This is a genomic window from Micromonospora lacuserhaii (assembly GCF_036902735.1).
Taxonomy (GTDB): Bacteria; Actinomycetota; Actinomycetes; order Mycobacteriales; family Micromonosporaceae; genus Micromonospora.
Genome location: NZ_JBAKHO010000009.1, coordinates 1 through 52,958, shown reverse-complemented (window position 1 = coordinate 52,958; position 52,958 = coordinate 1). Strand labels below are relative to the sequence as shown.

The following is a 52,958-nucleotide window of genomic DNA, read 5'->3' as shown; positions in this document are numbered from 1 at the left end:
CGGAGGCAACGAGAGCGCCGAAGGTCCCATCAGCGACGACGAGCACAAGCCGCCGCGCTTCTTCTCGTTCCGCACCGATGAGCAGTTGCTCGGCTTCGCCGCCGCCTCGTTCGACGTCGTGGACTTTCACCCCGTGGACGTCGGCCGCGGCCACCGGTTCCAATCGCTGACGCTGCGCCGCCCGGACCTCGGATAACGGAGCAATCCCAAGGCCGTCGTGGGCAATCCATGGGCCCGCAACCACGTGCCTGGGTCGGCCATCCGGATTCCAGGGTCAACCAGGGTCAGACCGGACAGCAGGGCTCGTTGGAGACAAAGCTGAGCGCCGACCTGCGTTTCCGCTGATCGGCGCTCGTGTAGCCCCGGCGAAGGCTATGTGGCCGGGGGCGGGGTCGAACCGTCGACCTTCCGATTTTCAGGCACCTGCATCTCCGCAGGTCAGAGTGCCGACGAAGGCCGCCGTGCAACCGACGTGCAACTAGTTCCGCATCGTGATGTGCCGAGGCAGCCGTGCAACATCACCGTGCGCAGCGAGTTCCGACAGGGCTTTGGCGATCTCACGATCACGGCCGTCGACGGCGTGTAGGTACCGGCGGGCCGCCGCCATGGACGAGTGCCCGAGTCGCTTCATCAGGTCGGCCAGGTCAGATCATCAAGGCGGCCCGCAAGCGGGCCGCGCCGGCCGATACAAACGATGCCTCCGGCGGGGGCCAGACGACTCCAGGATGGCCGCCAAACCGTTCCGGTGATCGAGTGGTTAGGGAGCTGCCATGTGGGGCTGAGGCGGTCAGCCCGGTGATCAAAACGTCAGGGTCGCGAGGGCAAGACCGACCAGGGCAACGATGATGACGACCAGAGCCTTGCCAAGCACGTCGTTGATCCGATTGACCCGGGCGGGTAGCCGATCCTTCAAGCGGTCGAGGACGTGATGGGTCACGTTCACGGGCAGGAAGAGCGCGAGGACAGTCGTCCAGACGCTGCCGATCGAGCTGTAGCCGGCGAGGGATGAGACGAGCCAGATCAGCACGAGAAGATTTGGGACCACGGCCGCTAGGAGGGCACGGGGGATCGAGGCGGAGGGGCGTGTGGCCGCGGGGTGAGTCACTGCCTCAGGATGACACCGCTTCGCCAGAGGTTGCATGGGACCGCTGGCAGAGGACGTGCAGCGAACGTGCAGCCAACGGCGGCGATCAAGGGTCAAGGGCGGTCAACTGCGGGCAATGGGCATCGATGCAACGAGGGCACAAACAGCAAGATCCCCACCGACGTTTCCGCTGGTGGGGATCTCTGTAGCCCGGCGAAAGGCTATGTGGCCAGGGGCGGGGTCGAACCGCCGACCTTCCGATTTTCAGTCGGACGCTCGTACCAACTGAGCTACCTGGCCGTGGTGCTCCGGGTCATGCTACCCGAGGGTCACATGCTCCGATACGCAGAACGCCGCGCAATGGTTCACGCGGCGTCGGCGCTGGCGGTCCTGACGGGACTTGAACCCGCGACCTCCGCCTTGACAGGGCGGCGAGCACTCCAACTGCTCCACAGGACCTAGCATTTGTTGCATCCGACCGGAGTCGGACCGTGCCCCCAACGGGATTCGAACCCGTGCTACCGCCTTGAAAGGGCGGCGTCCTGGGCCGCTAGACGATGAGGGCGGCCCCGCCATCATTGCATACTCGCAACTTCAAGCGGACTTGCTCCCATCCGGCCCCGCCGGAGGCATGAGAAGCATATGCCATGCCCCGTCGGTCGGCCAAACCGGTATGGCCGGCGGCACACCGTACCGCATAACCGCAGGTCAGCAGGGGTGTCAGCGGAGCGGGACGATGCCGTACCGGCGTTTGAGGTCGGAGATCAGGTGCGGGCAGGCGGCGAGGGTGCCGCCCCGGTTTCCCCCGCCGTCGTGCATCAGGATCACCGCGCCGGGGCGCGCGGCCCCCTCCACCCGGTGGATGATCGTCGGCGTGGTCGGCTTCGCCCAGTCCTGCGGGTCGACGCTCCAGTGCAGCGGCCGCATCCCGAGCTGCCGGGCCACCGCGATCTCCTCCGCGGTCCACCGGCCGCCCGGCTGACGGAAGAACGGCACCTTCGCTCCGGGGACGGCGCGGCGGATGGCCTCGTTGGTCCGGATCATGTCGGCCCGGATCTCGGCCACCGGTCGCCGGCCGAGGTCCATGTCGTGCCGCCAGCTGTGGTTGCAGAGCTGGTGACCCTCGCGGACGATCCGGGCGACCAGCTGCGGGTGCCTGCGCACCTGTACGCCGACCACGCAGAACGTCGCTGTGACGTGCGCGGCGTGCAGCTGGTCGAGGACCTTCGGCGTCCAGGCCGCGCTGGGGCCGTCGTCGAAGGTGAGCGCTACCCCGCGTACTCCGGTGGTGCGGTTGAGCCCAGCGGGCAGCTTGGCGGGCAGCGCCCGCAGCGGGGGCTTCGCCGAGGGCTTGGGGGTGGGCCGGGGCGCCGGGGGGGTCCGGGTCGGCTCGGGCGGCAGCGGCGCGCTCGGGGTGGCCGCCGCCGTCGCGCCGTCCGCCTGCGGTGTCGTCCCGGTCTGTTCCCCGCAGCCGGCGAGCAGAAGAACCAGGCCGAGGGCGACCGCCAGGACAGGAGGTGGACGCATCGTCACTCCGAGGGGATCGGCTACGCGGACGCCCCGACGGTAGTGGACGCGCGCGCAAAGTGGCAGCCCTGGTCAGTCCCCTGTCGACTGATCCAACGAGTCCCGTACGGCCAGCGCGAGCGAGACCGCCTCGGCCAGGTCCACCGGTCGCACCACCCCGGCCGGCAGCGTCTCGGCCCGCCAGCCCGGCCCGGCGGCCAGTACCAGCAGGGGCCGGCGGGGCATCGCGAGAAGGGCGCTGAGCTGCCCCGGGTCGGCGGTGGCCCGGGTGTGCGACCAGACCGCCACCGCGGCCGGGCCGGTCCGGTTCACCGCCTCGATCAGGGCGGCCACCGGCACCCGGGCACCGAGTGTGCGGTAGGCCACTCCCGCCTCGGCGAGCGCGGCGGCCAGCGCCTCCAGGGGCAGGGTGTGCTGCTCCTCGTCGGCGCAGGAGAGCAGGATCCGGGCCGGCCCGGTGGGGCGTCCCCGGCTTGCCACGGCGGAGAACGCCTCGGAGACGCACCGGGACATCAGGTGCTCCACCTCGATCAGCCCGGCGGTGGCGGCGTGCCGCTCGCCGATGCCGAACAGCACCGGGCGGAGCAGGCTCTCCCAGGTGGCGATCACGCCGTCGGTGGCCAGGGCGTGCGAGATCGCCCCGCTGATCGCCGTGGAGTCCAGCCGCATGGCCGCCCGGGCCAGGCCGCGGGCGGCCGGTCCGGCGCGGCCGACCGGGATGGTCTGCCCGCCGCCGTCGCGGCCGACCCCGGCCCGCAACCGCTGTTCGAGGGCGGGGCTGACCGCCGGGCTCTGCTTGGCCCAGCGGGCGGCCTCGGCCGGGCTGACGCCCTCCGCGGTGAGTTTGCGCATGACCTCCAGGCGGGCCAGGTCGGCCGGCGTGTAGCGCCGGTGGTGACCCGGTACGTGCTGGCTGGGGCCGAGGCCGTAGCGCTGGTGCCAGGTGCGCAGCGTGGTGACCGCCACGCCCAGTCGGCGTGCGACGGCCCCCGCGCTCAGCGGCTCATCGGCCACCCGACCGCTCCGACGCGTCGTCCGCCGGAACACCGGGCGGGATGGTGTCGCCGGCGGGACCGCCGGTGGACCTGTTCGGGCGCAGCAGTCGGCTGACCACTCCGCCCAGCCAGGGTGCGTACGTGCGCGGGTCGGCGTCGATCTCCGACATCAGCCGGGCCGGGTCGGCCCAGCGCAGCTCGGACACCTCGTCGGGATCCGGCCGGGTCTGGACGTCGGCCGCCACGTCGGCGCGCAGCACGTGGTCGTACTCGAACTCGACCCGGCCGGTGGCCGGGTCCTCCGCGTAGTAGAGGTAGACGCCGACCTCGGCGAGCTCCACCGGGCCGGCGCCCAACTCCTCGGCCAGCCGACGGTTGGCGGCCTCGACCAGGGACTCGCCGGGCCGGGGGTGGCCGCAGCAGGAGTTGGCCCAGCGCTGCGGGAAGCGGGTCTTCGCCGCCGCCCGCCGCTGGAGCAGCACCTGGCCGGCCGGGTCGACCAGCAGCACCGAGAAGGCCCGGTGCAGCCGCCCCGGCGCCTGGTGCGCCGCGGCCACGGTGGCCTCGCCGAGCACGTGCCCGGTGTCGTCGACCAGCTCGACCAGGTGTCCTTCCCGAGAGGTCACCTGGTCACCGACCCGCGCCGGTGATGCGGTTGGCGGCGAGCTTGCCCGAGATCAGCACCATCGGCACGCCCACGCCGGGCTGGGTGCCGGAGCCGGTGAAGACGACGTTGGACAGCGTCCGGTGCAGGTTCGACGGGCGGAACGGCCCGGTCTGGAAGAGGGTGTGGGCGGCGGCGAACGGCGTACCGGCGGCCATGCCCTGCTCCTCCCATTCGGCGGGTGTGATCGTGCGCAGCACCTCGACGCCGTCGCCGAAGCCGACGTACCCGCGCTCCTCCAGCGTGTGGATCAGCTGGTCGGCGTAGCGGCGGCTGAGGTCGCCGCGCCAGTCGAACGGGGCGCGTTGCAGGTTGGGCACCGGCGCGAGCACGTAGTAGGTGTGCCGGCCGGCCGGTGCGACCGAGGGGTCGGTCCGGCTCGGGTTGGTGACCAGCAGCGACGGGTCGGTCATCAGCTCGCCGCGCCGGATCACCTCGTCGAAGGTGCCCTTCCACTTGCGCCCGAAGTGGATGTTGTGGTGGGCGATCTTCTCATACCCCTGCTTCGATCCGATGTGCAGGACGACGCAGGACGGCGAGTAGGTCAGCTTGCGCTGCCGCCCCTCGGGCAGCAGGTCCCGGTAGGCGACCGGCAGGTCCGGGTTGAGCACCACCACGTCGGCCGGGATCAGCTCGCCGTCGGCGGTCACCACGCCGGTGGCCCGCCCGTTGGCGGTCTCCACCCGGGTCACCGTGGTGCCGTACCGGAACTGCACGCCGTGCTTCTCGGCGGCGCCGGCCATGCCGCGGGAGACCGCGTGGATGCCGCCGCGCGGGAAGTACACCCCGGCCACCGAGTCGAGGTACGCGATGACGCTGTAGATGGCCAGCGCGTCGTGCGGGGCGAGGCCGGCGTACATGGCCTGGAAGGAGAAGATGCGCTGGGTACGCGGGTCGGAGAAGAACTGGTTGATCTTCGTCTGAAGACGCCGGAACGCGCCGTTGGCCAGCAGCTTCACCAGGTTGGCGGTGAGCAGGTCGGTCGGGGCGTCCAGGTTGCGGTCGATGAAGTCGGCCCGCTCCCAGTTCCACAGGTTGCGCGCGTAGTCGACGAACCGCAGGTAGCCGTCGGCCTCCCGGGGCCCGCAGACCCGGGAGATCTCGGCCGCCATCCGGGTGGTGTCGGTGATGACGTCCAGCGTCGAGCCGTCCGGGTAGTAGGCCCGGTAGGCGGGGTCGACCGGGGTGAGGTCCAGCCAGTCGGTCAGCTCCTCGCCGACCGCGCCGAGCGCCTCGGCGATCAGGTCGGGCATGGTGAGCACGGTCGGTCCGGTGTCGAACTCGTAGCCGTCGACGCTGAGCCGGCCGGCCCGGCCGCCCGGCACCGGCTCGCGTTCCACCACGGTCACCTGCCGGCCACTGCCGGCCAGGTGCAGCGCGCACGCCAGCCCGCCCAGGCCCGCGCCCACGACCACCACCCGGTCCGTACGTCCGTTCACGGTGCGCACGTGACCACCTCCTTCGCAAAGTCGCTCATCATGCCTGCCGGTTCGTGGCGGCGGTGGCGAGACCGGTCAGCGCGGTGCGCGCCGTCTCGTCGATCGACGCGGTGTCGAGCGCGGTCAGCGCCTCGGTCACCCGGTCGGAGATCATCCGCTCGACCCGGGCCACCGCGCCGGTGTCGGCGACCAGTTCGGCCAGCCGGGCCACCTCCCGGGGGCCGGTGACCGTGCCGGCGCGCTCCAGTGCGCGCCGCTGGCCCGGGGTGGCGAGCTGCCGGGCCAGCATCAGCAGCGCGGTCGGCTTGCCGGTGCGCAGGTCGTCGCCGGCCGGCTTGCCGGTGGTCGCCGGGTCGCCGTAGACGCCGAGCAGGTCGTCGCAGAGCTGGAAGGCCTCGCCGACGGCCAGGCCGTAGCGGGTGTACGCGGCGATCAGCGGTGCGTCGGCGGCGACGCCGGCCAGGCAGGCGCCGAAGAGCAGCGGCCGCTGGACGGTGTAGCTGGCGGTCTTGTAGCGGGCCACCCGCAGCGCCCGGTCCACCGACCAGTTGGCCGCGTCGTTCTCGCCGAGCACATCGAGGTACTGCCCGGCGACGGTCTCGATGCGCATCTGGTCGTAGCAGCGCCGCACGTCGAAGAGCCGGGCCGGGGGCAGGGTGGCGTGGCTGAGCAGCCGGTCGGCCCAGACCAGGCAGAGGTCGCCGATCAGCACGGCCACCGCCTCGCCGAACCGGCCGGGGTCGCCGGTGTATCCCGCGGCGACGTGCCGGGCGGCGGCGGCGCGGTGCGCGGTGGGCAGGCCGCGCCGGGTGTCGGAGCCGTCCATCACGTCGTCGTGCACCAGTGCGAAGGTGTGCAGCAGTTCCAGGGCGGCGAACGCCGGGAGCACCGTGGGCAGCGGCGCGGCCCCGCCCACCACCCCGCGCCAGCCCCAGTACGCGAAGGTGGGGCGGACCCGCTTGCCACCGGCCAGCACGTTGTCGCGCGCCGTTGCGGCGAATCCGCCCATCGCTGCGTCGATCTCGGTGAGCGAGGCGACCTCGGCGGCCAGGAACGCCGCGAGAGTGTCGTCCACGCCCTTGATCAGGTCTTTCGTGAACGCGGCCAGCACGCCGCGGACCGGATCGTCCGTCGCTCCCGGCTGAGCCGGCGCGACGCGGAGCGCATTACCCGCAACTGCGTCGTTGGCCATGTGGGCGAGCGTACCCTAGGGTTACGAGTTGCGTCGATTGCTGCGTCGAATTTCGAGGAGGGCCGGTGGACACGGATCTCACCGCTGCCTATGCGCGCTGCCAGGAGCTGCACAAACGCCATGGGCGTACCTACTATCTCGCCACCCGCCTGCTGCCCGCATGGAAACGGCGGCACGTGCACGCCCTGTACGGATTCACCCGCTACGCCGACGAGATCGTCGACCGCACCGAGGACCTGCCGCCGGCCGAGCGCGCGGCCCGGCTCGACGAGTGGTCCTCCCGCTTCGTCGCCGGCCTGCACGGCGAGCCGGTCGACGACCCGCTGCTCCCGGCGGTGCTGCACACCATCGCCGTCTTCGACCTCGACCGCGACGACTTTGCGTCGTTTCTGCGCAGCATGGCGATGGACCTCACGGTCATGTCGTACCCGACCTACGACGACCTGCTCGACTACATGGAGGGCTCGGCGGCGGTCATCGGCACGATGATGCTGCCCATCCTCGGCAGCTCCGACCCTGCAGCGGCCCGCGATCCGGCCCGCCAGCTCGGCTTCGCCTTCCAGCTCACCAACTTCATCCGGGACGTCGCCGAGGACCTCGACCGGGGCCGCACCTACCTGCCCGACGAGGACCTGGCCAAGTTCAACGTCACCCGCGACGACCTGCTCGCGGCGAAGGCGCAGGGCCGCACCACCGCGAAGATCCGGGACCTGATCGAGTACGAGGTGACCCGCGCCCAGGCGCACTATGCAGCCGCCGCGCCCGGCATCACCCTGCTCGCCCCCGCCTCGCAGGCCTGCATGCGCACCGCCTACGCGCTCTACGGCGGCATCCTCGACGAGGTGGCCGCGCAGGACTACGACGTCTTCGTCCGGCGCGCCCTGGTTCCGCAGCGACGCCGGATGGCGGTCGCCAGCCGTGCCCTGCTCACCCGCACCGGCACCCCCGTCGTCGTACCGGGACCGGCCCTGCCGTGAGCGGGCGTACCGCGGTCGTGCTCTTCACCCGCGACCTGCGGGTGCACGACCACCCGGCGCTCGCCACCGCCTGCGCCGCCTTCGACCGGGTCGTGCCGCTCTACGTGCTCGACCCGGCGCTGGCCGACCGCTCGCCGAACCGCACCCGGTTCCTGCACCAGAGCCTCGCCGGGCTGCGCGAGGCGCTGCGCGAGCGTGGCGGCGACCTGGTGGTCCGCCGGGGCGACCCGGTGGCCGAGACGATCAGGCTGGCCCGGGAGGTAGGCGCCGAGGGGATCGGCCTCTCCGCCGACGTCAGCCGGTACGCCCGCCGCCGCGAGCGCCGGCTGCTTCAGGAGTGCGAGCGGCACCGGCTTCACCTGCGGCTCTTCCCCGGCGTCACGATCGTGGAGCCGGGCGCGCTGCGGCCGACCGGCGGCGACCACTACCGGGTGTTCAGCCCGTACTTCCGCAGCTGGCAGGGGGCGGCCTGGCGGGAGGAGCTGGCCGCGCCGGACCGGATCAGCCTGCCCGACGGTGTCCGGGTCGGCCCGCTGCCGGCGCCGCCGGAGGGGGAGTCGCCGGACGCGGCGGTCGGCGGCGAGAGCGTCGCGCGGCGGCGGCTCACCGCATGGCTGCCGACCCTGGACCGGTACGACGACATCCACGACGACATGGCCGGCGACGAGACGTCCCGGCTCAGCCCGTACCTGCGGTTCGGCTGCCTCTCCCCGCTGGCGGTGGCGAACCGGGCCGGCGGCCGGGACGGGCCGTTCGTCCGGCAGCTCTGCTGGCGCGACTTTTACTACCAGGTCACCGCCGCCTTCCCGGAGATCTCGGGGAAGGCGTACCGGCGCGGGGCGACCGAGGACTGGCGGTACGACGCGGACGCGATGGACGCCTGGACCGAGGGGCGGACCGGCATGCCGATCGTGGACGCCGGCATACGGCAGCTGCGGGCCGAGGGGTGGATGCACAACCGGGCCCGGCTCATCACCGCCGGCTACCTGACCAAGGTGCTCGGGCTGGACTGGCGGCCCGGCGTGGCGGTCTTCTCCCGCTGGCTGCTCGACGGGGACGTGGCCAACAACTCCGGCAACTGGCAGTGGGTGGCCGGCACCGGCAACGACAGCCGCCCGTACCGGAGCCTCAACCCGGTCCGGCAGGCCGAACGGTACGACCCCGACGGCGGCTACGTCCGGCGGTGGGTGCCCGAGCTGGCGGCGGTGGCCGGCAAGGCGGTGCACCAGCCGTGGCGGCTGCCCGCCGAGGTTCGCCGAAAGCTGGACTACCCGCAGCCGCTGGAGGTGCCGGGCGCCGACCCGGTCTGGATGCGCTGACCGTCGGGGTCACGGAGCGTTGCTCTCCAGCTGGCGCCGGGACAGCCGTTCGCACGCTTTGCTCTGCTGCCCTCCAGGCAACGGTAACTTGCCGTCATCGTGGATCGATCGCCTCAGCAGGCATTCGCGTATCGCGCCCCTGGTCATTCCGGTGTTGCATCCAGGGCAGCAGAGCAAAGGGCCGGAGGAGGTGGTCCGGTCCGACGGCGGCCGTGACCCACGGTAACCAGCTTGACCTGTCACAGAAAGTGTCGCCGCCGAAGTCGCCGGCGGAAAGTCGCTGGCCCCGATCGGCGACGCGGTCCAGCCTGGACCGATGCGAACCGAGATCCGTCCACTCGACCTCGCCGAGATCCCCACCGTGGTGGAGTTTTCGCTCCGCGCCTGGGCGCCGGTATTCGCCTCGTTCGGAAAGGTGCTCGGCGAACCCGTTTACCGGGCGATCTACCCGGACTGGCGGGAGAGCCAGGCGCGGGCCGTGGCCGAGGTCTGCCGGGACACCGGCAACGACGTCCACGTCGCCGTCGTGGGCGGGCGGCCCGTGGGCTTCGTCGCGATCCGGATCAACGCCGACCGGACCGAGGGTGAGATCTACATGCTCGCCGTCGACCCCGACCAGCAGCGTCGGGGAATCGGCTCCCGGCTGACCGGGTACGCACTGGACCAGCTCAAGGCCGCCGGGGTCACCCTGGCGGTGGTCGGCACCGGCGGGGACGAGGGGCACGCCCCGGCCCGGCGGACGTACGAGAAGGCGGGCTTCGTCGGATTACCGCTGGTCCGCTACTACACCCGACTCGACCGCTGACCGGTCACAGGCAGGAGTGCAGCGCCTCGACCAGCTCGTCGACCCGGTCATGGTCGGCGAGCCGGGCGGTCGCGTACGCGAAGGTGTAGCCCCGCCCCGGGTCGGCCCAGGCGCTGCTCCCGCCGATCCCGCCCATGCCCCAGCTGCCGTCCGGCTCCCACTGCATGCCCAACGTCCAGCACACCCGCCGACCCAGGACGAGGTCCGGGCCGTCGTACTGGACCCGGGTGGCCTCGGCGACCAGCTCGGGGCCGAACAGGCGCACCCCGTCCAGGGTGCCGCCGGCCAGCAGACCCGCGTAGAGCCGGGCCAGGCCGGACGCGGTGGCGTGCAGGTTGACCGCCGGGATCTCTGCGCCCCGCCAGAGCGCGCTGTTGACCACCGCCAGGTCCCGCCCGCCGGGCGGGTTGTCCACCGCCCGGGCCCGCAGCGACCCCGGCTCACCGCGCATCCGGTCGGGCCACCCCGGATCGCCGTACGACAGGTCGGCGCAGCGCCGCTGGTCGGCCGCGCCGAGACCGAAGCCCAGATCGAGCCGCCACGGCCCGGCGATCTCCTCGGCCAGGAAGCGCCCCACGGACCGCCCGTCCACCCGCCGGACCAGCTCACCCACCAGGTGCCCGTACGTCCAGGCGTGCTCGCCCGCGACGGACCCCGGCGCCCACTCCGGCTCGGCGGCGGCCAGGTCGGTGCAGAGCAGCGCCCAGTCGGCGATCGCCTCCGCGGGCCTGGGCACCGGGAACGCCGGCAGCCCGGCGGTGTGGCTGAGCACCTGCCGGACGGTCGCCGGCGCGCGGAAGCCCGGCCAGTAGGTCGACACCGGCGCATCGAGGTCGACCCGCCCCCGCTCGACCAGCATGAGCAGGCAGAGCGCCGCCACCGGCTTGCCGACCGAGTAGACGTCCACCAGGGTGTCCGGCGCGAACTGTCGACCGGCGGAGCCACCGCCGGCCAGCTCGACGACCGGGCGGCCGTCGTACCAGACGGTCAGGCCGGCACCGGTCTCCCGGCCGTCGGCGAGCAGGTCGTGGAAGCAGTCCCGGACCGGGGCGAAGCGTGCGTGCATCCGGCCACGGTAGGCGGTGGGAATGATTACCGGCGCGGGAATTCCCACCCGGACCGATGGCCGGCCCCAGGTTGGTGCGCGATGCTGGCGGCATGGCGGAGCCGGAACTGGTGGACGTGGTCGTGGTCGGGCTGGGCGTGGGCGGCGAGGAGGTGGCCGGGCGACTCGCCGAGGCCGGCCTCAGCGTGGTCGGCGTGGAGCGGGACCTGGTCGGCGGCGAGTGCCCCTACTGGGGCTGCATCCCGAGCAAGATGATGATCAGGGCGGCGAACTCCCTGGCCGAGGCGCGGCGGGTCAACGAGCTGGCCGGCTCGGCGCAGGTCCAGCCGGACTGGGCCCCGGTGGCGAAGCGGATCCGGGAGGAGGCCACCGACACCTGGAACGACCAGGCCGCGGTGGACCGGTTCACCGGCCGGGGTGGCCGGTTCCTGCGGGGCAGCGGCCGACTCGACGGCCCCGGCCGGGTACGCGTCGGCGAGCAGGTGTTCCAGGCCCGACACGGCATCGTGCTCGGCACCGGCACCCGCCCGTCGGTGCCGCCGATCGACGGGCTGGCCGACACGCCGTACTGGACGAACCACCAGGCGATCGAGGTCGAGGAGCTGCCCGAGACGCTGCTGGTCCTCGGCGGCGGGGCGATCGGGTTGGAGCTGGCCCAGGTCTTCGCCCGGTTCGGCGTCCGGGTCACCGTGGTCGAAGCGTTCGAGCGGGTGCTCGCCGTCGAGGAGCCGGAGGCGTCCGAGGTGGCCACCGCCGCGTTGCGCGCCGACGGGGTGGAGATCCGTACCGGGGTCAAAGCTGAACGGGTCAGCCACGACGGGACCACGTTCACCGTGCACTCCGGCGACCAGGACTTCAGCGCCGAGCGGCTGCTGGTGGTCACCGGGCGCCGGGCGCACCTGGAGGAGCTGGGCCTGGACACCGTCTCGATCGACGCCTCCCAGCGCTACCTGCCGGTGGACGAGCGGATGCACGTCACCGACGGCATCTGGGCGGTCGGTGACCTGACCGGCGAGGGGGCCTTCACCCACATCGCCATGTACCAGGCGGGGATCGTGATCGCCGACCTGCTCGACCACGCCCGGCACGCCGAGGGTGGCGCGGACGCCAGCGGCACCGCGAGCGTGGTGGGCGGCGCGATGGGGGCGGTCAGCGGGGTCGGCGGGGCGACGGCCACGGCCGGCACGAGCGGCGGGGCCGGCACCGTGCCCGGGGCCGACTACCGGGCGCTGCCCCGGGTCACCTTCACCGACCCGGAGGTGGGCGCGGTCGGGCTCACCGAGAAGCAGGCCCGCGAGCGTGGCATCAACGTGCAGGTCGGCCTCTCGCAGCTGTCGTCGTCGACCCGGGGCTGGATCCACAAGGTCGGCAACGAGGGCTTCATCAAGCTGGTCGCCGATGCCGACCAGGGCGTGCTCATCGGTGCCACCTCGGTCGGCCCGGCCGGCGGCGAGGTGCTGTCGGCGCTGGTGGTGGCGGTGCACGCGGCGGTGCCGCTGAGTCAGCTCCGGCACATGATCTACGCGTACCCGACGTTCCACCGGGCCATCGAGGACGCCCTGCGCAACCTCAGCTGACGGTGCCGTGGCGGCCGGCGCCCGCGGCGAACCGGGCCGCGCCGGCCGCCGCGTCCGTCGCCAGGGACTCCATCCCGTACGCCAGCTCGGTGGCGAGCGCCTCCGGCTCGGCAAGGCCGCCGGTGGCGAGCACCGAGGCGCGGTCGTTGCGCAGGCAGGTCTGCGGGTGGCGGGCGATCTCGGCGGCGAGCCGCTCGGCCTCCGCCCGGGCCTCACCCGGCGCGACCAGCCGGTTGACCAGACCCATCGCGTACGCCTCGGCGGCGGGCACCGGGCGGCCGGTTAGGATCAGGTCCATCGCCCGGCTCTCACCGATCAGCCTCGGCAGCCGCACCGTCCCGCCGTCGATCAGCGGGACGCCCCACCGCCGGCAGAACACCCCGAGCGTCGCGTCGGACTCGGCGACCCGCAGGTCGCACCAGAGGGCCAGTTCGAGGCCGCCGGCCACGGCGTACCCGGAGATCGCGGCGATGACCGGCTTGGACAGCGACATGCGGGTGGGTCCCATCGGGCCGTCGCCGTCGGCCTCGACCCGGTTGCCGCTGGGGGTGCCGATGGCCTTGAGGTCGGCGCCCGAGCAGAAGGTGCCGCCGGCTCCCCAGAGCACCGCGACGGCGGCGTCCGGATCGGCCTCGAAGGAGCGGAACGCGTCGGCGAGGGCCCGGGCGGTGGGCCCGTCGACGGCGTTGCGGGACGCCGCCCGGTCGAGGATCACCGTGGTCACCGGTCCGTCGTGCGTGACGTGTACGGCCATCGGGACAGCATGCCGCCGGCGGCGTCCGCACGCCAGGCCCAACGCGACCTCTGCGGTACGCGGTCGGGGCTCGGCGGCTAGCATCGGCGGCGGCAACGATCATGCGACCGCCCGACCTTCCGGGGCGGGCCCAGCGCAGCGGGAGCCTGCCGTGGACCTCTACACCGCCATCCACCGACGCCGGGACGTCAGGGCCGAGTTCACCGGGGAACCGGTGCCGGACGACACCCTGCACCGGATCCTCGACGCGGCGCACGCCGCACCCAGTGTCGGCTACACGCAGCCGTGGGACTTCATCCTGGTGCGCGACGCCGCGCTTCGCCGCCGGTTCCACGAGCACGTGCAGGTCGAGCGGGACGTCTTCGCGGCGACCCTCTCCGGGGAGGCCGCCGATCGGTTCGCCCGGATCCGCATCGACGGGGTGCTGGAGTCGACCCTGTCGATCGTGGTGACCTACTCGCCGTCCCGGGGCGGGCCGGCGGTACTGGGCCGCCACGCGATCGCCGACGCCGGCCTCTACTCGGTCTGCCTGGCCATCGAGAACCTCTGGCTCGCCGCCACCGCCGAGGGGCTCGGTGTCGGCTGGGTGTCGTTCTACCGGGAGGCCTTCCTCGCCGACCTGCTGGGCATTCCGTCGGACGTCCGCCCGGTGGCCTGGCTCTGCGTCGGGCCGGTGACCCACCTGGAGCAGGTGCCGGACCTGGCCCGGCACGGCTGGCGACAGAAGCGTCCACTCGCGGAGGCCCTGCACGCCAATCGATGGACGGGCGGTCACTGAGCCCGCGGCCCGCGTGTCCTCGCGGTCCTGTCAGCGTGCCCGCCGTCGGGCCGGACTGACCGCCCCGCTGACTCCGGCCAGGCCCAGCCAGGACGCCAACGCCGTCAGCTCCGCGCCCACCGCCGCGGCCAGCTCCGGGGTGAACGGGACGTCCTCGTGGACGGCGTCCACCCGCAGCGTCGAGGCCTTCCGGTCGGCGGTCGCGTCCACCTTGCCGACCAGCCGGTCGTGGTGCAGCACCGGCAGCGCGAAGTAGCCCCAGCGGCGCTGGACCTTCGGCACGTACATCTCCAGCTTGTACTCGAAGTCGAAAAGCTCCAGCGCCCGCTTCCGGTCGTGGATCAGCCGGTCGAACGGCGACAACATCGCGGTACGCCCGGCGAACGGCTGACCCAGCATCGCCGGGTCGACCCGCCAGACACCCGGCGTGCCCTTCACCTCCGCCGGCTCACCGGCGTCCCCGACGACGATGGACCGGGCGATGCCCAGGGACCGGAGCAGCCGCTCGTCTCGCCTCGCCCGGGCCTCGGCCAACGGCACCGTCGGCGTGCCCGGCGGATAGACCCGCTCGGCCAGGTCCCACCGGCGCTGCCGCCCGACCCGGCCCGAGATGGCGATCTCGCCGCGGGCGGCGAGGAGCTCCAGCATCTGGGTGACGTTGCGGTTGTTCGTCCAGCCGGTCGACGGCCACGGCACCACGCTGGTGTCCGGCACCTCGCGCGACAGCAGCGGGCCCGAGTCGCGCAGCCGGTCCAGCACGTCCCGCCGGAACGAGTCGTTCGCCGCCAGCCAGGCCCGGCTGCGCCCCTCCGGTGGCCAGGCGGCCATCTCGGCCAGGTAGAGCCCCAGATCCGTCATCGGCCGCACCATCGCGCGGTGCTCGAAGGCCGCCCTGTCCCGCTCCACGGCCAGCAGCAGATCCTCAGGGCGGTAGCGGGCGCCGAGCCGGGACCACGCCACCAGGTCGGCGCTCGGCGCCACCGCCGCCGTCGGATCCAGTTGCAGGAAGGTCAACCTCTCCAGCACCGTGCCGAGATCGGCCGGCTGGTGCGCGTCGAGCAACTGGGCGCGGACCGCGATCCGGCGCGCCTGGACCCGATCGAGGCGGTGGCGAGACATGGACCGAGGCTAACCACCACCTCCGACAGGACACGGCTGGCGGAAAGTCGGCGGCGCGTACAACCCGCCGCTGTGCCGGCCCCGTCAGCGGGGTGGAATCGTTCACGATCGGGGTGGGTGGATGCGGCGGGACCTGGAACAGGAGTACGTCGAGTACGTAACGGCGCGGCTGCCGGCGTTGCGCCGGATCGCCTGCCAGCTCGTCGGGGACGCCCACCGCGGCGACGACCTCGTGCAGGCGGCGGTCACCCGGATCTACGTCAACTGGCGCCGGGCCCGCGAGGCCGACAACCTCGACGCGTACGTCCGGACCGTGCTGATCCGGGTCTTCCTCGACGAGAAACGCCGGCTCTGGTCCCGGGTACGGCTGGTCGACACGCCACCCGAGCGGGTACCCCTGCCCCCCGGCGACACCGTCGAGGACCGGGAAGTGCTCCGCGCCGCGCTCGCCCAGGTGCCGCCCCGGCAGCGGGCCGTGCTGGTGCTGCGCTTCCTGCACGACCGACCCGTCGACGAGGTCGCCGAGACCCTCGGCTGCACCGCAGGCACCGTCAAGAGCCAGACCTCCCAGGGCCTGGCCCACCTGCGTCGTCTGCTCGGCACCGCCACGTACGCGATCACCGGAGAGGGGAAGTGATGGAGGAGAAGCTGCTCACGCCGCTGCGAGACGTACCGCTTCCGCCGTCGGCCGTGGACCTGGACCGGGCCGTACGCGACGGGCGCCGGACCGTACGGCGGCGCCGGGTCGGGGTGGTGGCCGCCGCCGGCCTCGCCGTGGCCGCCGTCCTCGTCGCCGCGCCCGCGATCCTCGAGCGGCAGGCCGCGCCGACGCCCGCCACGCCCGCGGTCACGCCGACCCCGACGGCGGCCAGCACCGCCCCGATGCCTTCGCGTGCCCCGGCCGCCTTCGCTCCCTCCCGCCAGTACGCCGACTTCGGCTGGCTACCGGACGGCGTGACCGACCGCACCGTCACGACGCGGGCCGACCAGCTCGCGCTCACCGCGGCGACGCCGGTGTCGCCGGCCGCCAAGGACCCGGGCCTGATGGTCGACCTGCGGATGGTGCCGGCGGGCCGTGGCATCGCCCTCGGCATCGAAAGGGACTTCGCCACATCCGACAGCGCCACGGGCAAGGCCGGCGCGGAGGCCGCCGAGCCGGTCAACGGCCGCAGTGCGCGGTGGAACACCGTCGCTGCGCCCGATCCCGGGTCCACGGCGCTGCGCTGGGAGTACGCCCCGGGTGCCTGGGCCGAGGTGATCGTGCAGCGGGCGCCGGAGGGCACCGACCCGCGCCTGCTGGCCCATCGGATCGCCGCGGACGTGCGCTACGGCGTGGACCGGCCGGTCCGGCTGCCGGCACGCCTGGGTGTGCTCCCGGCCGGCCTGAAGCCGATCTCGTACCAGGTCAGCAGGTGGGCCCGTGGCGGCTGGACCGTGGAGCTGGCGTACAGCGCCGGCGGCCGGACGAAGTTCGGGGACTGGCCCCTGGTCGTGCTGATGATGCCGCGCGCCTCCGAATCGGGCGACGGCGCCGTCCTCGGCGATCCCGACTCCACGCTGGACGGTCATCCGGCCCGTCGCCGTACGGCCATGGACGGCGGGGCCTCCCTTCAGCTGTACAACGTCCACGGCCTGTATGTGGAGATCACCGTGCATGACCGGAGCACCCTGCGGGCGTTCGGCGGCAACCTGGACCAGCTCTACCGGGACGCCACCATCTACCCGAAGGTCGCCGACTGGCGATGACGTCACCCGAGCGGGGGATTCGTGCCCGCCGCCCGGTTTGCGACCACCCCTGCCGGGAAGTCGGACAGGGTGCGAGCGCTGATGACGAAGATCGAGCAGAACGCGAAGCTGGACCGGTTCGGCGACCGGCTGCAGCGGGTGGTGCAGGGAACCCTGCGGCCGCAGCGGGTCCGGGACCTGTTGCACGGGGTCTTCCTCGGCCACCCGCTGCACCCCGCGATGGTGCAGGTGCCGGTGGGTGCCTGGATGAGCGCCGCGGTGGTCGACCTGCTGCCGGGCCAGCGGCGCGCCGCGACCACGCTGGTCGCCCTGGGCACGGTGAGCGCCGTACCGGCCGCCGTCGCGGGGCTCAACGACTGGGCCGCCCTCGCGCGGGACCAGCGCCGGGTCGGGTTGGTGCACGCCGCCTCCAACTCGATCGGGCTGGCGCTCTACGCCGGCTCGCTCGCCGCCCGGCTGCGGGGCCGGCACGGGACGGGCCGGACGCTGGCGTACCTGGGGCTGACCGCGGCGAGCGCCGGGGCGTACATCGGTGGGCACCTGGCGTACAAGCAGGGCGCGCAGGTCAACCAGAGCATCTCCGAGCTGCACCTGATGACCGACGAGTGGAAGGCGATCGCCGACCTGGCCGCGCTGCCGGAGCGGAAGCTGATCACCCGTGAGGTGGACGACGTGTCGGTGATCGTCTACCGGCACGGCGACGACATCACCGTGATGCTGGAGCGCTGTCCGCACCAGAGCGGACCACTCGGCCAGGGCGAGGTGCAAAAGATCAACGGACACGACTGTGTGGTCTGCCCGTGGCATGGGTCGACGTTCCGGCTCAACGGCGGCGAGGTCGTGCACGGGCCGTCCGCCAACGACCAGCAGCTCCTGCCCACCCGGGTGGTCGACGGCGTCCTCCAGACCAAGCTTCCCTGACCCGTCGCCGGCCGCCCGCCGCCTGCCGGCGCCGCGTCATGATCGTGCTGTTTCCCGGATGTGGTGGCCTCCCGGCTAGCGGGAGGCCACCACATCCATGTTCGAGCGCGATCATGGCCGTGCGGTGCGCGTACCCGAGGGTCAGTCGCGGCGGTGCCGGCCGGAGACCAGGGCGCGGGCCGCGGACGCCCGGCTCGCGGCCGCCCGGCCGGCGGAGGTCCGCGCGGTCGAGGTGCGGGCGGCGAGGGTACGGGCGGCCGAGGTGCGGCCCGCGGTGACCCGGGCCGGGCGGCGACGCAGGCCCAGCACCGCACCGATCTGCGCCCCGATGATGCTCGCCACCGCCAGCACCGCCGAGACGGCCAGCGGCCGGTTCATCCTGTCGTCCTCGGTGGCCCGGGAGGCCCCGGCGGCCATCGCCGGGGGCGCCCCCGCCGGCTTCTCGACCGGCGGCTGCGCGGTCTGCGGCCGGGCGGTCTGCGGGGTCGACGGTCCGACCTTGCCGTGCGGCGTCCGGGTCCCCGGGGCCGGCGTGACCGCCCCGGCCGACCGCTGCGGACCCGCCTGGCCACCCGGACCCGGCTGGCCACCCGGACCCGCCTGGCCACCCGGACCCGGCTGCCCGGTCGGGGCCTGCGGTCCGGTGGGGATCTGCGGCCCGGTGGGGCTCTGCGGTCCGGTGGGCTTCGGCGCGGTCGGCGAGGTCGCCGGGGGGTGCGGGGCCGGCTTGCGCGGGGTGACCAGGTGCCCGGCGGCGTGCCGGCGCGTGCCGGTGTCGTCGGCCCCGGCGGGCAGCTTGATGAGCTGACCAGGGTGGATCCGGTCCGCGTCGGGCAGCCGGTTCAGCCGGGCCACCTCCGGATAACGGTCGAAGTCGTCCAGGTAGCGTTCCGCCACCTCGCCCAGGTAGTCGCCCTGCGCCACCTGGTACACCGCCGGCTGCCCGCCGCCCGGCGCGGCGGCGGTACGCGGCGCCAGCGTCGTCGTCGCCGGGGCCGCCAGGGCGGTCGCGGCCGGGGCCGCGCTCGGGTAGGACAGTGCGGTCGCCGCGCTCGCCGCCGGGCTGGCCGCGATGATCAGCGCCACCGACCCGACCAGCGCCGCCGCCGCCCGCTGCTGCCGGCTCATTCCGGGCAGCCGGGGCGCCGGCCGCCGGGCCACCTGGGCACCCAGCTCCACCAGTACGGAGAAGGCGAACGTCGCCCAGCCGAACCAGCCCACCACGGCGAGGGCGCGCAGGAAGAGTTGACCGTCGTCCCGGCTGGTCAGCGCGGTGCCGACCGCGGCGAGGCTGGGCAGGTGGTCCGGCAGCGGATTGCCGGCGAAGGCGAGCAGCGCCACCGGCGCGCCGGCCAGCAGCGCGACCAGGACGACCAGCGACCCGAAACCGGTGAGCAGCTGCCCGGTCCGCCGGACGGCGGACCCGCGAGGTGCGGTCATGGCGGCCTTCCCTTCCTACGGTCGGTCGGTGAGCGCCCGTGCGGTGGCCTCACCGGTGACGGTGACGGTGCGGTTCATGCCGATCAGGCCGAGCATGTGCCGGCGGTAGACGACGGTCACCCGGACCTCGATCTGCTTCTCGCCGGCTACCACGGGGAACGCCACCTGCCAGCCGGTCACGTCGTCGAGGCCGCCGAGGTACTGCCCGACGGCGGCGCGGGCGGCCCGCTCGTCGATCACCTTCGGGCGGCCCTCGATCGCCTTGGCCCGGTCGATCATCTGGCCGCCGCTGCGGGCCGCCTCGGCGGCCAGGTCGTCGGCGCGTTGCAGGGTGCGGAGCTGGCCCGCGCCGTCGTACGAGACGCCGATGATCGCCAGCACACCCAGCATGGCGACGGCCAGGAAGAGACTGATCCGGCCCTCGTCTCGGGTCGGCCGGGTGGTCATCGCCGGCTCCGGTAACTGTCCAACGGGGAGGCGAAGCTCGCCTCGACGTTCCTCGTGCCACCCGAGGCCGCCAGCCCGGGAAAGCGGATGTCGTTCAGCGAGACGGTGCAGCTCACCTGCACCCAGATGCTGACCGGCTCACCCAGCGGCTGCCGGTACGCCGCGCTCAGCGACACCTTCGACGCGGTCCGGGTCGATCCCCACAGGGCGACCCGGGGCGCGCTCGCGCAGTTCAGCCCCCGCCAGTCGAGCCGGCGGCGGGCCGCGTCCCGGGCGGCGCGGTCCGCGCTGCCCGCGTCCCGGGCGATCGAGGCCGCGCGGGCGGCGTCGTGGGCGGCGGCCTCCACCGCCTCGTCGGCCACCGCGACCCGGCCGGTCATCCCGGCCAGCACCATCAACACGATGAACGCGGGGGCGAGCACGGCCACCTCCACCGACACCGACCCCCGGGTACGACCCTCCGGCGCGGCGGTCACGGCTCGGTCCACCGTTCGACGGTGCCGTGCGCGGTCTGCCGTACCCCGAACCGGACCCCGGGTACGACGGTCAGGGACCGGCCGGTGACCGTGCAGGTCACCTCCGTCGCGCTGGCGGCGCACCGGACGTTCGCACCGACCAGCCAGTCGCCGGCGGCGGCCAGGAACCGGGTGGCCCGGGCCTCGCCGGCACCGGCCGGCGCCTGGAGCACCCGCTGCGCGTTGACTCCGCTCTGCGCGGCGTTCAGCGCGGTCGACCGGGCCACGAACCAGACGGCGAGCTGTACGGAGGCGAAGAGAAGCAGCAGCACCGCCGGCATCACCACGGCCAGCTCGACCGGGTTCGCACCCCGGTCGGTACCCCCGCTGGTCAGCCGGCGGCGGACGGCCCGGAGCCCACCCCTGGACCGGGCGGGGGCCGCCCGGTCCGGGAGCGTGGCGGGCAGGGACGTCCGGATCACTTGTTCGGGATGTTGTTCATCCAGGTGGTGGCCTTGGTCCGGACCAGGGCGGTGACGGCGATGCCCGCCACCACCAGGCCGGCGATGATCACGGCGGTCGGGACCGGGCTGTCCCCACGGTCGGCCTCCCGGCGCAGCTCGGACAGGCGCGCCACCGCGGCGACGTAGAGGAACGTGACGACGTGCATGGGACTGCTCCTTCTCGGGGTCGGTCTTGCTAGAGGCGGGCGACGAACGGGTAGAGGACGAAGGCGAGCAGGACGAAGACCAGCAGCGAGCCGGGGATGTCCAGCCGGCTGGTGATCCCCTCGGCGCGGGTCAGGTTGTCGGTACGGATCTGGTCTCGCAGCGCGTCGGCGCGGCTGCGGAGGCTCTCGTGCACCTGGGCGCCCTCGCTGCCCGAGGCGCGCATGATCGCGCCCACGTCGCCCAGCTCCGCGATGCCGATCCGGTCGGCCAGCTCCTGGAGCTCGTCCCAGGGGGAGTGCATCTGCATCTGGGCGATCCGCAGCGACTCGCGGATCCGGTCGAAGACCCAGCCGTCGCAGACCGCCGCGGCCCGCTCCAACGACTGCACCGGCCCGTGCGCGGCGGAGAGCTGCAACGCCACCAGGTCCAGGTAGGCGCAGACCGCCTGGCGGAACTCCTCCCGGGCGGCGTCCGCCTTCGCGAGCACCGCGCGGTGCGCGAGCAGCGCGCAGACCAGCGCCATCCCGATGCTGCCCAGCACCGGCACGACCACCGGCAGCGGTACCCCGGCCAGGAAGAGCAGCGCCCCGGCGACGGCCGGGGTGGCCAGCCCGACCAGGCCGGAAACCAGGATGGACAGGGCGTACTGTTCGGGGGTCTGGTCGATCAGGGCGAGCTGCCGGTGCGGTGGGCTCAGCCAGCGGGAGAACCCGCCCAGCCAGTCCGGACCCCGGGTGGGCGTGGTGGCGGTTCCCGGGGGCTGGTGCAGCCGGCGCAGTGCCGGGCCGAGCGCCGGGGTGGCCGGCAGCGCCTCCCGTACCGCCAGAAACAGGCCCAGCCCGATCGCCGCGCCGCCGAGCACGGCGACCGCGAGCTGCCAGTTGACGATCACGCGATCGCCTCCTCCGGGTCGGGGGCAGGCAGGAAGCGGGCCGGGGGCGGGGGCTGGCTCATCGACCGCACCCAGATCAGCAGCGCGACGAACGCCGCGCCGAGCGCCGCCATCACCAGCTGCCCGAGGACCGTCCCGTACGGCCGGATGTACTCGCTGTTGAGCAGCCCGTACGCCAGCACGGCCAGGGTCATCCCGGTGAGGAAGCGGACCGCGAACCGGGGCTGGGTCCGCTTCGCCTCCACCTCGCGTCGGGTGGCCACCTCCGCGGCGGCGGCCGACGCGATCGAGCCCAGCACGTCACCGAGCCGCTCACCCCGGTCGGTCAGGTGCAGGATCAGTGCGGCCACCACCTGGTCGCAGACCGGGTCGCTGATCTCGTCGGCGAAGGCCAGCAGCGCGGCGCGGGCCGTCCAGCCGGCCTGGAGCCGGGCGGCGAGCAGCCGCACCTCCTCCTGGATCCCGTCGGGGACGGTGGCGATGGTGCCGACGATCGCCTGCTGGAGGCCCTGGCCGGTGGCGGAGACGTCGCGGAGCCGGCGGGTCCACTCACCGACCGCCTCGATCCGGGCGATCGCCCGCTCCTCGGCCCGGCCCACCGCGAAGAGCCACGGGGTGCCCGGCACCGCCACCGCCACGATCAGCCCCACCACCGGTAGCCCGGTGATGAGAAAGGCCAGCGCGCCGGCGACCAGAGCCGCCCCCAGCAGGAGCTGGTACGTCCGCTGCTCGCGGTGGCTCGTCCCGGAGCCCCGCCAGAGCCGGCGCAGCCCGGCCCCGGTGGACGCCGGCCGGACCGGAGTCCGGGTGCCGACCAGCGCCACCACGGCCAGCACCAGCCCACCGACGCAGGCCGCACCGGAGACGAGCGCGATCAGCGCGATCTCACTCACCGGGCCACCTCCGTTCGCGACTGCGGGGCTCGCAAACCCGGCTCACTCCTCGCGCTCACCGACGGCGGGCCGGGGCGGCGAGGCGGCTGTGCCGGGGGCGGCGCCACGCGCCGGCGCCGGCCTCGATGAAGCGGGTCAGCAGACGCGCGTCGTAGCCCACCCGGAGCAGGTTGTCCCGGATGCGTTCCGGCAGGTGGCGGGGGACGGCGCGGCCGTCCGGGCCGGGACCGAAGACGGTGGTGGTGACGATCCGGTTGCCCTCACCGACCCCGATCACCTCCTCCACATGGGAGACGAACCGGTGCTTGCGTCCGCCGATCGCGGTCTCGTCCTCGACGGTGACGTAGACGATCAGGTCGAGGGCGTTGCCGGCCATCCGGCGGGCCTGGTCGACGGTCATCTCCCGGCCGTGGGCCAGCGCCAGCTCGATGATCCGTTCGCTCACCCCCGCCGGGGTGCGCGCGTGGATGGTGCACATCGACCCACGGCTGGTGGTCATCGCCTGGAGCATCGGCACGATCTCCCGGGACCGGACCTCGCCCACGATGATCCGCAGTACGCCCATCCGCAGCGACACCGGGATCAGGTCGGCGATGCTCACCTCGCCGGCGGGCCGGCCGTCCATCCCGCGTTCGCCGTGGCCCTCGCGGGACTCGAAGCTCATCACCGCCCGGTGCTTGTGGCCGCGGCGGGCGGGCAGCAGCTCCCGGCTCTCCTCCAGCAGCACGTACGGCTCGTCCGGCGGGATCTCGTCCATCAGCGCCCGGATCACCGTGGTCTTGCCCGCCCCGGCCAGCCCGGCGACCATGATGTTCAGCCCGGCCCGCATCGACGCGCGGAGGAAGTCGCGCAGCAGCGGGTCGATCATCTCGTCCAGGTCGGGGCGGGTGCCGGCCAGGTCGTCGAGGCTGACGTCCAGGGTGTTGTGCTTGCGGATCACCGCGTACGGGCGGCGGCTCACCTGGAACACCGCCGCGAGCCGGCTGCCGTCGGGCAGCTGGAGATCGAGGGTGGGCTTGGAGGTGGAGAGCGACCGCTCGGTGGCGCCGGCCCGGCGGGCGGCCGCCTGGAGGATCTCCACCAGCTCGTCGTCGCTGTCGGCGATCGGCTCGGCCCAGTCCACCCCGCCGCCGTGCCGGGTGATGCGCACCTGGTCGCAGCCGAGGATGTGCACCTCCTCGATGGTCCCGTCGACCAGCAGCGTCTGGAGTCGGCCCAGGCCGACCAGCTCGGCGGTGACCTGGTCGAGCAGGAGCCGCTCGGCGTCGGCGTCCATCGGGGTGCCGGCCCGGCGCACCGAGTCGGCGTACCCGGAGACGATGGCGACGGCCAGCCGGGCCCGCTCCACCTCCTCGGCGTCCGCGTCGAACTCCCGGCCGCGCTGCCACTGGGTGAGCCGCTCGCTCAGCTCCCGACGCAGCTCGCGGACCACGGCGAAGTCCACCCGTGGCCGGGGCGGCGGGGTGGGTGCGGGCGCGGGCCGCCCGACCGGGGGCACCGCGACCTGCTGCCCGACGGCAGGAGCGGCGACGTGGTGCCGGCCGTTCGCCGGCACCGGCACCGGTGGCATCGTCGAGGTGGCGCCCGGCTGCTCGCCGCGCGGATCGTGGGAGACCGGCTCAAACCGCACGGCGTGCCTCCATCACCAGGTCAGACCGCATCCGGCACCCCCTGCTGCACCGGCCAGGCCAGTCGGGCCCGGCGGCGGTCCAGCAGCGCGCCGACCGGCACCTCCAGGCCACCGGCCGCGCCCATCAGCGGCCGTCCGGCCCGCACGGTCCCGCCGGCGGCGAGCACCTGCGCGGTACGCCGGTCCTCCGGCAGCTTCGCGATCACCGGCACCCCGAGCGCCTTGCTGATCTCGCCCCGGCCGTGGCCGTCACCGACCACGAGCAGCCGCAGCGTGCCCGGCGGCACCCGGTGTTCGGTGAAGTCCCGTTCGATCGCCCGGATCGTCGACCGGGTGGCCGACAGGTCGGGCAACTGGGCCCGGGTGACCAGCAGCACCACCGCGGCGGCCCGCAGCACCGGCCACGGTGGCGCACCGACCTGAAGGCGTCCGCAGTCGACGATCACGTCGAACGGGGGCCGGCCGCGTCCCAGCGAGGCGAAGAAGTCGGCGAACCGCTGCCAGAGCGGGCTGATGCTGCCGGCCTGGGCGGGGTCGACGACGCCTGGCAGCAGGAGCCGCTCCCGTTTCGGCGCGTCCAGGTCGACCAGCTGGGACCAGAACGTCGACTCCAGGCTCCCGTCGCGCAACTCGCCCACGGCCAGCTCGCCGAGGCCGCGTGGCCCGTCCAGCGCGCCGCCCAGGTAGCCGGCCATCACCGACCCGCCGGCCGGGTCGCACTCGGCGAGCACCAGCCGCCGGTGCCAGCTCAGCGTGCAGGCCAGCGCGGTGGTGGTGACGCCGGGCGAGCCCTTCGCCGAGACCAGCGCGATGATCGCCATGCTCAGGCCGCCTCGGTCAGGACGAGGGCGATCCGCTCCTGCGCGGCGAGCACCACCACGGCCGGTACGTCCCGGACGGGCAGTGCCACGTAGACGATCACGTCCTCGTTCTCCGGGGTCACGGTGTCGATCACGGTGCCGGCGAACCGGGTGCCCGGCGCGGCGCTGTCGGCGTCGTCGTCCGGGGTGCTGACCAGCAGCACCTTGTCGCCGGGGTGGAGCTTGCGGGCGGGCACCTGACCCGCTTCCAGGCTGAGCGCGATCTGCTGCTGCCCGGCGCCGAGCAGCGGTGCGTCGGTGAGCTGGCCCATGGTCAGCAGGGTGCCCGGGGTGAGCGCCACCGCGGCCCGCTTGCCGACCACCTCGTCGAGCTTGCTCGCCGGCACCGGGGACAGGCCCGCGCCACCGGAGACCTGGACGCTGACCAGGTCTCCGGCGCCCAGCGTCCGGCCCACCTCGACCGGGCGGGCGACGGCCAGGTAGCTGCCGGTGGCCCGGACCGAGGTGACCGCGAAGGCCGCACCGAGGCCGCCGAGGGCGATCAGCAGCACCGCCAGCCCGAGCAGCCCGGGCCGGGTCCGGCGCTGCCGGACCACCCGGGGTGGGGCGACCGGCGCGTCGACCGGCGTGCCGTTGCGGGTAGCCAGGCTCATCGGGCAACCACCTGTAGCTCGTCGATCTCGATGGGGACGGTGCCGCTGGTGCGGGTCTGCGGGATGACGCCGCTCTCGCCGCCGCCGGACCAGCGCACGGTCCAGAACGTGGTGGCGCTGACCCGGTAGGTGCCGGCCCGGTCGTAGCCGGAGTCGTAGCCGCAGGTGGGGGAGGGCTTGCCGGCATAGCGCCCGGTGGCGGAGTACTCGGTGCCGGCGCCTGCGCAGGTGACCTTGTCCCCGTTGCCCATGTTCCAGACGATCCGGTCGAACGTCGCGGTGACCGTCACCAGCAGGCCACGCTCCCGCTCGCTGTCGGTGATCGTCTTCCCGAAGTACTGCCGGCCGGTGCTGGCCCACATCCAGACCGGCAGGCCGACCAGACCCGCGCCGGTGCTGCGCCGGGGGGCGACCGCGATCCGGGGCGGGAGCATGGTGATCCTGGCCAGCACCCGCCGGGCGATCTCCTCCGGGTCGGGCGGGGTGCCGTAGCCGGGTGGCGGGGCGTCCCGCAGCGCCACGCGCTGGTCGCTCAGGTCACCGCCGTTGCAGGTGATCACGTACCACTGCTGGCCCTCGGGGGCGGGCGGCTGCGGCTCCGCCAGCTTGTAGTAGCACCCGTCGCCATTGTTGAACCAGCCGAGGAAGTCGTTGTAGCAGGGCAGTGGCTTGCCGTTCCACTGGCACTTCGGGGCGGTCCCACCCCCGCCGCCGGTGCTGCCGCCGGTGTCGCCACCGCCTCCGGGATCACCGGGGACGCCCGGGTCGTCGTCCCAGACGGAACAGTCGTTCTGGCCGGGCGGGCACTCGCCGCCCGGGCCCCCGGCGTGTGCGGCCGGCGGCGCGGCGACGGCCACCAGGAGGGCCAGCAGCGTGCCGGCGAGCAGCCGGCGGGGCGTCCCGGCCCGGGTCGGCCGAGCCGGGACGCGCCCTCCTCCCCAGGTCAGCACGGCTGGTCCTCGTGGGCGGCGCCGGAGTTGATCAGCCAGCGGCCGTCCGGGTACCGGGTGGCCGTCGCCGTGGCCAGGTACCGGCTGCCGCCGGAACCGGGCACCACGCGCCGGTCCTTGACGTACACCAGGCGGTAGCCGGTGGCGTCCAGGCAGTCCTGGATCTCGACGGTCTGCGGAACGGTGTCCAGGCTGACCGCGGTGACGGTCGGGGCGGACCGGAGTGTCCCGGTTCGCATGGCGCCGTGCCGGCGGGCCTGGTCGATCGCGACCCGGACCCGGGTGAGCAGCGGATCCGCCAGGAAGCGGGCGAGCCCGGGATGGCGTGGGTCGCTCTCCCGGCTCGCCGTGCGGGACGCGTCCAGGTAGCCGGTGTAGGCGGCGAGCGCGGACCGCTCGGCCGCCCGCTCCGCTTCGGTCGGTGCCGCCGGTTTCCCGGCGGCCCGCCCGCCGGTCGTGGCGGCGGTCTCCCCGGTGCCACCGCCGCAGCCGGCGGTCGCGCCGACCGTCGCGGCGATGACCAGGCAGGTTGTCCAGCGGCGGGGATGCCGTGTACGCAACGCCGTGCCCTCCTCGGTACGCCCACGCGGCCACCACCGGGCGGCCTCCGGGCATGCGACAGCGCGCCCGGATGATGTCGCCCGGACTTCGTCTGCCGTGCTGTCGCATTTACCTGTGCGAATCTGTGCGGAATGTGGAACTCGATGTCTCTGGTGGCCTCCGACGCCTGTTGCCGGGGGTTGCGTCGTACCCAAGGGGCGAGCATAGGCTGACGTCCGCCGATGCAACAGAGGCAATTCAATCGAACACGGTGAGTGATGAGCGGAGGTGGCCGGGGGTGGTGGACGGCGAGGACGGTGGGTCGGTGGGGCCGAAGGCGCCCGATCGTGCGGTCCGGCTCGAGGATCGGACCGTCGCGGCGGCCGGTCCGGCGGTCCGGCCCGGGGTTATGGGATCGGTCGATGCGACTCGCCCGATCCGTCCCCCGGTGCGGACCGTCGCGCCGCGTGAGGTGGGCGAACCCGCCGCGTCGACCGCGGCAGACACCCCGGACATTCCGTCGACACCGGACCGTCACACAAGCGCGATGATGAAATCACTCTCCGTGTTGGGGATTCTTCGCCTCGTCACCGTCGCCCCGGTCCTCCGCTTCGCCGTCGCCCGGTACGGCGTACCCCCGGGGTCGCCGACCCGGAGCGGCTGCGCGGGCTGCGGCGCGCCGATCGGGCCGGCGACGCTGGGCCCCGCGGGCCGCTGCCCGGCCTGCCGGGGGCGGCTCGGGGCGCCCCCGGCCGCCGTGGAGCTGGCCCTGGTCGCGGCCCTCGCGGTCCTGGTGCTGGTCGACGGCACCCTGGCCGAGCGGGCGGCGGTGGCCTGGTGGCTGGCCTGGGCGGTCCCGTTGGTCCTGGTCGACCTGGCGGTACGCCGGCTGCCGGACCGGCTGACCCTGCCGGCCGCCGCGGGCACCGTGCTGCTGCTGGGCGTCGCCGCGGCCACCGGCGTCGGATCCGGCCCGTGGCTGCGGGCGCTCGCGGCCGGGGCCGGGCTGGCGCTGGCCTTCGCGGCCACCACCCTGCTGTTCGGCCGGCGCGGGTTCGGTCTCGGCGACGCGAAACTGGCGTTGAGCGTCGGCGCGCTGCTCGGCTGGTACGGCTGGCCGACGCTGGTGGTCGGGTTGGTGCTCACCTCCGTCCTCTCCGGAGTGGTGGGCCTGGCGTTGCTGCTTGCCCGTCGGGTCCGCTGGTCCAGCCACCTGCCGTTCGGCCCGTTCCTGGTCCTCGGCACCGCCGCCGCCCTGCTCCTGGCCGCCTGACCCCACCGTTGTCCGACCGGCCGGAGGGCGTCACCCCACGGTCGCCGCCCCGCCCGCCGAGCCCGAGCGCATCTTCTCCCGCACCTCCTCCAGGGCCTCGAAGGCGTACGCCCAGTTGTGGCACTTGAAGCTGCGCAGGCCCTCGATCGGGGTGTGGCAGTCGGCGCAGTGCACCCCGGCGATCGCGTCCGGGACCTCGGTGTTGACGTACCGGCGGTCGCCGAGGATGACGGTGGCGATCAGCACCGGGTCGTGCACGCCCTTCAGCGCCGACGAGACGATGTCCAACCAGGTCACCCGCCGGCCGCACTTCGGACAGTCCGGCTCGTCGCCGCTGACCCAGAGCGGCGCCCCGATGCTGCCCGCCGGCATCCCGAGCAGTTTCTCCAGCCGGCGTACGTCGTGCTCGGAGGTGGTCCACCGGTGCGCGCCCGGCAACGAGGCGGGCGAATCGTAGACGGCGCGGAACAGGGCCGGGTCGACCTCCACGGTCTCGCGTTCACGGGTCATCGGCGTGCCTCCTCAAGGGTCGGGGGTCCCACCGTCGTCCCAGGTGACGGCCGGATTCAACCGGATCAACGACACGGCGGGTCAGCATGGCGTCGCTGCGAGTGCTAGACATCAAGGCGCGACGATGACGCCGAGACAGGACGATGACGCCGGGACAGGGGGAGGGGCCGGTGACCGCGCCGACCGACGTTGAGCAGGGGCCGAACGTGGCCCGGATGTACGACTACTTCCTGGGCGGCTGCCACAACTTCGCCGCCGACCGGGCCGCCGCCGAGCAGATCCTGCGGATCTTCCCGGACACCGGCGTCGCCGCCCAGGCCAACCGGCACTTCCTGCGCCGGGCCGTGCGGCTCGCCGCCGAGCAGGGGGTACGCCAGTTCCTCGACATCGGCGCGGGGCTGCCCACCCAGGGCAACGTGCACGAGATCGTCCGCCAGATCGCCCCCGACTCCCGGGTGGTCTACGTCGACTACGACGAGGTCGCCGTCGCGTACGCCCGGCGGCTGCTGCCGGTCGACGACCGCACCACCGTGGTCCGGGGCGATCTGCGCCGCCCCGACGAGCTGCTCGCCCACCCCGACGTGCGCCGGCCGATCGACTTCGACCGGCCGGTGGCGGTGCTGCTGGTGGCGGTGCTGCACTTCCTCACCGACGCCGAGGACCCGTACGCCGCGGTGGCCCAGCTGCGCGAGGCCACCGCTCCCGGCAGCCAGCTGGTCGTCTCCCACCTCACCCTGGACGGCGCGCCGCCGCTCCCCGCCCAGCAGGGGCAGGCGGTCTACCGGCGGAGCAGCGCGCCGCTGGTGCCCCGCTCGCACGCCGACGTCCTGCGCTTCTTCGACGGGTACGACCTGGTCGACCCGGGGCTGGTGCCGGTGGCCGAGTGGCGACCGGACGGGGAGCCGCAGGAGCGGGTCTCGCACGGCTACGGCGGGGTCGGCGTCCGGCGCTGACGGGTCAGCCGACCGCCGGTGTCGCAGCGCCCCGCCGGACCGCCTCGCCGGCCAGCCGGGACCTTCGGCGGTCGTCGTTGCTGACCAGGCCGAACTTGTCGTACAGGTTGGTCAGGTGCTTCTTCACCGCGCTCTCGCTGACGCCCAGCGCGGTGGCCAGCGCGCGCACCGTCGGTGGCTCCGGGAAGGCGCTGCCCCCCTCCACGTACGGGCGGCAGAGCGCTTCGATCAGCTCGCGTTCCCGCCGGGTCAGCGTCGGGGGCGCCGGCGGCGGCGCCACGCCCACCGTCCGGGTGCCGGCGAGCTGGGCGGGCGCCCGGAACACCAGCCGGGCCGGGCCGATCTCCACCCGGTCCCCGTCGCGCAGCAGCCGGGCCTCGCGCAGCGGGCCACCGTTGACCGTGGTGCCGTTGGTGCTGCCCAGATCGCGGATGGTCCAGCCGGACGGGAAGCGTTCCACCAGGGCGTGCAGCCGGGAGACCAGCTTGCTGTCGATCGGCAGTTCGTTGCCGGGTGCCCGGCGACGGTCAGCACCCGGGTGGTGCCGTCGCCAGAGAGCCAACCAGTGCACCGGCGGCTGCGGCAGGTGACGAAGCGGGGACGGTTTCCTCCCCCAGTGCCCCAACCGTGGGCCGGCCTCGTTCGTCATAGTGGCTGACGCCGGGCGTGACCGGCGCGGCGCGGCGGGGAGGAGGTGGTGGGATGACGGCGTGGGACGCTGCCCTCACCGGGCTCGTGCAGCAGCGCGGCGCCGCGCTCAAGCGGTACGGCTACCTCCTGTGCGGTGACGGCATGGAAGCCGAGGACCTGGTCCAGGAGGCCCTCGTCCGCACCTTCGGCTCGCGGCGGCGGGCCGACATCGCGCACGTCGAGGGGTACGTCCGGACGGTCATGCTGCGGCTCTACCTCGACCGCGCCCGGCGACGGACCCTGCGGCGGCGGCTCCAGCCCCTCGCCGTGGCGGCACCGCAGCCCGACCGGCACGCCGAGGCCGACCTTCGCGGTGATCTGGGTCGGGCGCTGGGTGAGCTGTCACCCCGCCAGCGGGCCTGCGTCGTCCTGCACTACTACGTCGACCTTCCGATCCGGGAGTGCGCCGAGCTGCTCGACCTCAACCCGGGTGCCGTCAAGCGGTACCTGCACGAGGCGCGGCTCCGGCTCGCCGAGCGCCTCGGACCGCCCCAGCCCGCGAGGGAGGACCACTGATGGAGCCGGATGACACGTCGCTCCGCGACGACCTGGATGCGGTGGCGGCGCAGGCCGGCCCGCTCCGCCTCGACCCGACGCAGGTGATCGGCCGGGTACGGCGGCGCCGGCGGCGACGTACCCTGCTCGGCGCCACCGCGGGGACCGCACTCACCCTGCTGACCGTGACCGCCGTGACCGCTGTCGTGGGTGGCGGCGGGCGACCCGGGCCGACCACCGCGGGCGGCCCGCAGGTCGAGCCGTCGATCCTGGGCCCGTCACCGACCGGATCGGCCGCCCCGACGCCGTCGGTGTTCGAGTGCGGGCGGCGGCTCACGCTGACCGACGCCCCGAGCAGCCGGTCCGGCCTGACCATGACGGTCGGTCCGACCCGCTTCCGCGCCGCCGGCCTCGGTCCGGCCCTCACCGTGACGTTCACCGCGAGCGCCGCGACGCAGGTCGTCTCCAGCCCGCCGACGCTGTTCCAGGTGCTCTACCTGCGGGACGGCACCATCGTGGGTGGTGGTCCGATGCTCAACGTGCCCGGTGACCCGACGCCGCAGGGGATCGACGCCGTCGGGTACGGGTTCCCGGTCGCGCCCGACCGTCCGGCCCGCTTCGATCTCGGCCCGCGCGACCGGCTGTGCCCGTCGCTGAGCTGGCAGCAGGTCTGGTCGGCGCCTTCGGCGTACGAGGTGGTCGTGCTCCAGGGGCCGGTCGAGCGCGGGCCGGAGCAGACCACGCTCGGCATCCCGGCCCTCGACGGCCCCCTTCTGGCCAGCCGGGTCGGCCTGTCCCGGTGACCGGTGCGCGGTGCCCGGGATCGCCTCCGGGTGGTGCTGGCGGAACACTGCGCGCACCGCCGGGACGCACTGCGCGTCCTCGCCCTGCTCGAAGCGGGCTGACTCAGATGTCGACGGTCAGCCGGACCGTGACGGTGTCGCCCACGTCGAGCCCCGTGGCGGCGCGTACCTTCGCCTTCATCGGCAGGATGTAGCGCCCGTCCTTGGGGAACAGCGAGGTCTTCCACTCCGTCCCGCCGAGCCGGGCGGTCACCGGGATCATGCCCCAGCCGTAGCTCACCTGGCGGGAGACCGCCTCCAGCTCCTGGCACTCCTGGTCCGGAACGGTGACGAAGTGATGGGGCGCCGGGCCGCGCCAGAACCAGATCTCGCCGCTGAACGCCAGCTCCATCGGATCAGGATACGAGCGGCGCGCAGGCCGGCCGTGGGTGCAGGGACCGGGATCAGGGCCTGGCCGCGGGCGGCAGCAGCAGGGTCGGTGGCGCGGTGAGGGTGCTCCGCAACAGGTCGGCCAGGACGTCGACCGGTTCGCGTCGCGGGCCGTGCCGGGTGGCGCAGTACCAGGTGCGGTGTTGTGCGGGGTCGTCGATCGGCACGGCGACGACGCCATGGCTCCGCAGGTAGGGGGCGACGGTCCAGCTCGGCAGGACGGAGACCGCGTCGCTGGAGACGATCGTCTCGATCAGCAGTTCCGTGAAGGCGGGCACGGTGGTGAGCCGCCCCGGCCGGGCGCCGGGCGGGATGGGCAGGGGAATGGCCGGCATCCGGGCCGGGTCGTACGCGTCGAAGAGAACGAGGTGGACGTCGGCGAAATCCTCGGCGCGGATGAACGTCCGGGTGGCCCACTCGTGGTCCGCCGCGACGACGGCGACGAGTTCGTCGTCGAAGAGGCGTTCCAGCCGGACCTGGCTCATCCGGGGTTCCAGCTTGGTGACGATGGCCAGGTCCAGGTCGCCGGCGAGCAGCGCCGGGATGACCTCGCTGTCGTCGGGGCGTTCGATCGACACCTCCACCCCCGGCATGCGGTCCCGGAACGCGCGCAGCACCGGCGGCAGCCACTGGAAGTTGCCGGTGCACTGCGATGCCAGGCGTACCGGTTCGCGCCGGCCGCGGCTCGTCTCGCGGACGTCGTGGGTCGCCGCCCGCACCTCCCACAGGGCGCTGCGAGCCGCCCGGAGCATGCGCTGTCCGGCCTGGTTGGGCACGAGGCGGCGGCCGCGCCGCTCGAACAGTGGAGTGCCGAGCCGCTCCTCGAGTCGGATCAGGCGCTGGCTGAGTGCCGGCTGACTGAGGTACAGGTGCGCGGCGGCGGCGGTCAGGGTGGCGTGCTGGTCCAGAGCCTCCAGGAGTTCCAGATCCCGCAGGTCGACATCCATAAGCTGAGCTTATCGGTAGCATGGTCACTTGGTCTTGGACCGATACCGGCAGCGCTCCTACGCTGGAGCGGATCCCGGAGGCAGCGAGGCAGTCGGGACGACCAGTAGGGGACAGAGCGGCATGAACGACGTACTCACCGAGCCGGACCCGTGGACCCGCGACGAGATCGAGCGTGCCCTGGCGGTCTACTTCGACGGCCTCCACCACGGCGACGTCAGCCGGCTGGCCAAGGTCTTCCACCCGGCGGCGGTGTACGCGACCGCCACCGAAGGCACCCTCACCCGGCTTACGATGGACGAGTATTTCCCCATCGTCGACGCCCGGCCCTCGCCCGCGTCTCGCGGCGAAGAGCGCCGCGACAGCATCGCGTCGATCCACCTGGCCGGGCCGGTGACCGCTCTCGCCGTCGTCACCCTCGCGATGGGCCCGAAGCGCTTCACCGACCTGCTCACCATGATCCGTCTGGACGACCGCTGGCAGATCATCAGCAAGGTCTTCCACTACGACCTCGACGAGAGCTAGGAGTTCAGACCGTGCCCTACGTGAACATCCGCGTCACCGACGAGAGCGTGACGCCGGCCGCGAAGGCCGCCCTGATCGCCGGGGTCACCGAGCTGCTCCAGCGTGTCCTGGGCAAGGACCCCGACACCACGCACGTCGTCATCGACGAGGTGCCGCTCGACAACTGGGGAGTCGGTGGCGTTCCCGCGCTGGAGTACCGGCGGCGGCACAACGCTCCGTGACGTCGGGCGGCGTCCGTCGCATCTACCCGTCCTTGTTCGCGAGCCGGTGGGAACCCCCATCACAGGACGAGCCTCACGTGAGCGGTGCTCGGGATCCTTCTCCACCGGGGCTCGTCGGTCTTCACACGACGTGACGACGGTGGACCGACCGTGTTGCTACACCCCGAGCGCGGCCGGGTACTGATCGTGGCGTGCGTACAACTCCCTCCACTCCTGCTCGGTGAGCTCCCGGCCGGTGGCGAGGATGTCGGCGAGCTCCTCGAAGTACGCCTCGCGTGGCGCTCCGGGCGTGAACAGGACGAGCATCGACGCCGCCTGGCCTGAGTTGTTGGCGAAGGCGTGGACTCCCCCGGGCGGCACGTACAGGTAGTCACCGGCGCTGGCGTCGCTCCAGTTGCCGCCGTGGTAGAGCGTGACGGTGCCGTCGAGGATGTAGAACGACTCGGAGAAGGTGCGGTGGTAGTGCCCGCCGGGTGTGCTTCCGGTGGGCGCGACGGCGGCCATGTCCCACCGGTAGAGGCCGAACTGGCCGTTGGTGCTCGCGCCGGTCGCCAGGTAGCCCACCCTGCTCCGGACCCCGATCTCCAGATCGGGCGGTGCGTCGGCACGGCGGAAGGTGGCGCTCGTGGTGCCGGAGTCGCCGGTATACCGCGGCATCGGATAGGACATCGAATACTCACCCCACTGGTTGTCGCTCTCGTGCGAACCCACGGTACGAATCAGTTGGCTCAGGAGGGAGATCCGATCCGGCGTCGGCGTATTGGGCCAATGCCGGGGGCGTCGGTGCCACGGGGCTGAGCCGGAGCGCGCTTCGCGGAACGTCAGCCTGTGTGGCCAGGAACCCGCGTCGGGGAACACTTCTGTTAGCGTTCCCGGACATTCAAAGCGCGCTCCACATCGATCGTCCGAAGAGGACGCGTGCGGTCGACGTGGCGGCGAACCACGGGAGAACCGTATGCGGACATCCGCCAGGCTCAGGCACTGGGCGTTCGGCACGACGCTGCTGGCTGCCGCACTCGCGGTAACCACCATTACCCCCACCAGCGCATACGCGGTCAGCTGGGACAACGTCACGCCGTACGTGGACAGCGGGAAGTCGCTGACGGGCCTGCAACAGCTGGTATGGCAGCCCGCCGACGCCGCCGGGCTGGCCGCGGTCGACACGGCGGCCGCAGCCGGCGCCCTCACCGGCACTCCCGGCCTGACCCAGGTCTACAACGACACCAACCACCAGATGTACTACAAGACCCACAGCAACTGCAGCAGTGCCAGGTCCGCGATCGCCGCGGCCGACGCGGCCTACACCCTGGCGGCGTGGTGCTTCGCAGGCGCCGACGAGACGTCCGACGCGTGGATTCCCCAGTCGGTCACCAGCTCCCAGGACGCCGCTCAGCAGGCCGGTTACGTCCCCGGCAGCGACCAGGTGGTGGGCCTGTGGCGACAGGCTGCAGCGGCGGACAACCGGGTGCAGTGCCCTGGTGTCGCCGACGACCCCGAGGCGTCGGTGGGTCTGCGGGCGTCGTTCATCCAGCGGCCCTACACCGACGGCACACACAGCGACTACCGGCACGTGCTGCTGGTGACGCCGACCGCCCCGAACCCCGACGGCCTGACCTTCAAGCCGATCTGCAACGTGCACGGCGGCGGTGTCACCTGGTACGGGCCGTACATGTTCGTCGCGGTGACCTCCGGCAAGATCATGGTGTTCGACACCCGCCGGACCTACCGGATCCCGGCCGAGACCACCTGCGGTCCGAATCACGCGGCCAGCAGCGTCAACGATGTCGGCCAGATCGCCAACCCGAGCGGCGGGACCCAGCTCTGCGCCGGTGGCTACCGCTATGTCATGTTCCGGGTCGGCACCTTCACCACCACCGGTGACCGCTGCTCACGGACGCCGACGAGCTTCTACAGCAACCTGTGCATCTCCGGCCTGTCGCTGCAGTGGTCGGACAACTCGCTGGTCGTCTCGGAGTACCGCAGCGCCGACGACATGACGGCGGCGTCCTACGACGTGCGGATCGTCAACTGGCCCACGGACACTCTGATCAACCGGATCGACACCGGCTCGACCACCCCGGTCAGCGCGACCCGGCTCGCGGGGACGAACTTCCAGGGCGTCCAGGGTGTCGTACAGCGGCCGAACTCGACGTCGGGCCGTCCGGAGTTCTTCGTCGCCCGTACGCTGCCCGGCACGGACGGCAGCGAGCTGTGGTACGAGCACGACGGCGACGGTGTCTGCGCCTCGCGCGGCGTCTACGTGGACAACGCCGAGGCGATGTCGTACTGGGTGAGCTCGGCGGGCGACGGCCATCTGTGGACGTTCACCGAATACAAGAACCGCCGCATGCTCGTGCGGGTATACACCAAGGAGTACAACGACCCGCCGAGTGGCTGCCCGACTCAGTGATCGTGATCGGCCAGTTCTTGACAGTGAAAGCCCAAGTCAGATGGCCTGGGCGTTTCACTGTTGATGGGCCGCCAGGGAGGATTCGGCTCGATGCGCCACGATCCCGGCCGGGGGGAGCCGGACGCATCTTGTCACCGTGGCGCTCGACCGCCGCCGTGCCGCGGAGATCGCCGCCCAGGACGCCGCCGGGCCTGCCGTTAGCTGGGTGCCTGAAGCCTACTTAGCTCGTCCTCAAGTTGGGCGAGGACAGCTGCTGGGTCTGGTGCGCGGGTCAGCGGGCGACCGATCACGATGTGCGTCGCGCCGGCGCGGATCGCGGCAGCGGGATCCGCCGGCCGGGTGTGTTCGGTGGTGGTCACGGCGGTCAGCTCAGGCCGCAGCATCACGCCAGGCGTGACGATCAACATGTTCGGGCCGAGTTCCGCGCGCAGCGACGCTGCGTCCTGCGGTGAGGCGACCACTCCGTGACAGCCGGCGCGCTTGGCCAGCTGGGCCAGCCGGATGACCTGCTCGTCGATCGTGGCGCTCAGCCCGATGGCGGCAAGGTCGGTGTCGGTGAGGCTGGTGACGACGGTCAGCGCGATGACGCGTAGCTGCGGGAAGTCGGCCGCCGCGCGTACCGCTGCCTCCATGATTGTGGAGCCGCCCATGGCGTGCACGGTGACCATCGTCGCGCCGAGCCGGCCGGCTGCGCGGACGGCGCCGGCGACCGATGTCGGGATCTCGAACAGCTTGAGATCCAGGAAGACATCCTTGCCCTCGCCGACCAGCCTGGCCGCCAGCGCCGGACCGGCCACGGTCAGCAGTTCCAGGCCCACCTTGTACGACTGACCAGCGTCACCCAGCCGGTCGACGATCGCCTCGGCGTCATGAAGGTTGTCGAAGTCGAGCGCGATGATGATGCGGCGTGCCGTACTCACCCGCTGATCATGCGGGTTCCGCGGCGCAGCTGTCACGCCGGGAGAAGGACTCGAGATCGCGACGGCTGAGAGCGGCGTATAGCTGCAGCGCCTCGGCCGCCAAATTCTCCCGCCCGCCCTGCTCGCGATCGATGGCGCAGACCACCGCATCGATCAGAGCGCCGCTGGCTCGCAGTTGCCGGCACGACGCCAGTAACGCCCCGCCGGTCGTGACCACGTCCTCGATCACCACGACGCGCCGGCCATCCACCGGGCCGCCCTCGGCCGCTTTGCCGGTCCCGTACTCCTTGGCCTGCTTGCGAACGAAGACCGTCGGCAGTCCGGTCAGCTGCGACATCACGGTAGCGATCGGTATGCCGCCCATCTCCATCCCCGCCAGCAGGTCACACTCCGGCAGCAAGGCGACCATCGCCTCGGCAACCTCCCGCAACAGACCGGGCTGCGCCTCGAACAGATACTTGTCGAAGTACTCATCACTCAACTGCCCGGAGCGCAGGCGGAACGACCCGGTCAGATGGCAGGCTTCATACACACGACGCGCGAGCGAGGAAGTCACGCCTCCAGCGTCGCATCCCGACGGTGGCGGGCGACCAGCCGCCCATGCCACGTCCGGTTGGCCACCTGAACTTTCCGCATGCCGCCGACAAGGCAGGGGATGCCGGCCGACTCGTGATCCATCGATCAGCGGCATACTGCAGCACCGGCCGGCCCCTGCGGGTTGGTGCACCGCCACCGATTGGATGCGCTCTCCGATCGCACGAACCGCAAAAGCGCCAGGTCAACAACGAGATCGAGTCATGGAGTGGGCCGCCAGGGATCAGCTCCCATCGGGACGGGAGGCACCGGTCGGCTGCGCCGGCCAGAAAGGCCACTCCTCGAACGATCTGCAGCGTCCGTCCTCGGCGAAGCGCATGACCCATAAATCGCGGTACTCCTGGTCGACCGGGTCGCCATACCGGACCTCAACCCGCGCCACCGCCGTGTCGCCCTCCACCGCGACGATCTCGCTCGTCATGTGGAACATCTCGTCGGGGCCGGCGCGCTCGTCCTCCCACATCCTGGCTATGCCTGGCAGGCCGACGATCGGTGTCCGGTAGGGCCCCTGCAGATAGCTCGCGTCTGCGGTGAAGATCGTGGCAAGCACCTCCGTCCCCGGCGCCCGCCACGCCTGCTCGTAGGCCCCAAGCCAGCCAGTCACCTGCTTCCTGTCCACAAGCATCCAGCTTGCCCTTGACTGAGCCCTGACGGCGGGGATTGGGCCACACTGCTGCCTCAAACGCCACCCTGCCGCTGCCCGACGTCTGCACCGTGGCGCTCGACCGCCGCCGTGCCGCGCAACTTCACCCGCTTCTGGGACCGGCGCTGTGATGCGGCCGGGATCCGGCGCATCACGGTCCGGGACGCCCGGCGGACCCGATCGCGGCAGCATCGATCGCGGCCACGGCCGTTGACCTGCGGAGAAGTGGGCCGCCAGCGACTCGAACCCTGAACCTATGGATTGCCGGCGGCCCGGCCGGATCGGGTGCGGTGCGAGGTCATCCGGGCTGCTGACACGCTTCTCGGTTGGGTTCGGCTGGCACGGTTGCTGTACTTCGCTGCTGTACTGCTGGCGTCGTCCCGCCAGTTTCCCGTGTCCACCCGAGGAACCTGCGGTGCAGTGCGCCGGCTGGCACCCACGTCAGGTCTTCGGCGGCCTGAACGAGATAGGAGCCGAGGTAGAGGGCGAGAGAGACCGGGGCGTCGGCGAACTCGGCCCGTAGTTCCCGCCGGCGGGTCGGGCAGGGCCACGCGGCGTTGCAGCCGCCGCAGCTCCAGATCGGCATGACGGGGCCGTGGGTGGTCATCGCACACCGCCGAGGAAGCGGGTCGTGATCGTCCGGGCCTGCCGGCTAGTCGCCCAGTCCACCTGCCAGCACGGGTACGGGGCAAGGCGCGACCGCCAGGCGCGGCAGCCGACGCACATGCCGTCGAGCCCTCGGACGTGTACGGCCAGGATGGCGTGCTCCTGATCGTCTTTCACTGCGCCTCCTCTTCTGGCCAGTGGCCACGGTTGATGGGGATGCGGTGCCGGGCATGGCAGGGCAGATCGGCTCCGCAGCGGCAGATCCGCCGCCACTTCCGCCAGGACCAGAACGGCCGGTGCCGCCGGGCAAGGGTGAGGGCGACGGCTATCAGGTACTCCTCGTACGAGACGCGCGGCACCGGATCTCCCCTCGGGCATGGGTCGACGGCGCGGCGGCCGGGCCTGAGCTGGTCGTCCGACCGCCGCACCTGCTCATTTGCCGTACCGACGTAGGACTGTAGATACAATAAGATGTAGAACTGTTGGACACGTAGCGTCACATTCGTGATCGACCCCAGCGCGGATCGGGCCGTGTTCCGGCAGCTCGCAGACCTCCTGCGGGACCGGATCACGTCCGGCGACCTCGCGCCCGGCGCGTCGCTGCCGAGTGAGCTGCGGCTGGCTCAGGAGTACGGGCTGAGCCGCACGAGCGTCCGGCAGGCGATAGCGCTACTCCGGTCGGAAGGGCTCGTGATCGTCGAACCGCCGCGCGGCACCTTCGTCCGGGCCATCGAGCCGACCGAGACGGTAACCCTCCTCAAGGGCGACACCGCCTCCGCCCGGATGCCGACGCCTGCTGAACGCCGTGAGCTGGAGATCGGCGAAGGCGTCCCGGTGCTCGTGGTCTTTCGCGCCGACGGCTCCCGCGAGCTGTACGCCGCCGACCGCATCCGTGTAGGCCGCTGACCGGCGCATTACGAGTCGGTTCCCCGCTCCTGCTCCGGCGAGTGCTGGTCATGCTTCAGCCTGGTGTCCAAGTACGTGGTCGTTCGCCCCAGCTCGCTGGTTTGGCTGCTCGGTTGGCTGCTTTCGGGAGGGGCGCTATCCAGCCACAGAGGTGGGATGATCTGTGGGTGACTCGTCGATACGTCCTCTGGCTCGCGTTGACGGTCGGGCTACTCGCCGGCTGTTCCGAGCCGCAGTACGCGCTTCCTGATCGCGGCACCGCTGACGTCCAGGCGGAGGAGAGGCGGCTTGCCTCGCTCCTGCCTGGCGAGTTGCTCAGCGGGCCGGGCACGTGCAAGGTACGACTGATTGGGCGGGAAGGGTCCTCGTCGTTCGCCTGGGCGCAGTGCGAAGGCGCACCGGAGCCGGGGGTTACTTCTGGTGTCTCCATGCCCGTGCGGGTAGACGGCGACAAGGTAAGCCGGCCTCTGGACGGCGCGGAGTATTCCGCGAGCGTCAAGCGTATGTTCCCGGGGCAGCTCGTAGACGCCATTCTCGACGATCGCGACAAGCTGCACCCCTGAGCCGAGGTAGCCCCGGCAATCCCGTCAGCCGGTAGTTCCGCCCGCCTGCGACTCGTCGCCGCCTGGCATGTAGATCGGGTCTGCTTCGCTGCGCCGAGTTGACCCTCTGCTGACGCCTCGCTTACAAGTTCTGGGCGCCTCGTCCGCCCGCGTCCGTCTCCGTCTCCGTCTGCGACCTCAGGGAGCTGTCCGCTGCCGGCTGGCCACGGCCTCCCGAGTCTGTGCTCGTTGCTGTCACGGTTGCTGTCGGCACCAATCGCCCCAGACGCGTGTTCGCCGGCCCGGCTGGCCCCATTCGTCTGCTCAACTCCGCTCAAGTCGACTGGTCAGCTCGGTCGCGATCTTCGGTCGGGCGGGTGGCGTCGACGCTGATCAAGAAACCTGCGGCGCGGTAGTTGGCCAGGACGGGGGCGCTGTGCCTCGGCATCCGCTAGTGGGCCGCCAGGGACTCGAACCCTGAACCTATGGATTAAAAGTCCACAGCTCTGCCATTGAGCTAGCGGCCCGCGGCACTCAGGTTACCGGACCTCACCGGCCCCGGCCTGCCGGCTTCCGCCCCCCGTCGACGCCCCACCCCGGCAGACGCCCGCGTATGCGTCCGAGCCGCCCGGCGATGGACAGGCGAGTCGCGCACGACCAGCCTGGTGAGCATGAGAACGATCTCCCTGGCCGCCGCCACCGTAGTCACCGGGCTGATGGCGGGCTCTTCTTCGCGTACTCCTGCTCGGTCATGCCGGGGCTCGCGGCGGTGGACGACCGGACGTTCGTCGGGACGATGCAGTCGATCAACCGCCGCATCCTCAACGGTTGGTTCCTGTCCGCCTTCCTCGGCGCGGCGCTGCTCATCGCGCTGGCGGTGGCGCTGCACCTGACCGTCCGCGGCCCGGTGCTGGCCTGGACGGTCGCGGCGCTGGTGCTCTACGGCGCGACCCTGCTGATCACCATGCGTTTCAGCGTGCCGCTCAACGACCGGCTGGACGCCGCCGGCCCGGTGGACCGGATCGCCAACCTGGGGTCGGTGCGGGCGGCCGTCGAGACGACCTGGGTGCGGTGGAACCTGGCCCGGACGGTCACGAACGTCGCGGCGTTCGCCTGCCTGGTCGGCGCCCTGCTGTCCGGGCGGGACTGAGGGCCGGGCAGGACAGGGCCGGGCAGGTCTGAAAGCGCCGGGCGGGGGAACCGGGGACGGCATGAGGATGAGCAGCACCCCGGCCGTCGCGGCGTCGAGCGAGGAGACCGGCCCGGACGGGACCCGGCAGCCGGGCGGCGAGGTGCACGCCTGGCAGCCCGGGCAGAACTCCACCGTCTGCGGGCTCCAGCTCAGCCGGACCCGGCTGCGCCGCTTCCCGCACGTGCCGTTCGACTACTCCTCGACCGACGTGCTCACCTCGGCCGACCCGGTCGGCTTCATCTGCCCGCGCTGCCTGGCCGCCACCCAGGGGCGCCGCCGGCAGGAGAAGAGCTGGGTGCGGCAGTCGCCCCGGCCCTGACCGGTCCGGGGGTTGGAGTCCGATTCAACGGGTACGGCACCCCGCATGCGGATCGTGATCGTGGGGGCCAGCGGCAACGTGGGGACCGCGCTGCTGCGCCGGCTGCGCCAGGAGTCGGGGCTGGAACTGGTCGGGGTCGCCCGGCGGCTGCCCGGGCCGGACGCCGGCGCGCCGTACGACGGGGTGGAGTGGCACTCCTGCGACGTCGGGGCGCCGGACGCGGCCGGGAAGCTCGCCGCGATCTTCGCCGGGGCGCAGGCGGTCGTGCACCTGGCCTGGCAGATCCAGCCCAGCCACGACCAGCGCACCCTGCACCGGACCAACGTCGGCGGCAGCCGCGCGGTGACCGAGGCCATCGTCCGGGCCGGCGTTCCCGCCCTGGTGTACGCCTCGTCCGTCGGCACCTACGCGCCCGGCCCGAAGGACCACCCGATCAGCGAGCGGTGGCCGGCGACCGGGGTGCCCGGGTCGTCGTACAGCCGGGACAAGGCCGAGGTCGAGTCGATGCTCGACACCGTCGAGCGGGAGCACCCGGAGCTGCGCGTCGTCCGGCTGCGCCCCGGGCTGGTCTTCCAGCGGGACGCCGGCACCGAGATCACCCGGTACTTCCTCGGGCCGCTCGCCCCGGTGCGGCTGCTGCGCTACGGGCGGATCCCCGTCGTACCCGCGAACCGCCGACTGCGGATGCAGGCGGTGCACGCCGACGACGTCGCCGACGCGTACGCGAAGGCGGTCCTGGGTGATGCGCGCGGCGCGTTCAACGTCGCCGCGGACCCGGTGCTGACCCCGGACCTGGTGGCCCGCCACTTCAAGGGCTGGACGATCCCGGTGGCCGCCCCGGTGTTACGTGCCGCGGCCGCGCTGACCTGGCGGTTCCGGCTCCAGCCGGTCGACGCCGGCTGGGTGGAGCTGGGCCTGAACGCGCCGCTGATGTCCAGCGAGCGGGCCGAGACGGAACTCGGCTGGCAGCCGAAGATCGACGCCCTCACCGCCCTCAAGGAGCTCTTCGCCGGCATGGCCGACGGCGCACACACCGAGGGCCCGCCCATGTCCGGCGCCGACGACCTCCCCGGTCGCCCGGGTGGCCTGCTGAAGGCCCGCGTCCCCGGCACCGGCAACCCCTACTGATCCCCGACCAGCCGGGGTGCGGTCAGCTGAGGCGGGTGGCGGTGATCGTCGGGGGGCGGGCGCCGAGGAAGAAGATGCCGGGGAGGCCGTTGGTCTCGAAGGCGTCGCTGGGATTGCGGCGCAGGGTCGAGTTCTCGATCCGCATCGTGCCGGTGCGGTCGTTGCTGACGAAGAAGATCGCGCCGCCGCCCTCGTTGGCGTGGTTCTCCTCGATGATCGTGCCGGCGATCCGCACGGTGAACCCGTTGCCGTCGCAGTAGATCGCCCCGCCGCTGCCGCCGCCCGGCGTACCGGCCTTCGCCGGGTTCGCGCCGTCGCCAACCGCCCGGTTGCCGCGCAGCACGCTGTTCAGCACCACCCAGGAAACGCCGATGCTGCTCAGCGCCGCGCCGTTGGCGCAGACCCCACCGGTGAAGGTGCTGTTCACCACGTACACCGGCCGGTTGTCGTACTGGCTGAGCACCCGCAGCGCCGCGCCACCCAGATCCGGACCGGTACGGTCGCAGCGGTTGTCGACGAAGCGGGAGTTGACCACCTTGAACCGGCCACCCCGCACGAAGACCGCGCCACCGCCGCCACCCTCGGCCTTCTCGCCGGTGGAGTTGCCGCCGACGAAGGTCAGGTTCTGCACGGTGAGCTGCGGGTGGTCCTGGTTCTGGCAGTGCGAGGTGGTCCAGCCCTGCGCGCCGTCGCAGGTGTTCATGTAGAGGATCCGCCGTACGCCGCCGCCGCTGAGGGTGACCTTGCCGCCGCCGTCCAGCACGATTCGCGGCCCGTTGGCGTTGCGTACCTTCGCGGTGGCCTTCATCGTGATGGTCACCGGGGCCGGCCCGCAGTTGAACGTGATGATGCCGCCGGCCGCCACCGCTCGGACCACCGCCTCGGAGGTGCAGCTCGCCGGCGTGCCGGTGCCGACCGTCCTGGTCGGACGGGAGGTGTCCACCGCCCGCGCCTCGGCCGGAATCACCGCGCCACCGTTCGGGTTGCCCGCCACGAGCGCCTTGCCGGTCGCGGTGGACGGCTTCGGCTTCGGGGTGGGGCTCGCGGGGGAGGCGCCCAGACCGGCCCGGGCCGGTGGGGTGCCACCCGGCGAGGCGGCCGCGGTGGCGGCCGGGGTGTCGGTGGCCGAGACGATCATCGGCTGGTCGTCGCCGGACTGCTGGCCACCGCACCCGGGCAGGGCGGCGGTGGCGACCCCGAGGACGAGCAGGGCGACAACGGACTTCACGCGCACCCGCCGATGCTAGGAGCCCGACCCCCCGGAAAACGAATCCCGCAGCCCTTCTTAACCCACCCCTAACCCTCCCACCGGCGTGGGGTCGGGGGTCAGGCGTGGGAGAGGGTGAAGGCGACCAGGAAGCCGAGGACGGTGATCAGGCCGACCAGCAGGTGGGCGTCCTCGAACGCCTCCGGGACCATGGTGTCGGTGATCATCGCGAGGATCGCGCCCGCCGCGAGCGCGGTGATGGTGGCCAGCACCTCCGGCGGCGCGCCGCCGAGCAGCGTGTAGCCGGCCAACGCCGCCGCGCCGCTGACCAGGGCGATCGCCGTCCACAGCAGGAAGACGTACCGCCGGGTGCGGCCGGCCTGCCGCATGCCGGCGGCGCTCGACAGCCCCTCCGGCACGTTGCTGAGGAAGACCGCGACGACGGTGACCAGACTGACCGGTCCGCCGGCCAGCAGGCTCGCGCCGATCACCACCGACTCGGGTACGCCGTCCAGCAGCGCGCCCACCGCGATGGCCGAACCGGAACCGGGCTGCTCCTGCTCGGAGGGCTGCACGCCGCCGGAGCGCTTGCGGTGCCGGGCGCCCCGTCGGGCGAGCAGCACGTTCGCCCCGGTGTACGCCAACGCCCCGCCCGCCGCCCCGATCGCGGTCGGCAGCAGCCCGCCCTGCTCGTGCGCCTCGGCGATCAGGTCGAACGACACGGCGGAGAGCAGCACGCCCGCACCGAACGCCATGATCGAGGCGATGATCTTCCGGGGCACCCGGGCGAAATATCCGGCGACCGCCCCGATCAACAGGGCGGAACCGGCGAGCAGACCCCACGCACCCGCTTGCAACCACTCCGGCACCCGCAGACCGTACCCCCGCCCACCCCCACTCAACCCGCCCGCGGGTCGGGGGGTGGGGGTCAGAAGTCGGCGAAGAGGTGGGGGAGGGTACGTGGGAAGAGGCGGCGGAGTTCGGCTGCCGCTTCCGGGGTGACGTCGCCCAGGCCCCGGATGTGCACCTCGGCCGGGTCGAGCACCCCGTACGCCAGGGCGGAGAGCCCGGCGGCGGTGAGCGTCGCGGCCGGCGCCGGGCCGCCCGAGGTCAGCTCCAGGCGGCCGGTGGTGCCGTCGAGCAGGTGGGTGCCGGCGAGCCAGCGGTCCCCGACGAGCTCCACCCGGACCCGGCCCGGGCCGGCGGGCAGCCCGGCGAGCGCGTCCACGCTGAGCAGCCGGGCCATCGGAGCGGGCGAGCCGGGGCGGGACACCCGGGCCTCCACGTGCACGGCCAGGTCGGTCAGCCAGAGCTCCGGCAGCTCGTCGGCGGGGAGCTGGAGACTGATCCGCTCCACCTGGTCGACGTGCCGGGCGAGGAACTGCAACAGCAGCGCCCGGGCGTACGGGTCGGCGGCGAGCAGGTCGTCCCCGACCAGTTCGCCGCCGTGGTCGTCGATCCGGTACGTCAGCGCGCCGAGCACGCTGCCGTCGATCGTCGCGGTGACCAGCCAGCGGTCGTCCCGGTCCCGCAGCCCGACGTCGCGGAAGTCGGGGAAGATCGCGAAGCCGTGCCGCTCCCGCAGGCAGCGCTCGGTGAACGAGCGGAAGCGGGGGTAGCCGGTGCCGATCCGCTCCCAGCTCACCGTGCCCGGCAGCTCCGTACGCAGCAGCGGCGCCAGGTCCGCCGGGGAGAACCGGGCGGTACGCGCCCGGGGCAGCCCCACGTAGCCGAACCGCTCGTAGAAGCTGGCCCGGAACGGGTACAGGGCGCTCAGCGGGTGCCCACCGTCGCGCATCTCGTCGAGGAGCTGGTGCAGCAGCGCCCGTACGTGGCCCCGCCGACGGGCCAGCGGGTGGGTGGCGATCCCGGCCACCCCGGCCATCGGCAGCACCGCACCGCGCAGGTTCTGCCGCATCGGGATGGCGCTCGCGGTGGCCTGGGTCTCGCCCCCCTCCTCCACGACCAGCGTCCGGTTGCCCTTGTTGTACGGCAGGTAGCGGTGGAACGCGTCGACCCGCTCCGGGGCCGGCGGGGACGCCTCGAAGGCGTACGCCTGGAGCGGGAAGCTGGTGGTCAGTCGTTCCTCGGCGGCCAGGCGACGGATGAGCATCCGTCCATCCCAACCCGACCGGCGGTCCGCCGCAACCCGATTGGTCCGGTTCTAGGCGTCGGCCACGTCGGAGACCACGACGGTGACGTTGTCCGGTGCGCCGGCCTGGTGGGCCAGCTTGACCAGCTGTTCGCCGCACTGCTGACGGTCGGTGTAGGTGGTCAGCGTCGCGTGGATCGCCTCGTCGGTGACGTAGTCGGAGAGCCCGTCGCTGCAGAGCAGCACCCGGTCACCGGCGAACATGGTCAGCACGCCGACCGCGGGTGGGACGTCCGCGCCCTGCACCGCCCGGGTCACCAGGGACCGCTGCGGGTGGTGCCGGGCCTGGTCGGGCGAGAGCGCGCCCTGGTCGACCAGCGCCTGCACGAAGGTGTCGTCCCGGGTGAGCTGGGTCAGCTCCCCGTCGCGCAGCAGGTAGCAGCGGGAGTCGCCGACCTGGGCGAGAACCAGGGTGTCACCGGCGAGCAGGCCGGCGGTGAGCGTCGTACCCATGCCGTCGCGTGCCGGGTCGGCGGAGATGGCGGCGCGGATGCGCTGGTTGGCGGTGGCGACGACGGCGCGCAGCGCCTCGGCGGCCTCGTCCGGGACGGTGGGCGGGACCAGCTCGTCCAGGATCCGGATGACGATCTCGCTCGCCACCTCGCCGGCGGGCAGCCCGCCCATGCCGTCCGCCACCGCCAGCAGGCGGTCACCGGCGAGGGCGGAGTCCTCGTTGTTGGTGCGGACCAGGCCGACGTCGTTGAGGATGGCCGAGCGGAGGATCAGCGTCATGCGACAAGCTTGCCAAGAACACCCTGCATTCGTCTCTACGCACTAGTGCGTAGGGTGTGAGAAATGATGCCGGTGTCCATGGTCGGCCGGGCTGGCGAGCGTGCCGAGCTCGACCGGGCGTGGTCCACCGTGGTCGACGGTGGCCGCCCGTCGCCCGCTGTGACGGTGATCACCGGAGGCGCCGGGGTGGGCAAGAGCCTGCTGGTCGCCGCCGCCGTGGAGGGCTTCAGCCCACGTCCCTCGGTGATCCTCTCCGGTGCCGCCCGGGTGCACGACCCGGCCCCGTACGACTGGCTGGCCGCGGTGCTGAGCGGCCGGGACACCAGCGGGCTCGACCTGCCGGCCGACGCGCTGGCCTGGCTCGCCCAGCAGCCCACCGCCCCGCGCGAGCGCTACGCGCCCGGCACCCTGCTCCGGCTCGCCGTGCGCACGGTCCGGCTGCTCGTCGGCGCCGGCCCGGCCGTGCTGGTGGTGGAGGATCTGCACGCCCTCGACCCGGCCAGCCTCAACCTGGTCGCCGAGCTGGCCACCGCCCCGGAGCTGCCCGCCCTGCTGGTGGTGGCGAGCCGGCCGCCGGCCGACGCGGTCGCGCCGGACCTCGCGGTCCGCGCGCTGTCCCGGCTCTGCGGGGTACGCGGCGCGGTGCGCCAGCACCTCGGACCGCTGGGCGTGACCGAGGTGGCCCAGGTGCTCCGCCAGGTCTACGGCGGCCGGTGCCCCGCCGACCGGGTGACCACCGCGGTCTGGCACCGCACCGGCGGCAACCCGTACGCGCTCACCGAGCTGCTCGCCGCGTACGCCGGGCGGGACCCGGCGGCGCTGGTCCGCCAGCCGCTGCCGGAGCACCTGCGGCTGCCGACGCCCCGGCCGGCCGCCCCGCCGGACGCCGAGCTGACCGGCCGGGAGGTGGACGTGCTCGGCTGCCTGGTCGCCGGGATGTCCAACAAGCAGGCGGCCCGGGCGCTCGGCATCTCGGTGCGCACGGTCACCGTGCACGTGTCGAACCTGCTCCGCAAGACCGGCTCGGCGTCCCGCACCGAGGCGGCCCTCTGGGCGGTGCAGCACCGGGTGCCGGCCCGCCCGGCCGGCTGACCGGTCCCGGCCCCTGGGCGGCGCAGTCGCACGTCGCCGGCCGGCCGGCGGCTCTCGTTAGGGTGGCCGCGACACCGGCGGGAGGGGCGGCGATGGGGGAACGACTGCAACCGGTGCTGGCCGGCGTGGTGACCGCGCTGGTCGGCTTCGCCAGCTCGTTCACCGTGGTGCTGGCCGGGCTGCGGGCGGTCGGCGCGAGCGAGGCGCAGGCCGCCTCGGGGCTGCTCGCGGTGAGCGTCGCGTCCGGGCTCTGCGCGGTCTGGCTGGGGCTGCGGCACCGGATGCCGATCGCGATCGCCTGGTCGACGCCGGGCGCGGCGCTGCTGGTGGCGACCGGTCCGGTGCCGGGCGGCTGGCCCGCCGCGGTCGGCGCGTTCGTCCTCTGCGGGCTGCTGATCGTCGCCGCCGGGCTCTTCCCCGCGCTCGGTCGGGCGGTGGCCGCGATCCCCGGGCCGGTGGCGGCGGCGATGCTGGCCGGGGTGCTGCTGCCGCTCTGCACCGCGCCGGTCCGCGCGCTGGTCGAGGTGCCCGCGCTGGCCGTACCGGTGATCCTCACCTGGCTGGTGCTGCACCGCTTCGCACGACGGTGGGCGGTACCGGCGGCGCTGGTGGCGGCGGCGGTGGCGATCGCGCTGACCTCGCCCGGCGGCGGCGTGGCCGACCTCCGGCCCGCGGTGGCGCTGACCGTGCCGGCGATCAGCCTGCCCGCGGTGGTCGGGCTGGCGCTGCCGCTGTTCCTGGTCACCATGGCCGCGCAGAACGTCCCCGGTACGGCGGTGCTGCGCGGCTACGGCTACCGGCCGCCGCTGAACTCGGCGCTGCGGGTCACCGGGCTGGCCACCACGCTGGGCGCGCCGGTCGGCGGGCACGCGGTCAACCTCGCCGCGATCACCGCCGCGCTGGCCGCCGGTCCGGACGCCCACCCGGACCCGGACCGCCGTTGGATCGCCTCGGTCACCGCCGGGGTGGGGATGGCGGTGCTGGGGCTCGGCGCGGGGTTGGCGACCGCGCTGGTGCTGCTCTCGCCGCCGGTGCTGATCGAGGCGGTGGCCGGGCTGGCGCTGCTCGGCGCGCTGGCCACCGCGATCTCCGCGGCGGTCGCCGACCCGGAGAGCCGGGAGGCGGCGGTGGTGACGTTCGTGGTCACCGCGTCCGGGGTGAGCCTGTTGGGGATCGGGGGCGCGTTCTGGGGCCTGCTCGCCGGCTGGCTGATGCTGCTGCTCTTCCGCCGCCGCCCGCCCCGGGACCCGGTCGGCGGCTCCACCGGCGCCGAGGCGGCCGTGCCGGCCGCGCCGGCTGTGGTCGCGGAGCCCGAGGAGCCGGGCGAGTCGCGAGGCGTCGCCGCGGTGCGGACGCTACAAACTTGATGACGTAGGCGAATCGCCGACGCCTGGCTGGTGGTGTTGACGGCCGTAGGGAGCGGTAAGGGATCGGGTGTCGCCTGATTCCGGGTCGCGGGGAGGGCCGGCCGCACCGCCGCGCCGTGGCGTTCGGCTGCCGCCGCTCCGGGGGAGTGTGCGCGGCGTGATTCGTTCGCGTCATCAAGTTTGTAGCGTCTCCGCCGGCCGTCTGGACCCTCAGCGCCTGGCTGTCCCGGATCCGCCTCGCGGCTCACTCCTCCGGCGGGAGGTCACCGACCGGGACGTCGAGGCGTACCTGGTCGCCGGTGACCGTGGCGATCTGGTCGGCCAGTACGTAGACCGCGCCGGTGCGGGCCAGCTCGGTGGAGACCTTCAGGTAGCCGGTGCGCCGCAGCCGGGCCGCCAGGTCGGCCGGCACGTCGGGCTCCTCGACCGCCGCCGACTCGATCAGCTCGTCCAGGCTGCTGCCCGGGTCCGCGGTCGGCGCCTGCACGGTCACCGCGTTCGGGTCGCCCCGCTGGACGAGGTCCACGGTGCCGACCTCGACACCGACCGTGTCGACCACCCGCATGCCGGTGGTGACCCGGGAGATGACCGCCTGCTGCTCGGTGCCCTGCTGCTTCATCTCCGAGCGGTTCCCGGCCCCACCCGCCGCTAAACCGTCGGTCCCCAGGCGCTGGGTGGGCGCGGGGAGAGCTCCCGCCAGGCGTCCGACCCCTCCAGCAGCGCGCGCACGGTCTCCTCGGCCTCCTCGGCGCTGCCGTGCTCGTAGAACTGGGAGACGCCCTCTGCGCCGCCGGCCCGCTGCTCCACGTGCCAGCGGTCGCCGTCCACCCGGAGGAAGACGTCCCGCCGGGCGAGCCGTCCCCATTTGCCGTTCCACCAGTGCCTACGCTGCTCCATGGCGGGACTCTATCGAACATGTGTACGACACGGACCGGCCCCCGCGGGATTCCCGCGGGGGCCGATGTGCGATGGGCGGTTTCAGCGCGGGGCCGGCGGCTCCGTGCGACGGCCCAGCACGTCGTCCAGCGCGCCCCGGTGCTGCCCGGGGATGCTCTGCCCGCCGGCCAGCAGCGCGTCCCGGATCTCGGTGAGCAGCTTGACCTCCTCGCTGGGCGCCGAGGGCGGCGGCTCCTCGCCCCGCTTGCGGCGCTCGGCGAGCCGGTTCATCGGGTAGACGACCAGGAAGTACAGCGCCGCCGCGGTGAGCAGGAAGGTGATCACCGCGTTGACGAAGGCCACCCAGTCGAACGGGATAGTGCCGCGGAACGTCGGGATGGTGCCGCTGATCCCCTTGTCGCTGCCGGTGATCAACAGGATCATCACGCGGACCAGTGGTTCTAGGAACGACTTGGTGAGCTGGGTGACGACGCCGGTGAACGCGGCGCCGATGACGACACCGACCGCCAGGTCGACGACGTTGCCGCGCATGATGAAGTCTTTGAAGCCCTTGAGCATCCACACTCCCGTGCTGTCCGGTTTTCGGGGTCCGGCACAACCTATGCCCCGGGGGGCGGCTCCAGAAAAGCGCCGGCCTCGATCGCCGCACGGGCCGGATCGCCGGCCCTGATCGCCTCGACGAGCCGGCCGTGGTCGACGTACCGCTCGGGCTCCAGCGCGTCTCCCATGGCGTGCGCGACGGTGCTGCGCAGTGCCGCACCGACCGAGCCGTAGAGCTCGGCGAGCATGCCGTTGTGGGCGGCGGCCACCACCGCGATGTGCAGCGCCGCGTCGGCCTCCACGAACTCGGCGACCCGCCCGGAGCGCCAGGCGGCCTCGCGGGCGGCGAGCGCACCGTCGAGCGCCGCCAGGTCATCGGGGGTACGCCGCAGCGCGGCCAGTCGGGCCGCCTCCACCTCGAAGGCGCGCCGCACCTCGACCACCTCGGCCATCCGGTCGTCGGTGAGCCGACGGGCCACCACCGGCGCCAGTTCGTCGGTGGACACCACGTACGTCCCGGAGCCCTGCCGGCACTCCAGCACCCCGGCGTGCACCAGCGCCCGGACCGCCTCGCGGACGGTGTTCCGCCCGACCCCGAGCGCGGCGACCAGCTGGGGTTCGGTGGGGATCCGCCCGCCCACCGGCCACTCGCCGCCGAGGATCCGGGCCCGCAGCTGCGCGATGGTCTGGCTGACCCGGTGGCCGCGCGGCGGCACGGCGACGGAATCGACCGACGGTGTCACCGGTTACACCTGCTGCCGAAATTCATCCCATGATTGTAGGTTCGAGGTCATGACCCCGCCACCCGTCTCCACCGCGCCCCGGACCGCCGACGGCGCGGCCGGCGAGGCGACCCCCACCGCCGACGTCACGCCCGGGCCGGCGCCCGCCGCAGTGCCGGCCCGGCCGGTCCACCCGGCCACCGGCGGCGCGCTGGTGCTGGTCGGGATGCTGCTGGTCGCGGTCAACCTGCGCGCCGCGGTGACCAGCCTCGGTGCGCTGCTCGACGAGGTACGCACCGGACTGGCCCTCTCCGGCGCGATGGCCGGGTTCGTCACCACGCTGCCCACCATCGCCTTCGCCGGCCTCGGCGCGCTCACCCCGTGGCTGGTCCGCCGCTGGCCGGCTCCCCGGCTACTGGTGGTGGCGATGTCCGCCCTCGCCCTGGGTCAGGTGCTCCGGGTGGTCACCGACTCCGCGCTGATCTTCGTGCTCACCAGCGCGCTCGCCCTGGCCGGCATCGCGGTCGCCAACATCATGCTGCCGATGCTGGTCAAGCAGCACTTCCCGCAGCGCACCGGGCTGGTCACCGGGGCGTACACGATGGCGCTCACGGTGGGCACGACGGTGGCCGCCGCCTCCGCGGTGCCGGTGGCGCACGCCTTCGGCTCCTGGCGGGCCGGTCTCGGGGTCTGGGCCGGGCTGGCCGCGGTGGCCGTACTCGCGTGGGTGCCGCTGGCGCTGCGGGCCCGCGCCGCCCGGCGGGCCGCGCCCCCGACGGCGGCCCCGGCG

The 52,958-nt window shown here is 73.2% G+C and carries 63 protein-coding genes and 4 tRNA genes (1 of these 67 running past the window's edge); 24 read left to right on the top strand and 43 right to left on the bottom strand.

What is annotated here, in order from left to right; all coding sequences use genetic code 11:
* Positions 1–196, top strand: the final stretch of a protein-coding gene (locus V6U81_RS08905; protein WP_334486530.1) for a class I SAM-dependent methyltransferase. 440 nt of this gene lie to the left of the window's left edge; the window shows 196 of its 636 coding nt (coding positions 441–636); its start codon lies beyond the left edge, outside the window; its stop codon occupies positions 194–196.
* Positions 197–799: 603 nt separating this feature from the next.
* Here V6U81_RS08905 and V6U81_RS08900 read toward each other — a convergent pair.
* From V6U81_RS08900 to V6U81_RS08860, 9 genes are all read right to left on the bottom strand, one after another.
* On the bottom strand, positions 800–1,027 hold the full coding sequence (locus V6U81_RS08900; RefSeq protein WP_334486527.1) for a hypothetical protein: 228 nt from the start codon (positions 1,025–1,027) through the stop codon (positions 800–802).
* Positions 1,028–1,310: 283 nt separating this feature from the next.
* Positions 1,311–1,384 (bottom strand) — tRNA-Phe (locus V6U81_RS08895).
* Between the two features lie 82 nt (positions 1,385–1,466).
* A tRNA-Asp gene (locus V6U81_RS08890) sits at positions 1,467–1,543 on the bottom strand.
* A 33-nt stretch (positions 1,544–1,576) separates the two neighbouring features.
* Positions 1,577–1,649: transfer RNA gene (locus tag V6U81_RS08885), tRNA-Glu, on the bottom strand.
* A gap of 155 nt (positions 1,650–1,804) precedes the next feature.
* Complete coding sequence (locus V6U81_RS08880; protein ID WP_334486525.1) at positions 1,805–2,611, bottom strand: polysaccharide deacetylase family protein; 807 nt, start codon at positions 2,609–2,611, stop codon at positions 1,805–1,807.
* Positions 2,612–2,683: 72 nt separating this feature from the next.
* Positions 2,684–3,625, bottom strand: coding sequence for a MerR family transcriptional regulator (locus tag V6U81_RS08875; RefSeq protein ID WP_334486522.1), 942 nt, complete (start codon positions 3,623–3,625; stop codon positions 2,684–2,686).
* Complete coding sequence (gene idi, locus V6U81_RS08870; RefSeq protein ID WP_334486519.1) at positions 3,615–4,232, bottom strand: isopentenyl-diphosphate Delta-isomerase; 618 nt, start codon at positions 4,230–4,232, stop codon at positions 3,615–3,617. Before idi ends, V6U81_RS08875 begins: the two co-directional genes overlap by 11 nt.
* 4 nt (positions 4,233–4,236) lie before the next feature.
* Complete coding sequence (crtI, locus tag V6U81_RS08865) at positions 4,237–5,718, bottom strand: phytoene desaturase family protein (protein WP_334486518.1); 1,482 nt, start codon at positions 5,716–5,718, stop codon at positions 4,237–4,239.
* A gap of 28 nt (positions 5,719–5,746) precedes the next feature.
* Positions 5,747–6,901 (bottom strand): polyprenyl synthetase family protein, encoded by a 1,155-nt coding sequence (locus tag V6U81_RS08860; RefSeq protein WP_334486516.1) that lies wholly within the window; start codon positions 6,899–6,901, stop codon positions 5,747–5,749.
* Positions 6,902–6,966: 65 nt separating this feature from the next.
* On the opposite strand from V6U81_RS08860, the gene V6U81_RS08855 reads away from it, so the two are divergent.
* The 3 genes from V6U81_RS08855 to V6U81_RS08845 all read left to right on the top strand — a co-directional run bounded on the left by V6U81_RS08855 (position 6,967) and on the right by V6U81_RS08845 (position 10,002).
* Positions 6,967–7,878, top strand: a complete 912-nt coding sequence (locus tag V6U81_RS08855) for a phytoene/squalene synthase family protein (protein ID WP_334486514.1) — start codon at positions 6,967–6,969, stop codon at positions 7,876–7,878.
* Positions 7,875–9,197: a cryptochrome/photolyase family protein gene (locus V6U81_RS08850; protein WP_334486512.1), complete on the top strand. Its 1,323-nt coding sequence runs from the start codon at positions 7,875–7,877 to the stop codon at positions 9,195–9,197. The genes V6U81_RS08855 and V6U81_RS08850 overlap by 4 nt, the downstream gene beginning before the upstream one ends.
* Positions 9,198–9,513: 316 nt before the next feature.
* Positions 9,514–10,002, top strand: coding sequence for a GNAT family N-acetyltransferase (locus V6U81_RS08845; RefSeq protein ID WP_334486510.1), 489 nt, complete (start codon positions 9,514–9,516; stop codon positions 10,000–10,002).
* Positions 10,003–10,006: 4 nt separating this feature from the next.
* Here V6U81_RS08845 and V6U81_RS08840 read toward each other — a convergent pair whose 3' ends face one another.
* Positions 10,007–11,068, bottom strand: coding sequence for a serine hydrolase domain-containing protein (locus V6U81_RS08840; RefSeq protein WP_334486507.1), 1,062 nt, complete (start codon positions 11,066–11,068; stop codon positions 10,007–10,009).
* A gap of 92 nt (positions 11,069–11,160) precedes the next feature.
* On the opposite strand from V6U81_RS08840, the gene V6U81_RS08835 reads away from it, so the two are divergent.
* Positions 11,161–12,645: a dihydrolipoyl dehydrogenase family protein gene (locus tag V6U81_RS08835; RefSeq protein WP_334486505.1), complete on the top strand. Its 1,485-nt coding sequence runs from the start codon at positions 11,161–11,163 to the stop codon at positions 12,643–12,645.
* On the opposite strand, the gene V6U81_RS08830 is transcribed toward V6U81_RS08835, so the two are convergent.
* A complete protein-coding gene (locus tag V6U81_RS08830) occupies positions 12,638–13,399 on the bottom strand; it encodes a crotonase/enoyl-CoA hydratase family protein (protein WP_334486503.1) in 762 nt (253 codons plus the stop codon). The two genes, V6U81_RS08835 and V6U81_RS08830, sit on opposite strands and share 8 nt — an antisense overlap.
* A 151-nt stretch (positions 13,400–13,550) precedes the next feature.
* Here V6U81_RS08830 and bluB point away from each other — a divergent pair, with 151 nt between their 5' ends.
* A complete protein-coding gene (gene bluB, locus V6U81_RS08825) occupies positions 13,551–14,177 on the top strand; it encodes a 5,6-dimethylbenzimidazole synthase (protein WP_334486500.1) in 627 nt (208 codons plus the stop codon).
* 30 nt (positions 14,178–14,207) lie between these two features.
* Here bluB and V6U81_RS08820 read toward each other — a convergent pair whose 3' ends face one another.
* Entirely contained in the window at positions 14,208–15,296 is a 1,089-nt protein-coding gene (locus V6U81_RS08820) for a DNA glycosylase AlkZ-like family protein (RefSeq protein WP_334486497.1), read from the bottom strand.
* A gap of 121 nt (positions 15,297–15,417) precedes the next feature.
* Here V6U81_RS08820 and V6U81_RS08815 point away from each other — a divergent pair, with 121 nt between their 5' ends.
* The 3 genes from V6U81_RS08815 (at position 15,418) to V6U81_RS08805 (ending at position 17,963) form a co-directional block, all read left to right on the top strand.
* A complete protein-coding gene (locus V6U81_RS08815) occupies positions 15,418–15,933 on the top strand; it encodes a SigE family RNA polymerase sigma factor (protein ID WP_334486495.1) in 516 nt (171 codons plus the stop codon).
* Positions 15,933–17,042: a hypothetical protein gene (locus tag V6U81_RS08810; RefSeq protein WP_334486492.1), complete on the top strand. Its 1,110-nt coding sequence runs from the start codon at positions 15,933–15,935 to the stop codon at positions 17,040–17,042. The genes V6U81_RS08815 and V6U81_RS08810 overlap by 1 nt, the downstream gene beginning before the upstream one ends.
* An 81-nt stretch (positions 17,043–17,123) precedes the next feature.
* A complete protein-coding gene (locus V6U81_RS08805; RefSeq protein WP_334486489.1) occupies positions 17,124–17,963 on the top strand; it encodes a Rieske (2Fe-2S) protein in 840 nt (279 codons plus the stop codon).
* 141 nt (positions 17,964–18,104) lie between these two features.
* On the opposite strand, the gene V6U81_RS08800 is transcribed toward V6U81_RS08805, so the two are convergent.
* From V6U81_RS08800 to V6U81_RS08745, 12 genes are read right to left on the bottom strand one after another with little or no spacing between them, the layout of a single operon-like run.
* Entirely contained in the window at positions 18,105–19,403 is a 1,299-nt protein-coding gene (locus tag V6U81_RS08800) for a LysM peptidoglycan-binding domain-containing protein (RefSeq protein WP_334486487.1), read from the bottom strand.
* 15 nt (positions 19,404–19,418) lie between these two features.
* The gene (locus V6U81_RS08795; RefSeq protein WP_334486484.1) at positions 19,419–19,850 is read right to left on the bottom strand and encodes a hypothetical protein; all 432 of its coding nucleotides are present in this window, start codon (positions 19,848–19,850) and stop codon (positions 19,419–19,421) included.
* Positions 19,847–20,338 carry a TadE/TadG family type IV pilus assembly protein gene (locus V6U81_RS08790; RefSeq protein ID WP_334486482.1) on the bottom strand — a complete coding sequence of 164 codons (492 nt, stop codon included), beginning with the start codon at positions 20,336–20,338 and terminating at the stop codon, positions 19,847–19,849. Before V6U81_RS08790 ends, V6U81_RS08795 begins: the two co-directional genes overlap by 4 nt.
* On the bottom strand, positions 20,323–20,772 hold the full coding sequence (locus V6U81_RS08785; RefSeq protein WP_420884002.1) for a TadE family protein: 450 nt from the start codon (positions 20,770–20,772) through the stop codon (positions 20,323–20,325). Before V6U81_RS08785 ends, V6U81_RS08790 begins: the two co-directional genes overlap by 16 nt.
* A gap of 11 nt (positions 20,773–20,783) precedes the next feature.
* A complete protein-coding gene (locus V6U81_RS08780) occupies positions 20,784–20,975 on the bottom strand; it encodes a hypothetical protein (protein ID WP_334486479.1) in 192 nt (63 codons plus the stop codon).
* 29 nt (positions 20,976–21,004) lie between these two features.
* Positions 21,005–21,865: a type II secretion system F family protein gene (locus V6U81_RS08775; RefSeq protein ID WP_334486787.1), complete on the bottom strand. Its 861-nt coding sequence runs from the start codon at positions 21,863–21,865 to the stop codon at positions 21,005–21,007.
* Positions 21,865–22,761 (bottom strand): type II secretion system F family protein, encoded by an 897-nt coding sequence (locus V6U81_RS08770; protein ID WP_334486477.1) that lies wholly within the window; start codon positions 22,759–22,761, stop codon positions 21,865–21,867. Before V6U81_RS08770 ends, V6U81_RS08775 begins: the two co-directional genes overlap by 1 nt.
* A 55-nt stretch (positions 22,762–22,816) precedes the next feature.
* Entirely contained in the window at positions 22,817–24,391 is a 1,575-nt protein-coding gene (locus V6U81_RS08765) for a TadA family conjugal transfer-associated ATPase (protein WP_334486475.1), read from the bottom strand.
* A 20-nt stretch (positions 24,392–24,411) separates the two neighbouring features.
* The gene (locus tag V6U81_RS08760; protein WP_334486472.1) at positions 24,412–25,212 is read right to left on the bottom strand and encodes a CpaE/TadZ family protein; all 801 of its coding nucleotides are present in this window, start codon (positions 25,210–25,212) and stop codon (positions 24,412–24,414) included.
* Between the two features lie 2 nt (positions 25,213–25,214).
* Positions 25,215–25,865, bottom strand: coding sequence for an SAF domain-containing protein (locus tag V6U81_RS08755; RefSeq protein ID WP_334486470.1), 651 nt, complete (start codon positions 25,863–25,865; stop codon positions 25,215–25,217).
* The gene (locus V6U81_RS08750; protein ID WP_420884001.1) at positions 25,862–26,815 is read right to left on the bottom strand and encodes a hypothetical protein; all 954 of its coding nucleotides are present in this window, start codon (positions 26,813–26,815) and stop codon (positions 25,862–25,864) included. The genes V6U81_RS08755 and V6U81_RS08750 overlap by 4 nt, the downstream gene beginning before the upstream one ends.
* Positions 26,809–27,375 (bottom strand): hypothetical protein, encoded by a 567-nt coding sequence (locus V6U81_RS08745; protein WP_334486467.1) that lies wholly within the window; start codon positions 27,373–27,375, stop codon positions 26,809–26,811. The genes V6U81_RS08750 and V6U81_RS08745 overlap by 7 nt, the downstream gene beginning before the upstream one ends.
* Positions 27,376–27,902: 527 nt before the next feature.
* Here V6U81_RS08745 and V6U81_RS08740 point away from each other — a divergent pair.
* On the top strand, positions 27,903–28,628 hold the full coding sequence (locus V6U81_RS08740) for a prepilin peptidase (protein WP_334486465.1): 726 nt from the start codon (positions 27,903–27,905) through the stop codon (positions 28,626–28,628).
* A gap of 30 nt (positions 28,629–28,658) precedes the next feature.
* Here V6U81_RS08740 and V6U81_RS08735 read toward each other — a convergent pair whose 3' ends face one another.
* Entirely contained in the window at positions 28,659–29,138 is a 480-nt protein-coding gene (locus V6U81_RS08735) for a hypothetical protein (protein WP_334486462.1), read from the bottom strand.
* A 143-nt stretch (positions 29,139–29,281) separates the two neighbouring features.
* On the opposite strand from V6U81_RS08735, the gene V6U81_RS08730 reads away from it, so the two are divergent.
* On the top strand, positions 29,282–30,091 hold the full coding sequence (locus V6U81_RS08730; RefSeq protein ID WP_420884000.1) for an SAM-dependent methyltransferase: 810 nt from the start codon (positions 29,282–29,284) through the stop codon (positions 30,089–30,091).
* Between the two features lie 4 nt (positions 30,092–30,095).
* On the opposite strand, the gene V6U81_RS08725 is transcribed toward V6U81_RS08730, so the two are convergent.
* Entirely contained in the window at positions 30,096–30,653 is a 558-nt protein-coding gene (locus tag V6U81_RS08725; protein ID WP_334486456.1) for an FHA domain-containing protein, read from the bottom strand.
* A gap of 140 nt (positions 30,654–30,793) precedes the next feature.
* Here V6U81_RS08725 and V6U81_RS08720 point away from each other — a divergent pair, with 140 nt between their 5' ends.
* Both V6U81_RS08720 and V6U81_RS08715 read left to right on the top strand, forming a co-directional pair.
* Positions 30,794–31,297 carry a sigma-70 family RNA polymerase sigma factor gene (locus V6U81_RS08720; RefSeq protein ID WP_334486453.1) on the top strand — a complete coding sequence of 168 codons (504 nt, stop codon included), beginning with the start codon at positions 30,794–30,796 and terminating at the stop codon, positions 31,295–31,297.
* Positions 31,297–32,079 (top strand): hypothetical protein, encoded by a 783-nt coding sequence (locus V6U81_RS08715; protein ID WP_334486451.1) that lies wholly within the window; start codon positions 31,297–31,299, stop codon positions 32,077–32,079. Before V6U81_RS08720 ends, V6U81_RS08715 begins: the two co-directional genes overlap by 1 nt.
* Before the next feature lie 103 nt (positions 32,080–32,182).
* On the opposite strand, the gene V6U81_RS08710 is transcribed toward V6U81_RS08715, so the two are convergent.
* Both V6U81_RS08710 and V6U81_RS08705 read right to left on the bottom strand, forming a co-directional pair.
* Complete coding sequence (locus V6U81_RS08710; RefSeq protein ID WP_334486448.1) at positions 32,183–32,470, bottom strand: DUF1905 domain-containing protein; 288 nt, start codon at positions 32,468–32,470, stop codon at positions 32,183–32,185.
* Positions 32,471–32,522: 52 nt separating this feature from the next.
* The gene (locus tag V6U81_RS08705; protein ID WP_334486445.1) at positions 32,523–33,455 is read right to left on the bottom strand and encodes a LysR family transcriptional regulator; all 933 of its coding nucleotides are present in this window, start codon (positions 33,453–33,455) and stop codon (positions 32,523–32,525) included.
* Positions 33,456–33,576: 121 nt separating this feature from the next.
* Between V6U81_RS08705 and V6U81_RS08700 the strand changes: the two genes are divergently transcribed.
* Together V6U81_RS08700 and V6U81_RS08695 are read left to right on the top strand one after the other, a co-directional pair.
* A complete protein-coding gene (locus V6U81_RS08700; RefSeq protein ID WP_334486442.1) occupies positions 33,577–33,978 on the top strand; it encodes a nuclear transport factor 2 family protein in 402 nt (133 codons plus the stop codon).
* Positions 33,979–33,989: 11 nt separating this feature from the next.
* Positions 33,990–34,199 carry a tautomerase family protein gene (locus V6U81_RS08695; protein WP_334486439.1) on the top strand — a complete coding sequence of 70 codons (210 nt, stop codon included), beginning with the start codon at positions 33,990–33,992 and terminating at the stop codon, positions 34,197–34,199.
* Between the two features lie 156 nt (positions 34,200–34,355).
* On the opposite strand, the gene V6U81_RS08690 is transcribed toward V6U81_RS08695, so the two are convergent.
* Positions 34,356–34,856 (bottom strand): cupin domain-containing protein, encoded by a 501-nt coding sequence (locus tag V6U81_RS08690; RefSeq protein ID WP_334486437.1) that lies wholly within the window; start codon positions 34,854–34,856, stop codon positions 34,356–34,358.
* Between the two features lie 298 nt (positions 34,857–35,154).
* Here V6U81_RS08690 and V6U81_RS08685 point away from each other — a divergent pair, with 298 nt between their 5' ends.
* The gene (locus V6U81_RS08685; RefSeq protein WP_334486434.1) at positions 35,155–36,609 is read left to right on the top strand and encodes a hypothetical protein; all 1,455 of its coding nucleotides are present in this window, start codon (positions 35,155–35,157) and stop codon (positions 36,607–36,609) included.
* 197 nt (positions 36,610–36,806) lie between these two features.
* Here V6U81_RS08685 and pyrF read toward each other — a convergent pair whose 3' ends face one another.
* The 5 genes from pyrF to V6U81_RS29145 all read right to left on the bottom strand — a co-directional run bounded on the left by pyrF (position 36,807) and on the right by V6U81_RS29145 (position 39,731).
* A complete protein-coding gene (gene pyrF / locus V6U81_RS08680; protein ID WP_334486431.1) occupies positions 36,807–37,529 on the bottom strand; it encodes an orotidine-5'-phosphate decarboxylase in 723 nt (240 codons plus the stop codon).
* 7 nt (positions 37,530–37,536) lie between these two features.
* Entirely contained in the window at positions 37,537–38,085 is a 549-nt protein-coding gene (gene pyrE / locus V6U81_RS08675; protein WP_334486429.1) for an orotate phosphoribosyltransferase, read from the bottom strand.
* Between the two features lie 261 nt (positions 38,086–38,346).
* Positions 38,347–38,742, bottom strand: a complete 396-nt coding sequence (locus V6U81_RS08670; protein WP_420883999.1) for a YybH family protein — start codon at positions 38,740–38,742, stop codon at positions 38,347–38,349.
* Between the two features lie 627 nt (positions 38,743–39,369).
* On the bottom strand, positions 39,370–39,549 hold the full coding sequence (locus V6U81_RS29150; RefSeq protein ID WP_420883998.1) for a hypothetical protein: 180 nt from the start codon (positions 39,547–39,549) through the stop codon (positions 39,370–39,372).
* A complete protein-coding gene (locus V6U81_RS29145) occupies positions 39,546–39,731 on the bottom strand; it encodes a hypothetical protein (protein WP_420883997.1) in 186 nt (61 codons plus the stop codon). The genes V6U81_RS29150 and V6U81_RS29145 overlap by 4 nt, the downstream gene beginning before the upstream one ends.
* Before the next feature lie 145 nt (positions 39,732–39,876).
* On the opposite strand from V6U81_RS29145, the gene V6U81_RS08660 reads away from it, so the two are divergent.
* Positions 39,877–40,278 carry a GntR family transcriptional regulator gene (locus V6U81_RS08660; RefSeq protein WP_334486422.1) on the top strand — a complete coding sequence of 134 codons (402 nt, stop codon included), beginning with the start codon at positions 39,877–39,879 and terminating at the stop codon, positions 40,276–40,278.
* A 167-nt stretch (positions 40,279–40,445) separates the two neighbouring features.
* The gene (locus V6U81_RS08655) at positions 40,446–40,841 is read left to right on the top strand and encodes a hypothetical protein (RefSeq protein ID WP_334486421.1); all 396 of its coding nucleotides are present in this window, start codon (positions 40,446–40,448) and stop codon (positions 40,839–40,841) included.
* 434 nt (positions 40,842–41,275) lie between these two features.
* On the opposite strand, the gene V6U81_RS08650 is transcribed toward V6U81_RS08655, so the two are convergent.
* Positions 41,276–41,347, bottom strand: a tRNA-Lys gene (locus tag V6U81_RS08650).
* A 224-nt stretch (positions 41,348–41,571) separates the two neighbouring features.
* Here V6U81_RS08650 and V6U81_RS08645 point away from each other — a divergent pair.
* The 3 genes from V6U81_RS08645 to V6U81_RS08635 all read left to right on the top strand — a co-directional run bounded on the left by V6U81_RS08645 (position 41,572) and on the right by V6U81_RS08635 (position 43,459).
* The gene (locus V6U81_RS08645) at positions 41,572–41,970 is read left to right on the top strand and encodes an anthrone oxygenase family protein (protein WP_334486419.1); all 399 of its coding nucleotides are present in this window, start codon (positions 41,572–41,574) and stop codon (positions 41,968–41,970) included.
* Positions 41,971–42,037: 67 nt separating this feature from the next.
* The gene (locus V6U81_RS08640) at positions 42,038–42,331 is read left to right on the top strand and encodes a hypothetical protein (RefSeq protein WP_334486417.1); all 294 of its coding nucleotides are present in this window, start codon (positions 42,038–42,040) and stop codon (positions 42,329–42,331) included.
* A 45-nt stretch (positions 42,332–42,376) separates the two neighbouring features.
* Positions 42,377–43,459, top strand: coding sequence for an NAD-dependent epimerase/dehydratase family protein (locus V6U81_RS08635; protein ID WP_334486414.1), 1,083 nt, complete (start codon positions 42,377–42,379; stop codon positions 43,457–43,459).
* Positions 43,460–43,481: 22 nt separating this feature from the next.
* Here V6U81_RS08635 and V6U81_RS08630 read toward each other — a convergent pair whose 3' ends face one another.
* The 4 genes from V6U81_RS08630 to V6U81_RS08615 all read right to left on the bottom strand — a co-directional run bounded on the left by V6U81_RS08630 (position 43,482) and on the right by V6U81_RS08615 (position 47,550).
* A complete protein-coding gene (locus tag V6U81_RS08630; RefSeq protein ID WP_334486412.1) occupies positions 43,482–44,693 on the bottom strand; it encodes a hypothetical protein in 1,212 nt (403 codons plus the stop codon).
* 92 nt (positions 44,694–44,785) lie between these two features.
* Entirely contained in the window at positions 44,786–45,535 is a 750-nt protein-coding gene (locus tag V6U81_RS08625) for a ZIP family metal transporter (RefSeq protein WP_334486411.1), read from the bottom strand.
* 59 nt (positions 45,536–45,594) lie between these two features.
* Positions 45,595–46,779 (bottom strand): GNAT family N-acetyltransferase, encoded by a 1,185-nt coding sequence (locus V6U81_RS08620; protein ID WP_334486409.1) that lies wholly within the window; start codon positions 46,777–46,779, stop codon positions 45,595–45,597.
* A gap of 51 nt (positions 46,780–46,830) precedes the next feature.
* Positions 46,831–47,550, bottom strand: a complete 720-nt coding sequence (locus V6U81_RS08615) for a PP2C family protein-serine/threonine phosphatase (protein ID WP_334486406.1) — start codon at positions 47,548–47,550, stop codon at positions 46,831–46,833.
* 63 nt (positions 47,551–47,613) lie between these two features.
* On the opposite strand from V6U81_RS08615, the gene V6U81_RS08610 reads away from it, so the two are divergent.
* Together V6U81_RS08610 and V6U81_RS08605 are read left to right on the top strand one after the other, a co-directional pair.
* Entirely contained in the window at positions 47,614–48,642 is a 1,029-nt protein-coding gene (locus V6U81_RS08610) for a LuxR C-terminal-related transcriptional regulator (RefSeq protein WP_334486403.1), read from the top strand.
* A gap of 92 nt (positions 48,643–48,734) precedes the next feature.
* Entirely contained in the window at positions 48,735–50,009 is a 1,275-nt protein-coding gene (locus V6U81_RS08605; RefSeq protein ID WP_334486400.1) for a benzoate/H(+) symporter BenE family transporter, read from the top strand.
* Positions 50,010–50,253: 244 nt separating this feature from the next.
* Here the strand turns inward: V6U81_RS08605 and V6U81_RS08600 are convergent, their stop codons facing one another.
* The 4 genes from V6U81_RS08600 to V6U81_RS08585 all read right to left on the bottom strand — a co-directional run bounded on the left by V6U81_RS08600 (position 50,254) and on the right by V6U81_RS08585 (position 52,189).
* Positions 50,254–50,628, bottom strand: a complete 375-nt coding sequence (locus V6U81_RS08600) for a hypothetical protein (protein WP_334486397.1) — start codon at positions 50,626–50,628, stop codon at positions 50,254–50,256.
* A gap of 29 nt (positions 50,629–50,657) precedes the next feature.
* On the bottom strand, positions 50,658–50,906 hold the full coding sequence (locus tag V6U81_RS08595) for a hypothetical protein (RefSeq protein WP_334486394.1): 249 nt from the start codon (positions 50,904–50,906) through the stop codon (positions 50,658–50,660).
* Positions 50,907–50,987: 81 nt separating this feature from the next.
* Positions 50,988–51,464, bottom strand: a complete 477-nt coding sequence (gene mscL, locus V6U81_RS08590) for a large conductance mechanosensitive channel protein MscL (protein ID WP_334486391.1) — start codon at positions 51,462–51,464, stop codon at positions 50,988–50,990.
* Between the two features lie 41 nt (positions 51,465–51,505).
* Positions 51,506–52,189: a FadR/GntR family transcriptional regulator gene (locus tag V6U81_RS08585; protein ID WP_334486389.1), complete on the bottom strand. Its 684-nt coding sequence runs from the start codon at positions 52,187–52,189 to the stop codon at positions 51,506–51,508.
* A 49-nt stretch (positions 52,190–52,238) separates the two neighbouring features.
* Here V6U81_RS08585 and V6U81_RS08580 point away from each other — a divergent pair.
* Positions 52,239–52,958 (top strand): MFS transporter (locus tag V6U81_RS08580; protein WP_334486386.1); only part of this gene is annotated, 720 nt, incomplete at its 3' end.

Bases quoted from the DNA above. Each gene is read 5' to 3' on its own strand.
- V6U81_RS08610 (WP_334486403.1), top strand. From the start codon at position 47,614: ATGATGCCGGTGTCCATGGTCGGCCGGGCTGGCGAGCGTGCCGAGCTC.
- V6U81_RS08640 (WP_334486417.1), top strand. From the start codon at position 42,038: ATGAGCAGCACCCCGGCCGTCGCGGCGTCGAGCGAGGAGACCGGCCCG.
- V6U81_RS08755 (WP_334486470.1), bottom strand. From the start codon at position 25,865: ATGAGCCTGGCTACCCGCAACGGCACGCCGGTCGACGCGCCGGTCGCC.
- V6U81_RS08845 (WP_334486510.1), top strand. From the start codon at position 9,514: ATGCGAACCGAGATCCGTCCACTCGACCTCGCCGAGATCCCCACCGTG.
- V6U81_RS08700 (WP_334486442.1), top strand. From the start codon at position 33,577: ATGAACGACGTACTCACCGAGCCGGACCCGTGGACCCGCGACGAGATC.
- V6U81_RS08600 (WP_334486397.1), bottom strand. From the start codon at position 50,628: ATGAAGCAGCAGGGCACCGAGCAGCAGGCGGTCATCTCCCGGGTCACC.
- V6U81_RS08635 (WP_334486414.1), top strand. From the start codon at position 42,377: ATGCGGATCGTGATCGTGGGGGCCAGCGGCAACGTGGGGACCGCGCTG.
- V6U81_RS08595 (WP_334486394.1), bottom strand. From the start codon at position 50,906: ATGGAGCAGCGTAGGCACTGGTGGAACGGCAAATGGGGACGGCTCGCC.
- V6U81_RS08620 (WP_334486409.1), bottom strand. From the start codon at position 46,779: ATGCTCATCCGTCGCCTGGCCGCCGAGGAACGACTGACCACCAGCTTC.
- V6U81_RS08690 (WP_334486437.1), bottom strand. From the start codon at position 34,856: ATGCCGCGGTATACCGGCGACTCCGGCACCACGAGCGCCACCTTCCGC.
- V6U81_RS08780 (WP_334486479.1), bottom strand. From the start codon at position 20,975: ATGCACGTCGTCACGTTCCTCTACGTCGCCGCGGTGGCGCGCCTGTCC.
- V6U81_RS08800 (WP_334486487.1), bottom strand. From the start codon at position 19,403: ATGACCGCACCTCGCGGGTCCGCCGTCCGGCGGACCGGGCAGCTGCTC.
- V6U81_RS08605 (WP_334486400.1), top strand. From the start codon at position 48,735: ATGGGGGAACGACTGCAACCGGTGCTGGCCGGCGTGGTGACCGCGCTG.
- V6U81_RS08705 (WP_334486445.1), bottom strand. From the start codon at position 33,455: ATGGATGTCGACCTGCGGGATCTGGAACTCCTGGAGGCTCTGGACCAG.
- V6U81_RS08815 (WP_334486495.1), top strand. From the start codon at position 15,418: ATGCGGCGGGACCTGGAACAGGAGTACGTCGAGTACGTAACGGCGCGG.
- V6U81_RS08840 (WP_334486507.1), bottom strand. From the start codon at position 11,068: ATGCACGCACGCTTCGCCCCGGTCCGGGACTGCTTCCACGACCTGCTC.
- mscL (WP_334486391.1), bottom strand. From the start codon at position 51,464: ATGCTCAAGGGCTTCAAAGACTTCATCATGCGCGGCAACGTCGTCGAC.
- V6U81_RS08685 (WP_334486434.1), top strand. From the start codon at position 35,155: ATGCGGACATCCGCCAGGCTCAGGCACTGGGCGTTCGGCACGACGCTG.
- V6U81_RS08615 (WP_334486406.1), bottom strand. From the start codon at position 47,550: ATGACGCTGATCCTCCGCTCGGCCATCCTCAACGACGTCGGCCTGGTC.
- V6U81_RS08795 (WP_334486484.1), bottom strand. From the start codon at position 19,850: ATGACCACCCGGCCGACCCGAGACGAGGGCCGGATCAGTCTCTTCCTG.
- V6U81_RS08735 (WP_334486462.1), bottom strand. From the start codon at position 29,138: ATGACCCGTGAACGCGAGACCGTGGAGGTCGACCCGGCCCTGTTCCGC.
- V6U81_RS08820 (WP_334486497.1), bottom strand. From the start codon at position 15,296: ATGTCTCGCCACCGCCTCGATCGGGTCCAGGCGCGCCGGATCGCGGTC.
- V6U81_RS08760 (WP_334486472.1), bottom strand. From the start codon at position 25,212: ATGGCGATCATCGCGCTGGTCTCGGCGAAGGGCTCGCCCGGCGTCACC.
- V6U81_RS08835 (WP_334486505.1), top strand. From the start codon at position 11,161: ATGGCGGAGCCGGAACTGGTGGACGTGGTCGTGGTCGGGCTGGGCGTG.
- V6U81_RS08830 (WP_334486503.1), bottom strand. From the start codon at position 13,399: ATGGCCGTACACGTCACGCACGACGGACCGGTGACCACGGTGATCCTC.
- V6U81_RS08645 (WP_334486419.1), top strand. From the start codon at position 41,572: ATGCCGGGGCTCGCGGCGGTGGACGACCGGACGTTCGTCGGGACGATG.
- V6U81_RS08805 (WP_334486489.1), top strand. From the start codon at position 17,124: ATGACGAAGATCGAGCAGAACGCGAAGCTGGACCGGTTCGGCGACCGG.
- V6U81_RS08730 (WP_420884000.1), top strand. From the start codon at position 29,282: ATGACGCCGGGACAGGGGGAGGGGCCGGTGACCGCGCCGACCGACGTT.
- V6U81_RS08880 (WP_334486525.1), bottom strand. From the start codon at position 2,611: ATGCGTCCACCTCCTGTCCTGGCGGTCGCCCTCGGCCTGGTTCTTCTG.
- V6U81_RS08860 (WP_334486516.1), bottom strand. From the start codon at position 6,901: ATGGCCAACGACGCAGTTGCGGGTAATGCGCTCCGCGTCGCGCCGGCT.
- V6U81_RS08720 (WP_334486453.1), top strand. From the start codon at position 30,794: ATGACGGCGTGGGACGCTGCCCTCACCGGGCTCGTGCAGCAGCGCGGC.
- V6U81_RS08810 (WP_334486492.1), top strand. From the start codon at position 15,933: ATGGAGGAGAAGCTGCTCACGCCGCTGCGAGACGTACCGCTTCCGCCG.
- V6U81_RS08740 (WP_334486465.1), top strand. From the start codon at position 27,903: ATGATGAAATCACTCTCCGTGTTGGGGATTCTTCGCCTCGTCACCGTC.
- V6U81_RS08710 (WP_334486448.1), bottom strand. From the start codon at position 32,470: ATGGAGCTGGCGTTCAGCGGCGAGATCTGGTTCTGGCGCGGCCCGGCG.
- V6U81_RS08715 (WP_334486451.1), top strand. From the start codon at position 31,297: ATGGAGCCGGATGACACGTCGCTCCGCGACGACCTGGATGCGGTGGCG.